We start from the raw sequence: 57671 nt of genomic DNA, 5'->3' as shown, positions 1-57671 counted from the left end.
CGACCGGCGGCGTCCGTGGGTGGACGGTTCCAACCCCACGCTCCTCGCCAACCTTGGCACCTCCGACGCCCAGGACCGACCCAGGGCGTGGGCCGCTTCCGACAGCCACGTCTTCTTCGGCACCATCCCTCGGTACGGTCAACTCGGCGGCGGCCTCGGGATTATCGACCCGGCAGCGACGTCGCTGCGCTTCGTGCGCAACGTTGTCCCCGATCAGTCGGTGGTGAGCTTGGCCGCGGTCGGCGACATCGTCTACGGGGGCACCTCTCGTTGGGGCGGTCTCGGCGCAGCCCCGACAACCACCGAGGCGAAGGTCTTCGCCTACGACGCGAGTACCGGGACCAAGCTGTGGGAGGTCGCGCCGGTGCCCGGGGCCCAGGCCTATGGGTCAATCACCATCGGCCCGGGCGGCACTCTGTGGGCCTCTCGGGGCGGGACGGTCATCGAGCTCGACCCGCGAACCGGCGCCACGCTGCGCCAAGTCATCGTGGCCGACACCAGTTCTGCTCGCGACCGCCCCACGTACAACGTGTCGGGACTCGTACGTCACGAAGACTCCCTCTACCTGCAGACCGGTCAGCAGATCTACGAGGTGGACCCCGACTCGCTCCGGACGCGCACCCTCGTGGCTGACGGCGTGACTCTGCCCCAGTTCGTCGTGGTCGACGACTCGATCGTCTATGCCGCGGGCGTAGAGCTCAAGAAGGTCGCCCTCGATGTCGAGCCGACCTCGGGCGGTATGGGGTGACCACAGACCGGCTGTGACCGAAGAAGGCCACCCCTTAGGCTGACCCCCATGGTCCCGAGTGCAACGGTCGTCGTCCACGGACCGCTGGTCGAGAGGGCTCTCCCAGGGCTCGTGTCGCTGTCACCGCGTCTACACGTCAGATGGGGCACCGACAGCGCCAAGCACGCGGTACGCCCGGAGGGAACCGTCAGCCTCGACGGCGCGGCGATCGTGCAGGCACAGCTCGTCACCACCGGATCCGCTGCGGCTGACCTGTGGGGTGGACGAGAGCTCGGCGGTTTCGCCCAGTGGTGGGGGCGGATGGCTACTCAGTCCGCGTGTCTGTATATCTGGGACCGGGCGCGACAGCAGTTCGCCATCCTCCCCGACCCTCTGGGCGGCGCGACCCTCTTCCGTCACGAGCACGGCGACATCTCGGTCATCTCCACCGACTACCGGGAACTCATCGCCACCGCCGCGCACTTGGGCTTCCCGTTGGAGAAGGACCCCGAGTACCAGGTCGAGCGCATGCTCTTCGGTGCCGGAGGCCTGCGTCCCACGAGCTACCTCGGCGGACAGCGGATCCCTTCCTTCACCGGGGTGATGCTCGATGACCGCATTCTCTGGACGGTGCCGTACGAGTCGCGAGCCGCGCTCACCGAGCAGCGCTCGTACATCAACTCGGTCAACCTCCTGCGCCGGGACACTCTGGACGCTGTGAGCGCACTCGCCGAGGCGCCCGCCCAGGCCCGAGTGGCACACCTCACCGGGGGCTTCGACTCTCGTATGGTTCTGGGTGCGATCCTTGCCGCCGGGTGCCGGGACGGCTTCGAGTTCTTCTGCAGCGGACCCGAGTCCTCAATCGACCGCCAGGTCGCCGACGGCCTCGCGAGGACCTTCGACCTCACCCGCACGACCTCCTCCGGCCTGAGACCGGTCGTCGTCGGAACGGCTCCGGAGCAGGACCTCGCGCAGCTGCGCTATACGGCTGGTCTATCCACCGTCGGCCCCACCGGACTCGAGGAGAAGGTGGACGTCCTGTCCGCCGGCGGGGGCTACGGCGAGCTCATGCGCAGCTTCTACACGACGTCTCTGCTCCCGACCGATTCTGCTCGATGGGCGGATGGCCGAACGCTGCTGCAGGCCATGGTCGGCCGACAGGTCGACGTCGAGGACCTGATCTCGAGAGAGATCCTGGAGTCCTTGGGCAGGCAGCTCACCGAGACGCTCCACGAGATCCGGGCGAGCGGTGTCCCTGCCGATCTCGCCCCGAACGTCTACTACAGCGATGTCCGCAACCGTTACCACATGGGGGGGACCACTCTCCTGTGGAGTCGCGTGGGAACTCGCGTCAATCCGCTGTACTCGGTTCATTCCCTGGCGGCCGCACGAGAGTTGACCGCGATCGCGCGCGAGGCGAATGTGCTGGGTTATGACCTCCTCGAGTCCTTCGGTCACCGCTTGTCCCAATATCCTTTCGACAGCAGCCGCTCGACGCCCGAGTACCGCCGTCAGCGCCGGCCCCGGCCAACGCGGGCCTTCACCGATGGCGAGGTCCGCTACGGGACGAAGGTCACGTCTGTGCCTCCTCCCGGGAGGACGGATGGTGCAGTCCCCAGCAAGCCGGACACTCCCCAGCGACGGGAAGAGGTACTCGCCCGAGCCAAGGCACTCAGCCTGATCTTCTGGCAGTCCAACCACCTGGAGGAGACTCAAGCAGCGCTCGCCGCAAGCCTCGAGGCAGGCCGCTCCGATTCCCTGGCGCATGCCTTCAACATCGACTACGTGCGCGAGCTCGCCCGGACCACGCGGTGGAACCGGACTCGGGTGCGTCACCTATACGCGATCACGAGCATCGTGCAATGGCTCGCCGACGAGCCACCGCGACCAGCGATCGTCCCATGTACGGCGGCAGGCAGCCGGTGATGGGCACCGACAAGGTGCCACGGGGCGTGCGGGGCGTGCCCGACGGCAGCAACTACGAGCGGTTTGGGTCGGTCACGCTGTGGCAGTCGCTCTCAGACCTGCTGCAAGTCGACCAGATCACCGAGGGCATGCACGTCGTCTGGTTCGAGTCGGGTGCCCACGCCGACTTCTATGTCGGCGGCGACCTGTCGATGCTGCCGGTCACACGCTGCCTTCCGGTCTTCCTCTCGGGGGCGGTAACCGCACGCAAGGGTCGACCAGGACCGTTCCTCTCGGGGATGAGCCTGGGGCCCACCCTCGACACGCCATACATCGCGCTCGGTGATCCCACCCTCGACCTCTCCCCCGACCTGCTCCTGGGCTGGTACGCAGGCCGCGCCGGCCAAGGGCTCCAGACCGACCTAGCTGCCCTCTTGGACGGCATTGCGGCTCGGGTTGCGCGCGAGCCGCTCCTGATCGGCGGCTCCGGCGGAGGCTTCGCCGCGATGGTCCTCTCCGAGCTCATGCAGGGGCCGGCGTCCGCCCTCGTGTGGAACCCACAGACCGATATCCTCGATTACCTCCCTTCCATCGCGCAGTATCTGGCGGTGTCGCTCAGCATCTCGATCGACGAGGCCGCAGGGATGCCGCGGGCGGAAGCGGCTGCTGCGCTGCGAGCCGGGGGTATCGTCCATCAACTTCCTGCGCAGGACACGCACCACTTGCGCGCCCGCCGGCTGCTCTACCTACAGAATGACGCTGACTGGCACGTCAAGTCCCATCTGAGCCCGCTGCTCGACCGTCTCGACCTGACCCAGCTGCATCCTGGCCGGTGGGCCTCCTCAGATGGCGAACGCCGCCACGTCGTGCGCGTGGACCATCTTGCGGAAGGGCACAACCCACCCTCCCGGCCCGTCCTCCTCGAGTCGATCCGCGGCATGCTCGAGGCGTCCGCACCTGCTGACACCATCGGCGACCGACTGTACGACCGGGGTCTGCTGCCGAGCACGCCATCCCACCGCCTGCCATCCGACCTGCGCAACAAGGCCGAGCACATCCGGCGCCGCACGACCGTCGTCGCAGCGGTTCGCGCCACCGGAGAGGTGCGTCCATACCTCACGTGGAACGACGGCGGAACGCGTCATCTCCTCGGGGTCAGCCTGGACCTCTCCGACCCACGATCGAGTGAAACCCTCACCACCCGGAGCGGGCGTCACTACCTGGACCCCGCCCGCGCGCTGCCGAGTACGCTGCCGGTGCGGATCAGTGACGGACTGGGCCACGACATCTTCACCGGTGACGCACCGATCGAGCTGACACCGCGCAAGCTGTCTTTCTTCATCCTCGGTCGCAACGCGTCACGCGACGCCTTCAGCTTCCTCGACCCTACGCAGGTCACGCTCACCGACCACGTCTCGGGACGGAGCCTCGCCGACGCACTGCGCGACCCCTCCGGCCTACCAGCGTCCATGCGCACTGCCGCAACGCAGAGCGATGTCGTCCTGTGGGACCTTGGCGATGAGAACCTCGACGACGACGGGCAATTCGCCGCCTTCCACGCCGCGCTCCCGCGCTGGCGCGACCTGCTGACGGAGACCGGGCTGCTGAACCGCCTCGTGCTCGTAGCGTCGTCGTGCGTTACCCAGGCGGTCGAGGGACGATCACCGGCCTCGAGCGCGAGCGTGAAGGCCGCAGAGGCCGGCGCCGCCATCCAGAGATACGTTGCGGCGGTACAAGGCTTGCTCGACGTCCCGGTCCTCTCTGGTTGTCCCGCGAGCACCGACGCGAACACGAAGCACTCCTGGGGAGCGGCATCCTGCCACCGTGACGATCTGTCGTGCTCCGAGCTGGCCCGCCAGATCGTCGATCAGGTCAACACCCAGCGCTCACCGTTCGACCCCGTGCGCGACCCCGACACTCTCGTGCGGGTGCCAACGGCTCAGGAGCGATCCCCGCGCCAGGAGATGGTCACACAACCAGCGAAGGTCCAGATATCGGAGTCGTTGCCTTACCGGATCACCGTCGAGGTGCGAGGGGGCGGTATCGCCTCGATGGCCTTCCACCTCTACGAGGGCGCGCGTCGGCTCGATACCACACCCCAAGGCCTCACGCGAAAGCACACGTTCACCGTTCGTCAACGGGGGACCTTCCGGTGTCGTGCAATCATCCAACCCACCCATGGACCCCGGTATGGCGTGAGCAGCGACCCGCTCGTCATCACGGGAGAGGTGGACTAGTTTGCGCGTGTCCCGAAGCGTTTGGCCCGTGAGCCAAGGAGGAAGGAAATCGATGCGCGTCTCGACAGCCCGCACGGCCATCTGGCACCTGCGCAAGGGTGGCGTGCGGCAGCTGCGGACGTGGCGACGCCGTCGACGGATGAGCGTGGTCGTGGCCGAGGCGACCGGTGAGGAACTGCCGGAGTGGCCACTCCAGGACCGGCCGGTGCGCCGTCCGGACCTGCGCGTGGCGGTCGTCCTCGACGACTTCAGCCGGCTGGCCCTCGCGCCCGAGTGGACCCAGGTCGAGGTGACCCCGGCGGCGTGGGAGTCGCAGGTCGCCGAGGGGATCGACCTGCTCTTCGTCGAGTCGGCGTGGCACGGCAACGGTGGCACGTGGCGATACCAGCTCACCGGCCCCTCGGCCCCCTCCCCCGCGCTGGTGGCTCTCGTGGAGCACTGCCGGGCGGCCCGGGTGCCCACCGTCTTCTGGTGCAAGGAGGACCCGGTCCACTTCGACGACTTCGTCGACACCGCCGCCCTCTTCGGCCATGTGCTGACCACCGACGTCGAGATGGTGCCGCGGTACCGGGAGCGGCTCGGTCACGACCGCGTGGGCGTCATGGCCTTCGCCGCGCAGGAGCGGATCCACAACCCGATCCGACCGCAGCAGGGTCACGCCGAGCGCGACATCGCCTTCGCGGGCATGTACTTCGCCCACAAGTACCCCGAGCGCCGCGAGCAGATGGACCTGCTGCTCGGCGCGGCGGACCGGGTCTCGCCGCGGATGGAGCACGGACTCGAGATCTTCTCCCGCTTCGCGGGGGGTGATGCGAACTACCAGTTCCCCGAGCCGCTCGACGCGCGCGTCGTCGGGTCGCTGAGTTACCTGCAGACGCTCACGGCGTACCGCTGCTTCAAGGTCTTCCTCAACGTCAACTCGGTCGTCGGCAGCCCGAGCATGTGCGCCCGGCGCGTCTTCGAGATCTCTGCCTGCGGCACGCCGGTCGTCTCCACGCCGAGCCCTGCGCTCGACGCCTTCTTCCCCGACGACGAGGTCGTGCGGGTGGACGACCCGCAGCAGGCCGAGTGGATGCTGCGGGCGCTCGTGCGCAGCCCTCTGCTGCGCGACCGCATGGTGCACGCCGCTCAGCGCCGCATCTGGCGAGAGCACACGTATGCCGCCCGCATCGACGCCGTCCTCGAGGCGGTGGGGCTCGAGCAGCACGTCCGTCGGCCCCGCACCGTCTCGGCCCTCGTGTCGACCAACCGACCGCACCAGCTCGAGCACGTCATCTGGCAGGTGGCGCGGCAGCGGGACGTCACGGTGCAGCTCGCGCTGCTCATGCACGGCTTCGACGAGGAGGCCAGAGTGCGAGAGCTCGCCGCCGAGCACGGCATCGAGGACCTCGTCGTGCTCCACGCCGACCAGGACGTCCTGCTCGGCACCTGCCTCAACCGGCTCGTCGATGCGGCGAGCGGCGACGTGATGGCGAAGATGGACGACGACGACCTCTATGGCGACCACTATCTCTTCGACAGCCTGCAGGCTCTCGAGTACTCGGGTGCGGATGTCGTCGGCAAGCAGGCGCACCAGATGTACCTCGAGAGCCAGTCGGCGCACCTCGTGCGATTCCCCGAGCGCGAGCACCGGTTCACCGACTTCGTCGCCGGGCCGACGATGGTCATGCCTCGCTCGGTCGCCGTGGAGCATCGCTTCCCCGACGCCCAAGTTGGTGAGGACACCGGGCTGCTGCGGCGCGTCGTCGAGGCCGGTGGTCGGATCTACTCCGCCGACCGCTTCGGGTTCGTCCAGGTGCGGCGGGGCGCTGGACAGCACACCTGGGATGCGAGTGATGCGGAGATGCTGGCGAACGCGGACGTCATCGGCGTCGCGTCCGCCACCACAGACCGTTGACCTGATCTTGCCGAGTCAGATCCAGCCGGAACGATCTGGAGCACCCGGGGCGACCTCGAAGTGGGCGAACTCGGTGATTCGCTGCATGGTGTCTGCCCTGTTCAAGGGAAAGTGGCCCCCGCGAATCAAGCTCCAGTAGGAATACATCTCGACCCGTGCGCGGTGATACGCCCATGAGTGATCGTGTGCCAGCTGGACAACCTTCTCGACGAAGTACCCGTAGTGATCGACCACGTGTGTTCGGTCCCGGACGTTCTGCAGGTACAGATGATCGGGGATGCATCGCTGCCGCGCGAAGCGCTCTGTCACGTCCACTCGATACAGGAGGTCGCTCGGGGTGGCATCAATACCCGCGACTCCAAAGGCTACCTGCGCAGCACGGTCCGCCTCGGCACGCAGGTGATACTTCCGCATGTCAATCTGCGGGATGTCCACCACCGCCAAGGACCCCGGGAGGCAGGAGGCCATGTGGAACGAGGCGAATCCGCCCGCTGACCCTCCGTAGAAGACCACCTGACGCCGGTCGAGCCCGAGTTCTCGACGAACGGTGTCAACAATGCCTGCCATCTCGGCCGCTGTGTCTCGCCCACGGGTCCCAAACCACCAACCCGCATTGAGTTCTTCATCGAGGTACAGGTTCGGGTCATTGAGAACCAGGGCGGAAGAGTGCGCAATGTCCTCAGCCCACGACCATCTCTGGAAAACCGGCAGCGAGCCAACTCGGCTTCGGACCAAGGCGCTCTGGCCGATGACGATCAGCAAGCGACTGTCCGACCGCAAGGAACTGAAGAATTCGTAACGAATTCCTTCGTCCTCAATCGACACCACTCCTCGCCAATCGATAGATGGAGTGAAGTCACCCAAGGACCCATAGGACCTTACAGCACGGGGAAACTCACCGCGCAGAGGATTCAGCGGACTACCCTCCGGCTGCAGGCGCACGAATCTGGCCAGGTGGGCTCCGCATTTTGCGTCAAACTCGTCGTCTCCGTCGACTGCAGCGCCGATCACCACGATGTGTTCATGGGGAGACCTTCGGTAGTGACGCGATATAAGGACGATGAACACGTTGTCGGGAAGATTTTCCGAAAGGCGGTCCAGATCAACAACGTCCTGTTCAGACCGCTCTGTAGCAAAGAGCACCACGTTATCCTCGTCCGAGTCTCGCCAATACTCGTCGAACGCCAGAAAATTGACCCACAAGTTGGGTCCCCGCTGAAACCCACGCGAGACGTCAAATCGATGCAATTGCATCGACTCGATGTATTTGTCCAAAGCTGTCCCGGGGCGGTCCAAACTGGCCAGCCAGCGAACATGGCGATCAGAGAACATCATCCCTGCAGCTCAGGGCACGCGTCGACAAGCGCATTGGAGATGCCAGTCAGAACGTCTCGGTCGAAATGACGCGGGTCCGAAATCGTGCGCCCTCCCAGGACGTCATCGATCTCGACCACCTGCACGTGCGCGTTCTCTCGAGCGATCTCACGCCAGACACCATTGCGCTCAGCGTACCCTCGGCGAGTGAGCCCTTCCTCAGGCTTCTCGACATCGAACTTCTCGGTCGGCAGCAGAACGGTGAGCGAGCTGCCGTTCTCTCGGCACGCATCGACAAGCGCATCCGCGGCCTCCTGATAGGCCGTCACGGTTGGCTCCACAGCACCCGGCCAGTAGTTCGCGTTGTAGTCGACGAATGCCCCGTAGACCATCAACGGTCGCCATTCGCCGGGGAAATAGCCGTCGCTCTTGAACCTCTGCAGCGAAAAGACCCTGGGCCAGTTGTCGAAGTCCACCGCCGTAGGCGACTTGAGGTAGTGGGCGATTGAGCCAGACTGACAGTTGGCCATGACTCGCAGACCCGCGTCGGCGGGCACCTCCGCGACCATGGCGGCCACACGCTCGCGCGCTTCCACCGAGTTGGGGTCCACCACGGAGATCCAGTCCGGGACGACCGGCGAAACGGGGAGATCAGAGTCGTCGAGAAGCGTCGTCTTCTGCATGATTGACGCCAGCGCACTCTCGATGCCCATGTTCATCGTTCGGCACGAGAACGTGAAGTGGTCCAAGCGTCGCCGAAAAGCGACCGACGCGAATCCAACGAGTCCGTAGTTTCCGTAGTCGTCCCACACGAACGCAGAGAAGGTGAAGTTCTTGGTGGATTCCACGATGGTCTCAGCCATGGACCCCACCTCAACGCGCGTCTTGAGAAAGTTGAGCTGGTTCGTGCGGTTGATCAGCTCCTCGATGCGCTGGGCATGGGCAAGGTTGTCCGTGCGCTCGAGGACGGCCATCTTGATGTTGCACGTCCGAAGGAAGTCTTCGTTTGAACCTGCGACGTCCGCGCGATCTGATCGCTTCTTCTCCATGATGCGATACTGCGCGAGCCGTGACTTCCCACCCGAAGTCTCGTCGATGGAGCGAGCGAGGAACGTGTCAAGCGCGTCGCCCCGGCTGTCGATGGTGACTATTCCTTCACACGCGTGCTGAACCTCGCGCAGGTTGACCTCGTTATCGTCCGCGAAGACGACGTCCGGGAAACGGAGGTTCATGTCCTCCACGATGCGCCGGACCATCGGACCCTTGGGCGAGAACTCGATCTCGTTGAACACGAACTGATCGCGCATCCCCAGCCGATCAAGTTGCTCCATGGCCGCCGCGTGATCGTTCTTCGAGCAGATCGCATGCACAACGCCTTGCTCGTTGAGCTGACGGATCGCTTGCGCTCGAGATTCAAAGAGCGCGATGTCGTCTCCCTCGGCGAGCGTGCCCCGCCACAGAGTGTCGTCCAGATCCCACACAATCAGCTTGACCACTAGTTTCCTCCCACGATTTCCCTCAATCGCCAGCTCACCCGCGTGGCAGTCAGGGATGTTAGCGCGTATCAAGGCCACCTGTGCGCATCCGCGCGGCCCGCCAACCGTCTGAGCCAAGGAGGCAGCACGATCGCCCTCCTCGAAGCTGCACGCGGTGGCCCGATGCTGGCGCCACCGACTGTGCTCTGACGGGCCAGTGGGCCGACGCAACTCAGACCCACCCGAGGCATTAGCGTGTGCAGCGCGCCCCGGTCCACTCGCGCCGGGACAGGATGCAACGACAGGTTCGCCACACCTCAGGAGTACGGATTGCGCAACCTCAGATGGATGGCTCTCGCCGGAGTCCTCGCCGGCGTCATCGCCGTCGGCGTAACCGCGGCCACGGCGGGCGCCGAGTGGGCAGTGGTGGTCGCCACCTTGGTCATCTTGGTAGCGCTGACAGGAACGGCCTGGGTCATCGTGCAGACGCTGATCAAAATCAACACCACGACTCGTAGCCTGCACGCGCGACTCGCCAAGGTCGAATCCCTCGACCAGGTGCGAGGGCAAGTCCACGACATCGGCACCAGCGTGGAGGCGCTGCGGCGTACGTACCTTCGCAACGCCGACTCCACGCGTGCGGCACTGGGAACCTTCCAGACCCGTGTGGACGCGGCAGCCACCCAGCAGGAGCAGGACTTCGCGGAGATGCGCAAGAGCGTCACGCTGTCGATGGGTGTCCTCGGCCGACAGCAGAACGGCCTAGCGCAGCGGATGCAGGCACTCGAGGCCGCGGTCGCGTCTTCGTCGCAAGGGCACGAGGCACGTTCGGCCGCAGTGACCCAGGACCTGAAGGCCCTGGCCGCCGGCAACACGGACCTCAGCCTTCGTGCAAACGCTCTTCTGGGTCTGCTGAACGTCAGAACTGCTGAGCTGGACGCAGGAGAGGACAAGTGACGAACGCAGGGCTCGAGAACGTCGACCTCGAGTGGGAAGGCCAGCGCCTCTCGCTGACGGGGCACCCGGGCGAGTACATCTTCGAGCAAGTACGTGCTTCCGGCACCTTCTACGAAGGAGACCTCCTGCAGGCCCTGGCGGGCGTTGCGCTCACGGGATCGGGCTGGATCGTTGATGGCGGTGCCAACATCGGCAACCACAGCCTCTTCTTCGCAACTGCCCTTGACCGTCAGGTTCTGGCCATCGAACCAGACCCGGAGAACCACTCAATCCTGCAAGAGAACGTGGCTCGAAACCACCTCCAGGAACGAGTGTCGATCAGGGACGTCGCCCTCTGGGACAGCGTGACGACCCTGCGCCTCGCGAATGAACACCCTGACAACAGCGGACAAGTTCATGTCGTCGAGTCGGGCGGCACAGAGGTCGAGGCGTCGACGCTGGACTCACTCTGCGAGGGGATCGACGTCGCGTTGCTCAAGCTCGACATCGAAGGGAGCGAAGTGCGCGCGCTCAACGGCGCGAGGTCGCTGCTCACTCGCTCGCACCCCATCCTGTGTATTGAGGCTCATGGCCCGACCTCCGTCCGTAAGCTCGAAGCGGTCTTGGCCCCTCTTGGGTATGAGGTGCTCCTCATCGGGGGGCGCTCGGACAATTTCGTCTACGTCCACCCCGACAGCCCGACGGTCTCCTCCGCCGACCAGTTGAGGCACCGACTGGCCGTGGAACGCGACCGCCGTCGCGAAAGGCAACACAGCAGCACCGATCAGCGCTTGACCCGTTCGCTTGCCGAAATCACGACCCATGTGGCCGAGGGGCAGTTGGCCGCAACGCGGCCAGAACTGGGGGATCTACGCGAGCAACTCGCTGCGGCCCATTCCGCAGCGACCACCGTCCGTGAGATGCACGATCAGCGCACCCGAGCGCTGGACGACCTGTTGGAGGAGAATCGGAGGTCGCACGGAGAGCTCAACGCCGCCCTGACCGAGCACCGACTCAGACTGCAGGAAAAGGTCAGGGAGGTGGAGGAGCTCCGAGCGACGGTTTCGTCCCTGCAGGAAGACCTCGCCCAGTCGCGAGACGACCGAGGGGCACTCGAGGAGCAATTCCGCGCCGCGACGGATCAACACGCGCGTTCAGCTGCTGACCTGTCCACTGTGGAAGACCACCTCCGGCAGTCGCTCGACCGTGAGGCCAAGCATCGCCGAGACCTTGATCTGCTGGGCATGAGCTACCAATTGGTGTCCAGTCGCCTCGAGTCCATCAGCCCTGGCTCGTGGGACCACGCGGTGGGCGTTGACACCGCCTTCGGACTCCTGTCGGGCGATCAGCCGCCGACGATCCTCCACCGAGAGGCTCCGTCGTCTGACATCCGGCCCCTGCTCAACCATCACGTGCGCAAGGACCACGTGCGGATCGGTATCGCCACCATGCCGGGCCGAGAAGATGGACTGGCCATGGTCTTGCGAAGTCTTGCTCCGCAAGCGGACGACATCCACGTCTACCTCAACCAGATGGATTCCGTCCCCTCGTCATTGCCCGCATACGACAACGTGCACTTCCACACTGGCCCCGACCATGGTGACAGAGGCAAATTCCTGTTCATCGATGGCTATGAGGGGTACTACCTCACCTGCGACGACGACATCGCGTACCCCGACTTCTACGTCGATCACCTTCTCGACGGAATCGAAAGGTTTGACCGGAAGGCCATCGTGGGATGGCACGGTTCCATCTTCCTCGACGGGTTCACCGACTACTACGACGCCAAGTCCCGTCGTGTCTTGGCGTACTACTCCACACGGGAGGCCGACACCGGCGTCCACCTGCTCGGCACGGGCGCGGCCGGATTCCACACGCACACGATCCCCGTCGCCTCCGACGATTTCAAGATCCCGAACATGGCCGATGTGTGGCTTGCGCTCAAGGCCCAGGAATTTCGCACGCCGATGGTCGTCCTCGCCCACGAGCGGGGTTGGGCTGACCCGATCGACCGTCATGCACCGTCCATCTCCAATGCTTCGATCAAGAAGGATGGGGGAAAGCGTCTGGATGTCCGTGAGACCGTGACTAAGACGGTCGCTGATCACCATCCGTGGATCATCAACGAGACCGCGCCCACCTGGTCGCGTGATCGGTTCGACATCGCCATCGTTGGTCGCACTGATCGTGACCGGTGGCGAAAGGGCGGGATCCTCAAGTCAACCCATCTCATGGCTGACGCCCTGCGCCGTTTCGGCGTGAACTGCGTCCTAGCAGATATCGAGACGGGCGACCCGTTCACCCTTGAGGGAGCCGATCCAGAGATCGTCATCATCTACGCGGGTGACCCCGACCGTCCCGATTACGCCCGAGCACGTGAGATAGCCGAGAAGCACATGTCTGAAGGGCGCGTCGTCGTCATCAACATGTCCCTTCAGGCCGTACCGGCACGCACGGCCAGCATCGTCCACTCCATGCAGGAATTGGACCGAGCTCATCCGGGGAAGGTTCGACTCATGACCTTCAGCCTCGGCGCCAAACACATGCCTGGAATGGAACCCATCCGCGATCTCATCCTCGAGATCCCAAAGACGCTCGCCCCGGTGTCTCCTCCCTACGCCGAGTTCGGGAGTACGGCAGGCGTTTTCGTGGGGGACATCGCCAAGCTCAGTGACCCTGCGCTCGTGGGCGGCCCCGGCCGAGACTGGGTCGCGGCCATCAGGGAGGCACTCCCAGGAGTCCCGATCTACGGAGTCCAGCAGTACCGGCCCCGATTCGAGCCGGATTTCGAGCTCGATGAGGTGTGGCCGTTCCTCAAGGACGACTTTTCCGAAAGGCTGTCGAAGGTTCGGCTGATGGTCGCCCCCACCAAGTTCGCAACCTTTGAAATGGTTCCCATGGAGGTCGCGGGCTTGGGAGTTCCGGTGATCTATCGGGACATGCCTCAGTCACTCTCGGAGACCCTCGGGTTGGCTGGCGTAGAGGTGGACTCCCCCGCGGGACTGTCAAGACTCCTGCCGTCCCTGTACCACGACCCGATCCTCTGGCGTACCTTCAGCCATGCGGGAAGGGCGCGTGCGGAGAGCCAGGAAGTCCACCACGCCTCTGGTCAGATCTACCTCCAGTTGGCCTCCCTCCGCCACGAAACCGGAAGGTTGCCATGAACGCGCCGAAGTACAAGGAACCCCTGATCACGCCCGGCTCCGGACAGGGTTGGGCGGTGTTCGCAGAGCCTGAAGCACGGCTGTTCAATGCCCAGCTTTTCGGCACAGTGTTCTTCGGCTTCGCCAGTTACATCAACTCGGGACATCTACGGTCATACACCGAAGTGGGCCGATATTGCTCCCTCGGCCGTGATGTCACCATCGGCCTCGGACACCACGACTCGGACGTCCTGAGCACCAGTTCGTGGTTCTCCTTTCCTACGGACCGCTACCAGCAACGACTGGCGGCGCGGGACCCCGTCCGGCGCGTCATCGTGGGACACGACGTCTGGATCGGTGACGGCGTGAAGATCATGTCCGGAGTGCGCATCGGTACCGGCGCGATCATCGGCGCGGGTTCGATCGTCACCAAGGACGTCCCCGCCTACGGGGTGGTTGCTGGGAGCCCGGCTCGCTTGCTCAAGCAACGCTTTCCTTCCGAGACCATAGATCGTCTGCTCGAGAGCCGCTGGTGGGAGCTGGACCCCACACAACTCCGTCAGGTCGTGACCAAGGACGTGGCCGCCTCTCTGGACCTGATCGCCGACAGCAACATCCCTATGTTCCCAACGGCGTACCGCCGCTTGACCCCAGCCGGAGCCCGGAGTGACGACTAACCACCCTGAAGAGTCCCCCGATGTCAGCTTCCTGAGCATCCAGTTGAGACGCTTCATCGCCTCAAATCCTGAGGCAGCCGTGGAGGAGTTCGAGGCGCTGCGCAAGGAAGCGCGCAAGGCGAAGACCTCCAAGGCCAATCTGCGCAAGGCTCAAGAGCGTCTGGCCGAGCTGGAAACCGAGCGAGCATCCGCTACGGCCCGTGCGGAGCGCTACTTCTCCGAACTCGGAACGGCTCGGAGTGCCCTCGATGCCTATCGAGCAGAGAACGCCCGCCTGCGTGATGATCTCAAGCGCGTTCGGGCTTCGCGCGCGATGAAGGTCGGCAAGTCCCTGACAGCTCCGGCTCGCGTATTCAGAGGCGGAGGAGCCACGAGCGCGAACGAACGTGGCGACGCTGACACTTCCCCGGACGAGGCGGTGGAGACAGCCGCGACTGCGCCAACTGTCGCCACCGTCCCCCTGTCAGACCTGACCTACGAGGATCTGCTCCGGGACCTTCGCGATGACCCGTCCAGTCGACGGTTGACACACGCACTGACGCGCGCTTGGTATGGCTTGGGATCCATCAGCGAAGCCAATCGCCTCGTCGTCGATCATGCCTCCCTCATCGATCAGAGCGACACCAAGCAACACGACCTCGTGATGCGCGCGAGGGCCGCACAACGCATCGATCGACAGGGTCTCTCTATCCCGCCACGCTCGAGCGGTACTGCCTACGTGCCGGAGCCCGGCCGCCTGCTCTACTGCGTCCACTCGACGCCCGCGTACAACACCAACGGCTACTCGACCCGCACCCGCGGTGTCGCAGCCGGCCTCGGCGACGCCGGCGTCGACGTCTCGGTCGTCGCCCGGGTCGGCTACCCCTGGGACAGCCAGGTCGACAAGAAGGCGCCCAAGGCCCGCCGCCAGGTGAGCACGCTCGACGGTGTCGACTACACCCACCTGCCCGGGCCGCGCCTCGGCTCCACGCCGATCGACCACTACATCCTCGCCTGTGCCGACGCCTTCGTGCGGGAGGCCCGGCTGCGCCGCCCTTCGCTCATCCAGTCCGCCTCCAACCACGTCACCGGTCTCGCCGCGCTCATCGCCGCGCGGCGCGTGGGTGTTCCCTTCGTCTACGAGGTGCGGGGGCTGTGGGAGGTCACCGAGGCCTCCGGCAAGCAGGACTGGGAGCAGACCGAGCGCTACCAGCAGCAGGCCGACTTCGAGACGCTCGTCGCGACCGAGGCCGACGCCGTCCTCGCCATCACCGAGGAGACCCGGCAAGAGCTGATCCGCCGCGGCGTCTCCGCCGACAAGATCACCCTGGCGCCCAATGCCGTCGACCCCGGCGTCTTCGTCCCGCTGCCCAAGGACGAGGCATACGCCCGGCAGCACCGCGTGCGCACCGACGTGCCCGTCATCGGCTTCGCCGGCTCGATGGTCGGCTACGAGGGTCTCGACCTGCTCGTCGACGCCGTCGCCCTCCTGCGTGACGAAGGGGTCGACACTCAGCTCGTCCTCGCCGGCTCGGGCGCCGCGGAGCCCGCGCTCAAGAAGCAGGCCGACGAGCTCGGCCTCGGTGACACCGTGCGCTTCGTCGGGCGGGTCCCGGCGAGCGAGATGCAGCGGATGATCAGCCTCTTCGACGTCATGCCGTGCCCCCGCCGCTCGCTGCCCGTCACCGAGATGGTCTCGCCGCTCAAGCCGCTCGAGGCCTTCTCCTGCGCCAAGGCCGTCGTCCTCTCCGACGTCTCACCGCACCGCACCCTCGCGGGGGCCGAGGGCGAGCGCGCCGTCGTCGTCCCGGCCGACGACGCGCGCTCGCTGGCCGACGCCCTGCGGCCGCTCCTCGCCGACGAGGACGCCCGCGCCGACCTCGGCCGCCGCAGCCGGCTGTGGACCCTCGACGAGCGCACCTGGCTGCAGGTCGCCGAGGCCTTCCGCGACGCCCACGCCCGCGCGACCGCGGTAGTCGCTGCCCACGACGCCAGCACCGACCGTGACCTGCGGTCCCTGCGGGTCGGGATCATCGCCGACGAGTTCACCACCGAGACGCTGCGCCCCACCTTCGACCTCGTGCCACTGGACCGACAGGGGTGGCGCGACCAGCTCGACGGCCTCGACCTCGTCTTCGTCGAGTCGGCGTGGAAGGGCAACGACGGCCAGTGGCTGCGTGGAGTCGGCCGGTATGACGACGACGAGCACGCCGACGTCGTCGCACTGCTCGCGCGGGCCCGCGAGCTCGGCATCCCCTCGGTCTTCTGGAACAAGGAGGACCCGGTCCACATCGAGCGATTCATCGCGACCGCCTCGCTGTGCGACCACGTCTTCACGACCGATGCCAACTGCGTCCCGCGCTACCTCGCCGCCGGGGTGGGCACGGTCCGCACCGCCTCGGGGCTGCCCTTCTACGCCCAGCCGCTCATCCACAACCCGCTGCCCGGCGCGCGCGCCTACGACCCCTCCGTCGCCTACGCCGGCACCTACTACGGCGAGCGCTACGCGAAGCGCTCCGCCGAGCTCAGCCGCCTGCTCACCGTGGCCCAGCCCTTCGGCCTGGCGATCTACGACCGCCAGGCCGCGATCCCGGACTCGCCGTACCACTTCCCCGCGATCTTCCGCGGCAACGTGCGCGGCTCGCTCCCCTACGACGAGGTCATCGACTCCTACAAGTCGCACCTGGCCAACCTCAACGTCAACTCCGTCGCCGACTCCCCGACGATGTTCTCCCGACGCGTCGTCGAGGTCGCCGCCTGCGGTGGTGTCGTCCTCTCGGGCCCGGGCCGCGGCATCGGCGAGACGCTCGGCCCGACGATCCCTGCGACCAACGACTCCGACCTCTGGCGTGCCTCGCTCGGCCTGTGGTCCCGCGACCCGCAGGCCCGCCTGCGCGAGGCCTGGCGTCAGATGCGCACCGTCCTGCGCTCGCACACCGTGACGAGCGCGATGCTCCTGCTGACCCGCACCGCAGGCATCCCGACCCGCGGCGACGTGCTGCCCACGTACGCGGCGATCGTCGACGACTTCCGCACCGAGGTCCTCGACTCGCTGGCCCACCAGTCGGTCCTGCCGACCCGGGTCCTCGTCGTCGGCGACGCCGAGGCCGCCCGCGAGCGCCTCGCCCACCTCGGGGTCGACGTCCACGCCTGGGACGGCCGCGGCCTATACAACGCGATGACCGCCGACTACGTCGTGCGCCTCGAGGAGCCGGTCGCGACCCGCACCGGCATGGAGGACCTGCTGCACACCCGCAGCTTCGGCAACTGGGAGCGGATCAGCGGCGCCGTCGACCCCGACCACGCGGCCGGCGACGCCTTCGCCCACGAGACCCGGGCACCGATGTCCGGCCCCGCGATGGTCCACCGCAGCGTCATCCGCACGCACCACCGGAGCCCGCGCCCCTACGAGACCGGTCTCGATCAGGACGACGCGAAGGGGGTCCACCTCACCCTCCCCGCGGCCTCGCCCGGCATCGAGCACGGCACCACGGACCCGGCCGACGCCGGTCGCCCGACGCGCCACCTCAAGGTCGTCGTCGCCGGCCACGACCTGAAGTTCGCCCGGGCGATGATCCGCGACCTGCGGGCCTCCGGTCACGAGGTCGAGATCGACGAGTGGACCGACCACGCCAACCACGACGAGGAGCGCTCCAGCCGTCTGCTGCAGGGCGCCGACGTCGTCGTCTGCGAGTGGGGCCTGGGCAACGCGGTCTGGTACAGCAAGCACCTCATGCCGGGCCAGCGCCTCGTCGTGCGGGTCCACTCGCAGGAGCTGCGCCGCCCCTACCTCGCCTCGATCAAGCACTCGGCGGTCGACGCCTACGTCTTCGTCGGCGACCTCATCCGCGACGCGGCCGTGGCCGGCCACGGCGTGCCGGCGGACAAGGCGCACGTCGTGCCCAATGCAGTGGACCTCGATGGTCTCGACCTGCCGAAGTCCCCCGGGGCGGAGACGACCCTCGGCCTCGTCGGCATCGTCGCCCGGCCGAAGCGGCTCGACCGGGCCCTCGACGTGCTCGAGGGCCTGCACGCCCGCGGCCTCGACCACACCCTGCGGGTCAAGGGCAAGACCCCCGCCGACTACCCCTGGATGGCCCAGCGCCCCGACGAGATGGCGTACTACGAGGAGCAGTTCGCCCGCATCGACCGGATCAACGCCGAGCGTCCCGGGGCGGTCGTGCTCGACGGCCACGGCGACGACATGGCGCAGTGGTACCAGGGCATCGGCGTGGCCCTGTCGACGAGCGACTTCGAGTCCTTCCACCTCACGGTCGCCGACGGTGCGGCGTCGGGCGCGCTGCCGGCGCTGCTCGCCTGGCCGGGCTCGGACCTGATCTACCCGCGCGAGTGGATCAGCCCCGACGTCGAGTCGATGGTCGAGCGGATCGCCACCGCGCCCCGCGACGGCGAGGCCTTCGCCGAGCAGGCCCGTGCGGCCTTCTCCCACGAGCGGACGACCACCCAGCTGACCGAGATCATCACCGGAGGCACCGCGTGAGCACCGACGGGCAGGACCGCGTCCGCACCTTCATCTACGGCAGCTGCGTCTCCCGGGACACCCTGGAGACCATGGGCGACACCCACGAGCTCATCGCCTACATCGCCCGTCAGTCCGCGGTGAGCGCGGGCCACCCGGCCGAGGGCGTCTGGCCGAAGCTCGAGCCCATCGAGTCCCCCTTCCAGCGGCGCAACGTGAAGGGCGACATCGAGGGTGATGCCCTCGCCCAGCTCGCCCGTCGGGCCGACGAGGTCGACGTGCTCGTCATCGACCTCATCGACGAGCGGGGCGGTGTCGTCGAGGTCGGCGGCGGCTACGTCAGCCGCCTCGCCGAGCTGTGGCGGGCCGGCGACGCCGAGGCCACCCGTGACGGGCACCAGATCGACTTCGGCACCGACGAGCACTTCGCCCTCTGGTCGCCCTCCTTTGCTCGATTGGCCACCACCGTGGCTGCGCTCGGCCTCGAGGAGCGGGTGATCGTCTTGGGGACAGACTGGGCGAGCAGTCTGGACGACGGCGATCCTCTGGGCACTTCCGACTGGGACCTACCCCCGGAGCGCGCCAACGAGCAGTACCGCCGCTACTACGAGCGGGTCCGAAGCCTCGGGTGGCCAGTACTCACCCTTCCGGCGGAGCTGACGACCTCGACCCGTGAGCACAAGTGGGGGCCGAGCCCTTTCCACTACACTGAGGCGGCCTACGCGCACCTTGCCGCGGGCATTCGGCCGGTGGCTGCCAGCGGCCGTTAACCGATTCGAACATCAGCAGTGGCATGGACTTGGGTACCTCATCCTGCAGGGCCAGGACCCGCATTTATCAGTTCCGCGCACTGTTGTGGCGCACGCCAATCAGGCGATGGTGACTGGCACCGATGTGACCGCCTCTCGCCGTCCGTCGGGGTGGAGAACGAACGCCCGAACGCGGTAGCTCCCTGGCCCGAGACGCCAGAACGTGTGCGGACGCTGTGGGCCGTACCCCTGCATAGATACACGAGTGCCGCCGCGAAACAGGTGATACGCGACCTTGGCACCGGCTGGCAGAGCGGTTACCACGACCAGTGACCCTTCGAATCCTGGCCCCACCGACACGGATGCGCCGCTCATTGAACGGGTCAAGCCACCAAGGTCGGGCGCTCCGGGCATGCGCGCAACGACCTCCTTCGCCAGCGCTGACTCCGTCGCCTCATCGAAGTGAAACGGCGCCGGCCCCCAACGGTGCGATTCGCCCGCCCTCGTAGCGACATCCACGCCCACGACGTCGACCCCGACCACCTCGTGGATCAGCTCGAGGTAGTGCGCAGACACAGCGTTCCCCTCTTCGGCACTGACGCCGAAACTGGGCTGGGTGGGGGATCCTGACGTGGTCCTCATCGCCCACGGCGGCGCCAGCAGCACGGTCCTGCGCAGCAGGCCCGTCTCCTCGAGTAGCTCGCGCCAGTTCTCCAGCGCCGCGCGGAAGAGCGCGCGATGTTCATGGGAACCGAAGGGGACGTGACGAGTTCCGCTGCGGACAGCGCCGTCACCGCGAAGCGCCCGCCGCTCCACGGTGTCGGTCGTGATCGTGCCATCGTCATGGACGCGGACCCCGAGTCGCTCGTCGACGATGTCCCACACCAGCAGGTCCGCCGAGGAGGCCAGGTCGCGAACGCGGTCCGGGAGCGTGCTGCCGTGATCAGCCTCCAGCATCCGACGCTGGAAGGCACTGCTTAGCCCAGCCACCTCGGCCGGGACCGGCCCCGCAGCGGAGAAGGCGCTGATCAGGCTCTGCCTCGCCTCGTACCCCACGATCAGCGGCTCGGGATGCGCGAAAGGAATGACGTCCCGGGATACACAACTGCCCACGATCAACACCCTGGGGTGCTCGTGCCCTCGACCCAGGCGGAGCGAGGTCTCGCCGAGCGCGTGACCGAACGCGTCCCGTGCGCGCACCGAGATCACGTCCGTATCCTGGGAGAGGAATGCGAGTCCTCTATCGGTGATCGGGCGGGGCCACGCTCCCGACGGAGCGCTCAGGTCGACCTCGACCTCTGTCGTCTCGGGGAGGCCCTCAGATCGGTCCATCCACAGCCGGACCATGCCGCACTCATCCTGAGTACCACGCACATCCATGACGGAGAAGGGGTCGTCGACGGTGCCTCTGAGATCCACCGGGAGAATCTGTCGATCGGGGGTGGGCGCCAATTGGCTGCGTCGAAGTTCGCGCGCCACCTCGATCGGATCGACGCCGGGGTGGCACATCCTTCTCAACGCCTCCTCCAAGGTGTCCCGTGAAGGAGGATCATGACCAGAACCCATGTCAGAGATCAGCCACGCCTCTCCGGGTCGTGACCACAACCCGTCCTGACCCTCGGTCAGGGTACTCTGGTCGAGGTAGGGGCCCATGTGGTGAGCCACGTGTGTATCAGTGGCGTTCTGGAGAACGAGCAGCCTCGTGGCCACCGGGCTACCCGTCGAACCGACAACGCTGAGATCGATCCCGGCCTCTGTGGCCCGCGCCCGGCGGTGGACTTCGGGCATCGCTCGATACTCCCCCAGAGTCAATGCGAGTGCCCGTGTGAGGTACTGCTCCACGGACTGCGGCAGATAGCCCAAGACGTCGGTCTGAGGGTTCCACACCAAGCCAGCCGTGGGCACTCGAGCTCGTCGCAGCTGGTCGAGAACGGCGTATCCGCCCCCGGATCCGCCAACCAGCAAGGGCTCATACGCGAAGATTCGGTGCGCGTGCTCGAGGATTGCGGCGATCACCTCTTGGGCGCCGTCACCCGCCCGCCCCCCATACCATCCCAGCGTGAGCTCGTCCTCCGCCGCTACGAGAGAGTCGCTCAACGCGAGGTACCGCCCGCCGACCACCCGGCTGAGGTTGGCGCCGGAGAAGACCGGAGGCACAATCTCTTGGCGCCCCCGCAATGCCCCGGAAAAGAAGACGGGAAGACATCCTCCCTCGAGGTCTCCCTCTCCGCCCACGAGCACGTCGAGGTGGTCACCTGAGGGCAGGCGGATGATGTCGACGCCGACCTCCAGTAGCGATCCGGCAAGGAAGTCCTGGACGCTCTCCCATGCTCTCACCGACGCGAAGCGTGAGTAATCGGCCCCGGCCGGGGTCCAACCATCAGCGAGCACAGGAAGGGTCAACTCCTCGCCCTCTTCATATCAGGGCGACTGCGCCGAGTGGGCGTGAGCTGTACATCTACAGGGGTGTACTTGCTGACAACGTCCTCGAGGACCGTCGCCGCCTTGTCCTCCTCACCCTGGGCGATGCACCAAGCCCACCAGCGATATGCCCGAGCGGTCGTCCGGGCAGGCCCGTCGCAGATGATCTCGCCCTCATGCAGCCAGATCGCGCGGGTGCACATCTCCTCGATCATCTGGGCTGCGTGGGAGACCAAGAAGATCGTCCCGGCGTCCTCACGGATCTGATTCATCCGCTCCTCGCTGCGCGTCTTCGTGGCAGCATCACCCGTAGCCAGTGCCTCATCGATCAGGAGTATGTCTGGGCGAGCCGCAGCGGCGATGGCGAAACGCAGTCGGCTTCCCATACCGGAGGAGTATGTCTTCATGGGGCGGTGGATGGCCGCTCCCAGAGCAGCCAGCTGGATGACGTCGTCATGCGCCGCTCGGGCCTGCGCCGGAGTCAGCCCCATGGCCAGCAGGCCGAGCTGCACATTCGTCGTCCCCGGCAGGTCCGGCTGCAGGGCAGCATTGACCCCGAGGAAGGTCGGTGTGCTCGTGGCGAGAACCGTCCCGGACGTGGGAGGCTCCAAGCCCGCGATGATGCGCAACAGGGTCGACTTGCCCGAGCCATTGGCCCCCAATACACCGACGATCTCCCCCTGCCGGGCCACGAAGCTGACGTCCTTGAGCGCGTGCACACGGACGGTGCGACGCCACGGAGACCAGCGCCGCCCACCGTCCTCCTCATCGGCGATGACCCGGTAGGTCATTCTCAGTCTGCGGACGGCGACGCTGGTGTCGTCGATGATTGCATCAGGGGTCGCGGGATCACTCACGGCCGTAGTGCTCCTCGCCATGCCAGAAGTAGAGAAAGCCGAAGATGGGAGTCACCAGCGCCCACGTCGCCAGGACTGCCCAGAGCTTTGGGTCCCCTGGCGATGAGTAGAGCAGGTTCGCTCGCGCGAGCTGAAGTACGCAGTACAGGGGATTCAGCTCCGAGATCGCCATGGCGGCGGGGTGCCCCTCGCTGAGCCTCTCGATGGAGAACATCACACCGGAGCCGTACATCCAGATCCGGCTGAAAAAGCCGGCGACAACCTTGCTGTCGGGCACGGCAGCACCAAACCGCGAGGCATAGAGCACGAGTCCGACGTTGAACATCGTCTGTAGCAGAAGGACGGCAGGAAAGAGCAGCCACCAGACCGTGATCGGGGCGTGCGGCGGGATGGCGAGGATCAACACGAGCATCGTCAGCACCGTGGGGATCGTCGAGAAGCTCTCCCGCAGCCAGGTCGCGAGCGGCACAACGGCACGCGGGAACGAGAACGTGCGGATGAGGTTCTTGCCACCAGGGATCGAGGAGATCCCTGAGGTCAGCGAACGAGAGGTGTAGCCGAAAAGGAAGATCCCGATGAGCAAGTAGCCGACGAAGTTCTCGATCCCGTCGCGTGCCCCGAAGAGCAGGCCGAAGATGATGAAATAGGTGGCTCCATCGAGGAGTGGTCGACCGATCAGCCACACGTTCCCCAAGAGCATGTCCCGATTCGTGGTGATCGTCTTCGCCCGTGAGTCCGCGATGATGAAGGCACGGCGTCGCCACAGATCATGGAGGTACCGTCCAAGCCAAGGGCGCCGACCCACCGGGTGCAAACGCCTGGCATCAACGTATCTGGTAACCGGCGTAGCAGTGCCGCGAGCGTCGTCAACCGCGCTGCTCATCGACGTTCCTTCCGGATCACGCTGTCGTACAGGCTCACGTATCGCTGGGTTAGCGCGCCCCATGTGCGCGTCTCGGCGAAGATCCTCCCATGCCTCCCCAACTCGGCCCGCAATGCCTCGTCCTCAGCCAAGCGGACCAACTCGACCGCCAAGGCTTCCGCGTCCCCGGCCCGAACAAGTAGGCCGCTACCCGGAGCGCGAACGATCTCGGCGAGGGCCGGTAGATCACTCGCGATCACAGGTCGGCCGACTGCCATGGCCTCGATCGGCTTCAGCGGGGTGACCGACCGGGTCACCTCGAAGTCATGCCGGGGAACGACGAACACATCCAGAGCCTGGTGCCACAGGCGCGCCTCCCGCCTCGAGACGCGGCCGGGCAGCACCACGACGCCTTCGAGGCCGAGGCGCTGCACCTGCTCGACGAGGGCGGGACGAGCGACGCCATCACCGACGATCGCGGCTCGGACGTCCGCTCCCGCGGCCCGGGCCCGAGCCACCGCGTCGACGAGCACGTCCAGCCCTTCGTAGCCCACGATGGACGAAACGGTGCCCACCCATGTCCCCTCGCGGGGTAGGTGCAGTCGACTGCGCGCTTGATCCGCCGGGGGCGCGTCGACGAGCAGGGTCGGGTCGACCGCGTTGGGCACGATCGTGATGCGGTCGCCGGGGACCCCCCGCTCCACGAGGTCGTTCCGCAATGACTCGGACAGCGTGACCACCGCATCAGCGGCACATGCCATCTCGATCTCGCGTGCCGACCACATGCGATAACGCTCGCTTGACAGCGCTGCCTCGGCCCCACTTCCTGGTCGGGACGTGGCCCACGTCTTCTCCAGCTGGCCACGCACCTCGTACACCCATGGGATCCCCAATGAGCGGGCCGCGGCCTGGGCGGCGAGCGCATTGGGGTAGTGAGTCGTGGCGTGCAATACCTCGGTGCCGCTGAGGCCACCCAGCCGAACCAGTTCCTGGGCCCACAGCTCGATCCGCCCCTCGATCGTCTTGGGCAGTCGGCCACGCAGGATTCGGTGGTAAGGGATGCCGTCGACGTAGGACGTCTGCGGTGCCCCCGCGACACCGATGGTCACGGGGTATCCGGGCCGTGTCATCCCGCGGGCGGCGATCCCCGCGGCTCGCTGCGCCTGCAAGATCGAGTGGCTGCGCAGGGCGTATCCGGAGGATGTGTGCGGCAGCGAGTTCGTCAGGACATGCAGCACACTGCGCCTGCGGCTCCGGTTGCGTTCACCTGGGGGGTCGGGCGGCGAGACCGAGGTCCCCGGTTGGAGGAGCGCCAGCTCCGACCGCAGGCGAGTGGCGTACTGCCGCTCACCGCGTCCCGGGCGCTGCTCCAGCTCGGCGATTGCGCCCGTGATCTCACCCGCGGCCCACAGCGACCGGGCCTGCAATAGACCTGGCCGCCGAGAGGTCCCCCCGGTCACGAGTTCGAGCTCATCGGCGAGCCTCGAGGGCCGCGACCCGCCGAGCGCCTCCCGTGCTCGGTCACGCCTATCGGCCAAGACGTGGCCCAGTGCCGCGATCGTTGGCCAGCGGTCGACCTTCGCAAGGCCGCCCGCGATCCGGGTTCGCGTCGTCCCCGGGAGCCTACGCATGACGAGCAGCGCAAAGGTGACGGGGTCTTCGCTCACGCGCTCGAACGCTGTCGAGGCCATGAGCTGCAGGTTCCTTCCGACGTTTCGGGCTCGGTCCAGCGCGCTCTGGTCACGTTCGCCGACCACGAGGTTCAGGTCCCCCAGCAGGGCCAGGTACTGTTCACCGGCAACCTCTTGGATCGCATGGGTGGCGACCCACTCCGCCGCACGCTCGGACGGCTCCACCGGAGCCTCCCCAGTAGCCAGTCGCACCCAGAGATCGGCCAAGGCCTCGGCGTCACCGGCGGGGGTGACATCTCCGGCGCCGGCGTCGCGGACGACGTCTGCCGCCTCGCCGCTGACGCTGGCACTGATGTGGATGCCGGCGGCCATGAGCTCGTAGATCTTCGACGGGATGGTCAGACGCAGACCCGGCCAGTCGCGAAGCATCACCAGAGCTGTATCCGCCCACGCGTAGTGGCTGGGAACCTCCGACCGCGGCACCGGGTTGCGCATGTCGACCTGGACCCCAGCCCGCCCGGCTGCGTCAGCCACCCGGGCGCGACCTGCCCCTCCACCGACCACACGCAACTGGACGTCCACCCCCCTCGCCCGGGCGATGCGGACCGCCTCCACTGCCATCTCCAGACCCTGGGCACGGCCAACGGTGCCGATGTAGATGACCCGCAGCTCTCCCTTCGCCCTGACCGGAGCCACGTCCGCGGTGCAGTCGTCGAACGGGTGAGCCGCATTGCGCACGACCCGGACGTGCCTGAACCGTCGCTCCCGCAACTTCTCCGCGAAGGAGTGAGTCGTCGTGATGACGACGGAAGCACGTCGTTGGAGGACGCTGATACCCACCGCAGCGACGGCCGCAAGCACGCGCTTGAGCCGCCTCTGCTGAGCGGGAACATGGCCATCCCAGCGGTCTATCACCGCCAAGAGGTCGGGCCAGGCGTCCCGCATCTCCAGAGCAAGGGGGCGGTGGAGGACCTGCGAGACCACGGCGCCTGCCACGATCGACGGAAGGGCCGGCACCGTGACGATGATGATGTCAGGCCGTGAGGCACCGCGGAACCGTCCTGCAACCCAGACGGAGTGCGCTGCACCGACGAGTTGGTCGCACAGCAGGGACCACACACGTCCGTCGGTCTCGCGGTAAGCCACCCGGTGCACCACCTCCCCGCGCTCTCCGGCATGCACCGTGCCCGCCTCGAGATGCGCGGCCTCGGCCCACACCCGACCGGTTGGGTAATGAGGGGACGGAGCGATGACGGCGACGGAGTGGCCAGCACCGACGATGCGCTCGACAAGGCTGGCCCAGCGTTGCTGAGGAGCCCCCATCTCCGGCTCGTAGTGATGGGTCAGGAGCAGAACGCGCATTGCCCCGCCTCAATCGCCATGCCCGCATTGTGCCTGATAATGGTCAACGTCCCGACATGGCCACTGACGCACGGATGTCAATCAACGCGCTCAGGCGTGGGTCACTTGCGTCACGCGCCGACCGACGAGGCGAGCACCTTGGCGATGCGAGCACCGGCGTGGCCATCCCACAGTGGCGGAGTGTCCCACTCCGCCAAGGGCCCGGTAGCGAGGACGTGACGGGCTCGCTCGACGAGTGTGTGACGGTCGACGAGTTGATTGGTCCCGTGCGTGATCGTCACCGGACGCTCCGTGTTGGGCCGCAGCGTCAAGCAGGGCACGCCGAGGATCGTCGTCTCCTCCTGGACGCCGCCCGAGTCGGTCACGACCGCAGCGGCGCCGCGCACCAAGCCCATGAACTCGATGTAACCGAGCGGCTCGATCACGCGAATCCTGTCGTGGTCGAGGAAGCCCGCCTGCTCCAAGCGCGCACGCCCGCGGGGGTGCAGCGGGATCACGATCTGGGCTTGGTCTGCCACGGCATGCATAGCCGCGACAAGCTCCTTGACATCCTCCGGGTCGTCGACGTTTCCCGGGCGATGCAGGGTGGCCACGATGTAGTCACCCTCGATACCGACGTCTTTGCCCACGGCGTCGGCGTCGAAGCGGTGCCTGTTCTTCAGCAACGTGTCGATCATCGGGTTGCCCACGAAGTGAATCTTGTCCGGGTCGGTGCCCTCGTTGCCCAGGTGGCCGATCGCATCCGTGCTCGTGGTCAGCAGCAGATCGGAGAGTCGGTCGGTGACCAGACGGTTGATCTCCTCGGGCATCGTCATGTCGAAGGAACGCAGGCCCGCTTCGACGTGGGCGAAGGTGATGCCCATCTTCGATGCCACGAGCGCCGCGGCGACAGTGGAGTTCACATCCCCGTAGACCACCACGAGATCGGGACGACGCTCCGTGAACAGGGCCTCCAGGGCCTCCATCACCTTCGCGGTCTGGGCTCCGTGGGCGCCGGAGCCCACGCCGAGGTTCACGTCCGGCTTCGGGATACCCAGCTGCCGGAAGAAGATCTCGGACATCTTGTCGTCGTAGTGCTGACCCGTGTGCACCAGGAGTTGCTCCACGTCATACGCCGCGAGCCCCTCCAGCACCGGTGCCGCCTTGGGGAAGTTGGGACGCGCACCGGTCACGTGCAGGACAAGAGGTGTCACAGGTGTCGAACTCCTTGCAATCGAAATGGTGCGGGACGCAGAGGCCTAGAGGCGCTGCACCTTGTCACCATCGGCCGCCACGCCTCGAGTGTCGAAGAACCGTTGCGCCTTGAGAGCAAGGGCGTCGACATCGAATGACCGGTGATTCTGCACGAGGATGGTCAGGTCGGCCTCGGTCACTGCCGTCTCGACGCTGTCAACACGGCGCGCCTCCGGCACTGCGGACCACTCCAACACCTTGGGGTCGAAAAACCTCACGTCGGCCCCCTTCGCGATGAGTTGCTGCGCCAGCGGCACGGCCGGCGACTCGCGTTGGTCGGCAATGTTCGGCTTGTACGTGACACCGAGCAGGAGCACCGTGGACCCGCGCAAAGGTTTGCAGTCCTCATTGAGGAGGTCATAGACACGCTGGACGATGTACGCAGGCATCGTCGCATTGATCTCTTGGGCCAGCTCGACGAAACGGAAGGGGTAGCCCAGCTTCGACCGGACGCTGTGGGAGAGATAATTGGGATCGATCGGGATGCAGTGTCCACCGACGCCCGGGCCCGGATAGAACGCTTGGAAGCCGAACGGCTTCGTCTTCGCGGCCGCGATCACGTCCCACAGGTCGATGCCCAGATCGTGGCAGAAGCGCGCCATCTCGTTCACCAGGGCGATGTTGATGTGCCGGTAGGTGTTCTCCAGCAACTTTGCGGTCTCGGCCTCGCGGGTCCCCTTGGCGCGCACCACCGTGTCGACGAAGGAGCCATAGAAGGCCGCCGCCGCGTCGGCGCACGCCGGGGTGTGTCCACCGACGACCTTGGGAGTGTTCTTGGCGCCGAACTTTTCGTTGCCCGGATCGATGCGCTCCGGTGAGAAGGCGAGGTGGAAGTCCTTCCCCGCGACCAGGCCACCCTGCTCGAGCACCGGACGAACCACCTCGTCCGTGGTACCCGGGTACGTCGTGGACTCGAGAATGACCGTCTGGCCGGAGCGAAGGTGCTCTGACACGGTGTGCACGGCGGCGTTGATCGGCCCGAGATCGGGGCCGCCGTCCTCGGAGAGGGGCGTCGGTACGCAGATGACGATCGTCGAGGCCTCGGCGAGACGTCCGGCATCGCAGGTGGCCTGATAGCCCGCATCCACCATGCTCCGGATGTCCTCGTCGGAGAGGTCGTCGATGTGGGACGTCCCGGAATTGAGGGCATCGACGATGCCTTGGCTGATGTCGAAACCGAGGACCTGTGTGCCCACCTTGCTCGCTTCGTACGCCAAGGGCAGGCCAACATATCCCTGCCCCATGATCGCGACGTCAGCCATGCTTCTCCGTTCCAATTGAGCTGCAGCAGCGGGTGCCACTACGCGTTGATCATTCCTGCGCCGACGGTGACGCCCGTTGCCTCATCAATGAGGATGAACGACCCAGTCGTGCGGTTCTGCTCGTAGGGGTCGACCAGCAACGGCTGCGCTGACCGCAACTTCACCCGTCCGATCTCATTGAGCATCAGCTCACCGGCGTCCGGGTCGCGGTGCAGCGAGTTCACGTCGAGGCGGTACTGCACCTCCTTGATGATGGTGCGGGCCGTCTTCGTAGTGTGCTTGATCGCGAGCTTCTGCTTGGGCCGCATCGGGGTCGGCGACATCCAGCAGATCATCGCGTCGATGTCTTGGATCGGCTCAGGCTGGTTGTTCACCCGGGCGATCATGTCGCCACGGCTGACGTCGAGGTCGTCCCGCAGGCGCACGGTCACCGACATGGGCGGGTACGCCTCGTCGAGCTTCTCCTCGTGCAGGTCGATCCCCTCGATCGTGCTCGTCATTCCGCTGGGCAGGACCACGACCTCGTCGCCTGGCTTGAGCACGCCACCGGCCACCTGGCCGGCATATCCGCGGTAGTCGTGGAACTCGTCCGACTTCGGGCGGATCACGTACTGCACCGGGAAGCGGACATCCCGCAGGTCGCGGTCGGAGGCGATGTGCACGTTCTCCAAGTGGTGCAACAGGCTGGTGCCCTGGTACCAGGGCATGTTCTCACTGCGGTTGACGACGTTGTCGCCCTGCAGCGCCGAGATCGGGATCACGGCCAGGTCCGGGATGTTCAGCTTGCCGGCGAAGGCGGTGAACTCCTTGTAGATCCGGTTGTAGACCTCTTCGGAGTAGTCGACCAGGTCCATCTTGTTCACCGCGAGCACCAGGTGCGGCACCCGCAGCAGCGACAGCAGCACCGCGTGCCGACGCGACTGCTCGGTCAGCCCGTGCCGCGCGTCCACGAGGACCAGACCGAGGTCGGAGGTCGACGCCCCGGTGACCATGTTGCGGGTGTACTGCACGTGCCCCGGGGTGTCGGCGATGATGAACTTGCGCTTCGGCGTCGCGAAGTAGCGGTAGGCCACATCGATCGTGATGCCCTGCTCGCGCTCGGACCGCAGCCCGTCGGTCAGGAGCGCGAGGTCGGTGTAGTCGAAGCCCTTGTCCTTGCTCGTCTTCTCGACGGACTCCATCTGGTCCTCGAAGATCGCCTTGCTGTCGAGCAGCAGTCGCCCGATCAGGGTCGACTTGCCGTCGTCGACGGAGCCGGCCGTCGCGAAGCGGAGCATGTCCATACGGTCGTCCATCATCAGAAATACCCCAGCTTCTTGCGGTCTTCCATCGCGGCCTCGGAGAACTTGTCATCGCCACGGGTGGCGCCACGCTCGGTCACGCGCGAGGCGGCCACCTCCTCGATGACCTTCTCCACGGTGTCTGCTTCGGACTCCAGGCAGCCGGTCAGAGTCAGGTCGCCGACGGTGCGGAAGCGCACGGTGCGCTCGGTGACGGTCTCGCCCTCGCGGCAGGGGTTGTACTCGCTCTCGGTGAAGAGCATCCCGCCCCGCTCGAAGACGCGTCGCTTGTGTGCGTAGTAGATCGAGGGGATGTCGATGTCCTCGCGGGCGATGTAGTGCCAGATGTCCAGCTCGGTCCAGTTGCTCAGCGGGAAGACACGCATGTGCTCGCCCTCGTGCAGCTGACCGTTGTAGAGCGTCCACAGCTCCGGGCGCTGGTTCTTCGGGTCCCACTGGCCGAAGTCGTCGCGGTGGGAGAAGACCCGCTCCTTGGCCCGCGCCTTCTCCTCATCGCGACGGCCGCCGCCGAAGGCGGCGGTGTAGCCCTCGGACTCGATGGCGTGCAGCAGGGTGCCGATCTGCAGGCGGTTGCGTGGGGTCTTGCCATCGTCGACGACGACGCCGTCGGCGATGGCCTGCTCCACCGACGCCTCGTGCAGGCGCACCCCGAGCCGCTCCACCCAGCGGTCGCGCGTAGCCAGCACCTCGGGGAAGTCGTACCCCGTGGCCACCTGCAGCACCGGGAAGGGCACCCGCGCCGGGTAGAACGCCTTCTCCGCCAGGCGGAGCATCACGATGGAGTCCTTGCCGCCGGAGAACATCAGCACCGGCTTCTCGAACTCGGCCGCGACCTCACGGAAGATGTGGATGGACTCGGCCTCGAGCTGGTCCAGATGACTCAGCCGGTAGTCGGCATGCGTGGACATCGTCTCTCTCACGGCAGGGGACACGGATCGCGGCCAACCATACCCGTCGAGCACCGTGTCGACGCGCTGGCCCGGCATTCATCTCCCAGCGAGTCACTTGGACATGGTGGGGTGTCGACCTGTCACAATCCGTGACGTGACCGGATCCGCCCGCGCCCAGCAGTACTGTCCCCCCTTCGACCAGCTCGATGCCCTCGAGCGGCTCAGGGTGGGGGCCTCCGCCTCGACGGGACCGGCGCTCGCGATCGACGACGACGTCCGTCGAGCGGCGCAGCGCGACGGGCTGGAGATCGTGGACCCCGAGGGTGTCCCGATCGCCCGGTTCTCGCCGGAGCAGATCGGCGACGAGGGACCGACGGGGACGCCGGAGTGGCTGGGCAACGGTTCCCCCCGGCCCTACGAGCGCCTCTACCTCTCCCCCGCCCAGGTGCGCGCGACCGCGACCGAGGAGACGCTGACGGTCGTCGTCGACCGACGCCTGAACCGGAACGACATCACCGAGATCCGCAACATCAGCACTGGCCGGCCCGTCCTGCTGCTCGTCCTGTGCGGCCCGACGATGTCGCCCTACACCCGCGGGGTCAATCTCCTGCGCCGCAGCCTCGAGGTCGCCAAGGGCCTGACGGACGCGCGTGTCGTCGCCGTCCCGCTCGACCCGAGGATCGCCGCGACCGACCCCGAGCTGCAGGACGAGGTGGTCTCCGCCTACGCCCCCGGTGCCGTCGCCTGGCTCGGCACCCACACCACCCGGCTGCCCGGTACGCGCACGATGGACCGGACCGGTGAGTCCGGTGGACTCGTCCTCTTCTTCACCGGGCTGTCCGGCTCGGGCAAGTCGACGGTGGCCCGTGCGGTGCGCGAGGCGATCCTGGAGGAGGACGGCCGCCCCGTCTCGATCCTCGACGGCGATGTCGTGCGTCGGCACCTCTCGGCGGGGCTGACCTTCTCCCCCGAGGACCGCGAGACCAACATCCGGCGCATCGGCTGGGTCGCGGCCGAGATCGCCTACCACGGGGGCGCGGCGATTTGCTCCCCCATCGCGCCCTACGACTCCACCCGCAAGGCCGTGCGGGCGATGGCGACCGATCGCGGCGGCGACTTCGTCCTGATCCATGTCAGCACCCCGGTCGAGGAGTGCGCCCGGCGTGACCGCAAGGGCCTGTACGCCAAGGCGCAGGCAGGAGAGATCAAGGACTTCACCGGTGTGAGTGCCCCCTACGAGGCGCCCACGGACGCCGATCTCGACCTCGACACCTCCTCGATCAGCATCGACGAGGCCCGCGACCGCGTGCTCGACCTGCTGCGTGAGCGCGGCCACCTCGCCGACCCGACCCAGCCGGAGTGGACGATCTGATGGGGGACATCGCCTCCCTGCTGTTCGTCGCCTTCACCGTCGGCATCGTCATCGGCCTGACGGGTATGGGCGGTGGCGCCCTGATGACCCCGGCGCTGATCTTCCTCGGCATCCCGCCGACCACCGCCGTGGCCAACGACCTCGTCGCCGCCGCCGTCAACAAGACCGTCGGCGCGGCAGCGCACCTCAAGCACGGCTCCCCCGACGTGAAGCTCGCCGGGCTGCTCGTCCTGGGGTCGGTCCCCACGGCCGCGGCGGGAGGGTGGCTGATCAACCAGGTCGGCTCCCCCGAGGAGCAGCAGTCCTTCGTGAAGATGGCCATCGGTGTCGCGCTGCTGCTGGCAGCGGCCACCTATGTCCTGCGGACCCTGCTCAACATGCGCCACAACATCCAGGTCGCCAGCGAGGGAGGCACCCCCTACACCGACGACAACCCCACGCTGCGGGTCGTCCCCACGATCATCGTCGGCGCCCTGGGCGGCCTCCTCGTCGGCCTGACCAGTGTCGGGTCCGGCTCGCTGATCATGGTCGCCCTGCTCATGCTCTACCCCCGGCTGGCTCCCAACCGGCTGGTGGGCACCGACCTCGTGCAGGCCATCCCCCTCGTGATCGCCGCAGCCATCGGTCACGTCATCTACGAGGGCGTCGACTGGTCCATCCTGCTGCCGCTGATCATCGGCGGCGCCCCCGGCACCTACCTCGGTGCGCGGCTGGCCTCGTGGGTGCAGCAGAACGTCGTGCGCCGCGGCATCGCGATCGTGCTGTCGCTGACCGGGCTGGGCATGCTGGGCCTGCCCCCGGTGTGGGTCGGGATCGTCGGAGCGTCACTGCTGGTGCTCGGACCCATCGTGTGGGGCGCGGTGCGCAGGGCGCACGGACTTCCCCCCTTCCCCAGCACCCGTGAGGAAGGCCTGCAGGCCGCCGCGGAACGACTCAAGCAACGACAAGGACACACCAATGACTGACGACCACACCCTCGCCGCCGAGCTGGCGACGGCAGCCGGCGGGCTGCTGCTGCGCACCCGTGAGGAGCACGCGGGCACCGACCCGAAGGAGCTGAAGGACATCGGCGATCGGGTCTCGCACGACTTCCTCATGGCCGAGCTGGCCACGGCCCGCCCCGACGACGCCGTGCTGTCCGAGGAGGGTGCCGACGACCACGCACGGCTGTCCGCGCAGCGGGTGTGGATCGTCGACCCGCTGGACGGCACCCGCGAGTTCAGCGAGGCCGAGCGGGACGACTGGGCGGTGCACGTCGCCCTGTGGCAGGACGGCGAGCTCGTCGCCGGGGCGGTGGGCCGCCCGGCCCGGGGCGTGACCTACTCGAGCGCCGAGAGCGAGCCGGCGAAGGGGGCGGCGGGCGACCCCCTTCGCCTCGCCGTGAGCCGGAGCCGGCCGCCGGAGTTCGTCACCCGACTGGCCGACCACCTCGGCGCCGACCTCGTCGAGATGGGCTCGGCCGGGGTGAAGGCCATGTCCGTCCTCGACGGCATCGCCGACGCCTATGTGCACGCCGGCGGCCAGTACGAGTGGGACTCCGCGGCACCGGTCGCCGTGGCCCGCGCCCACGGCCTCCACACCAGCCGCATCGACGGCTCGGAGCTGGTCTACAACAACGAAAACCCCTACCTGCCCGACCTCGTCGTCTGCCGCCCGGAGGTCGCCGAGACCGTCCTGAAGGGGATCCGCGCGGTCGAGGACTGAGCGACCCCCTTCGTCCCGGCGCCGACACACACAGAGCGGCCCCGCCATCTCGGCGGGGCCGCTCTGCCTCGGGGCCCGGACTCAGCTGTCGATCCGCTGCTGCTCGCTGCTGGAGGCAGACACCTCCATGGGCTCGGCCCCCTTGCTCTCGACGGAGATCTGGCGGGGCATTGCACGCGAGTTCAGCGGCAGGGTCACCGTCAGCACCCCGTTGTCGTAGTTCGCCTTGACCTGGTCGGGGTCGATGTCGTCCCCGAAGGTGATCTGGCGGCGGTAGCTGCCCGAGAACCGCTCACTGGTCAGCCACTGCACGCGCTCCTCCGGCGGCGCCGTGCGGTGCGCGGTCAGTGTCAGCACGCCACGTCCCATGTTGACGTCGATGCTGCCCGGGTCCATGCCCGGCAGGTCCGCGTGGACCACGTACTGGTCCTCCATGCGGTAGACGTCGACCGGCATGAACTGCGGCGATCGCGGCGTCGAGCGCCCACCCAGCAACCCCTGGGCCAAGGCATCCAGCTCGTTGAATCCATCAGTGCGCATCATCAAAGGTCACCTCCAACAATGTGGGCCACCCACCGCCCCGCGGGGGTGGCGCCTCCCTGTACCGACAGCAGAAATTTAGCACTCTCGCCTTGAGAGTGCCAAGTACTTCGTGATGGCTTTTTGAGGTGTTGTTGGGGGGTGCTCGGCGAGCACCAACCGGTCATCCGGGAGAGGTGAAGACGAGAAGCCAGTCCCCGTCACCGTCCCCGTTCTGCCCCGGCGTCCGGTACTGCGGCTGCACTCCGGCGGGCTGCGTCTGCCCCGTCGACGGGTCCACCCACGAGGCCGACACGTCGTCCGCGAGCGCACCGGTCTCGATGGTGATCGTGCGCTGGGTCGGCACGTAGACCACCGCGACCGAGCCGTCGGGCGCGATCGTCGCGGTCGCGAGATCGCTGTCGAGGACGTCGCCGCGCTCCCACGCCTCTCCCCTGCCACCGGTGAGGAATGCCCCCTTCGCATCCGGCACCAACCGCCACCACTCCACACCGGCGAAGACATCCCGCACGTGCCCCACGTCCGCCAGCCCCGGCGAGCCCAGGCGCTCCTGCCAACCCGGGGCGAACCCCCAGTCGGACGAGCCGTAGAAGTCCCCCACCGCACCGCTGGTCAGCGCCCAGGCCACCTGCCGGCGCAGGGTCTCGCTCGTGGTCGGCTGGTTGCCCTGGTTGTTCTCCCGCTCGTAGTTCGCCTCCCCCAGCAGCGTCGGCACCGGCGGTTGGTGGCTGTACGCCCGTGCCACGGCCGCGTGGGTCGGGTCGTAGGTGTAGACGAAGTTCCAGTCCACGCCCCGGCGCCACCACGGGTGGTCGGTCGTGACGACCGGGCCGGCCGCGCCGAGCTGCATGGTGAAGGGACGCTGATCGCCGACGTCACGCATCCCCTCACGCACCGCCGCCACACACCGGTCGATCTCACCCGGCGCGTCGCTCGCCGGGTAGTAGTCGCCGCCGGCCATCCACACGATGTTCGGCAGGTCGGCGAAGTGCTCGGCGACCTGCCGCCCGTACGTCCGGCACTGCTGCATCCCGTCAGGGGTGAAGGCCTTGCCCCAGACCCACGAGTCGATGGGGTAGAGCATCACCGTGATCCCGTGCCGCTCGGCACGAGCGACGTAGTCGTGGGCCCGGCCCCAGTAGTCCGGACTCCACTCGGTGACATCCCCTTCGACGAAGGGGGCCAACCCGTCCACCGTCGAGCCGTCGTCGTGCGGCGCGCCGTTGGCGACGGCCCCGAGCAGGGAGACGATCACCGCGTTGACGTCCCTGTCCCCACGGTCAGCGAAGTAGGTCTCCGCCTCGTCCGGGGTCAGGTCCGTCATCAACGACCACGGCGAGTCCCCGCGCACGAGGACGGGATCGCCGTGCTGGTCGACGAGATGGCGACGGTCGTCGCTGACCGACCAGACGAAGCGCTCACCACTGTCACTGGTTGGTGCGCGCTGCCCGGTGACCTGTTCGCTCGGTGTGCGCTGCCCGGTCGTCGGCTCGCTCGGCGGGCGCTGCCCGGCAGCCGGCGGCGGGCCACTGCCCCCGTCACCGGGCCGAAGAACGACCACGGCCGTGGCCACGAGGGCCAGCACAGCCGCCGCCACGATCAGGTACCGCAGCACGAGTCAAGATTACTGCTCCCGGTGCTCCCTGCGGGGCGGTGCACGCCCCGGCCCCAAGACGACCCCCCTTCGCCCTGAACCGAAGGGGGGCCGACATGGGGCCGGGGTGTGGCCCGGGGGTCAGTTGGCGTGGGCCGCCACGGCGGCGGCGACGGCCTCGGCAACGCCCTCCTGGAAGACGGGAGGCACGATGCAGTCGGCGGTCGGCTCCTCGACGAGGTCGGCGATGGCGCGCGCGGCGGCGAGCTTCATCTCCTCGCTGATCTGCACACCACCGGCGTCGAGCGCCCCGCGGAAGATGCCGGGGAAGGCGAGCACGTTGTTGATCTGGTTCGGGAAGTCGCTGCGACCCGTGGCCACGATCGAGGCGTACTTGTGCGCGATGTCCGGGTGGACCTCGGGCGTGGGGTTGGCCAGCGCGAAGATCATCGGCCCCTCGGCCATCGACGCGACCTGCTCCTCGGGGACGGTGCCCCCGGAGACGCCGATGTAGACGTCGGCGCCCTTGAGCGCGTCGGCCATCGTGCCGGTCTTGCCGGAGACATTCGTCGTCGCGGCGAGCATCTCCTTGTGGGTGACCAGGTCGTGGCGGTGCTTGCCGATGATGCCGCGGGAGTCGCACACGACGATGTCGGTGACGCCGGCCAGCTGCAGCAGCTGGGTCACCGCGACACCGGCCGCGCCGGCACCGCCGACGACGACGCTGAGCGAGCCGATGGTGCGCTCGACGACGCGGCAGGCGTTGATCAGGCCGGCGAGCACGACGATCGCGGTGCCGTGCTGGTCGTCGTGGAAGACGGGGATCTCCAGCCGCTCGCGCAGCCGCCGCTCCAGGTCGAAGCACCGCGGCGCCGAGATGTCCTCGAGGTTGATGCCGCCGAAACTGGGCGCCATGCGGGCGATGGTGTCGACGAGGTCGTCGACCGACCCGGACTCCAGGCACACCGGGATGGCGTCGACGCCGGCGAAGTGCTTGAAGAGGACGGCCTTGCCCTCCATGACCGGCATCGCCGCGAGCGGGCCGATGTCACCCAGGCCGAGCACCGCGGTGCCGTCGGTGATGACCGCGACGGTGTTGTTGCGGGCGGTGAAGCGGCGCGAGAGGGAGGGGTCCTCCTCGATCGCCAGGCAGACGTCGGCCACACCGGGCGTGTAGAGGAGGGAGAGGTCCTCCTGCCCCTCGAGCGGCTTCGTCGCCCGTACCTCGACCTTGCCGCCCTCGTGGGCGACGAACTGCGGGGCAGTGAGGTCGTGGGTGGTGGTGGGCTCGGACGCAGACACGGCAGACAAACCTCGGAGAATCGAAAGGATCAAGAACGCCCTGGGGCGACCGGGTGTGGTCACGGTGGGCGGCTGGTGAGCCGCTGGCAATCATCCCACACGTGCGGGGACCGTTCGGCGCATGACCACGCCGGTGTCCCGTAGGCATGTGGCGTGCACGAGGACGACAGGACTACTCTTCTCTCAACGTCGAGCGCTCGTCCCCGCACGCTCCCTGTTTCCTATCCAGGTCTCACACCCCGGGAGCGCGCCATGCGCCGGTCAACCGCCTTCGCGAGCCTCGTCGCCACGTCCCTCGTCGGGGCACTGCTGGCCTCCGCGCCGGCCCAGTCGGCAACACCCGCCGCACCCGAGGCATCCACCGCCACCGACGCGCGGATCCGGGTCTCCGGTGACCTGCTCAGCACCGCGGTCGAGCGCCGCGGCGAGCGCCAGTGGCACGCCGTGCGGGTCGACGACCGGGTGCTCCCGGTCTCCGGCGAGACCCTGGACACGATCCTGCCCGGCAGCCGGGTCAGCCTCGACGTCGCCGTGCCACAGCAGGTCGTCGACGCCGCCGAGGACGGCCGCACCCTGCGCATCCCCGGTCCCGTGGGCACCCCCAGCACCCACGAGCTCGACCCCGGTGACGTCGACGCGGCCTCGGACGACACCCCTTCGCCCCTCGGGTCCGCGCTGGGCCGGGCCACGGCCGCCGCGGCCCTGGCCCCCGACTCCCCGGAGCTGGAGGTGACCGAGGTCGTCGCGGCCGCGGCGCCGGCCGCCGCGACCTACACCCCCGCGACGCGCACGATCACCTACGTCGCCGTCACGCCGAAGGGCCTGACCCGCGAGCCCGTGACGAGCGCGACCGCGACCGGGCAGGTGGCCTCGACCGACTCGTACTGGCAGGACAACTCCCGCTCGACGCTGCAGATCGGCGCCCCGACGATGCGAGCCCAGTACACCTCCGTGCACAGCTGCTCGACCGCGAGCCCCTTCGACTACTGGAGTGAGGCCGCCGACCGCCTCGGGTGGTCCTGGGTGGACAACGCCAGCCTCGTGCTCAACTTCCCCCGGTCGGCGACGGGCGCCGGGTGCGGGTACGGGTACGGCACCCTCGGGTCCGGGCCCAACGACGGGGGCATGCTCTCCGTCTCCGACACCGCCTGGCCGGTGCTCGCCCACGAGCTCGGGCACAACATGTCCTTCGGCCACGCCAACTGGCTGGTGTGCGCCGGACGCACCGACTCCCGGCTCGTCGACGACTGGTGGCCCTCGGACTGCACCGAGTACGAGTACGAGGACGGCTTCGACGTCATGAGCTACTCCGGACCGAGCTCGGCAGCGATGCTGTCCACGCCGCAGGCACTGAAGGTCGGGACCCTCGAGAGCGTCGCCGCCGTGACCGTCGGCGCGGGAACCACCTCCGTCACCCTCAAGCCGCTGTCAGGTCGCGCCGGCATCCGCGCAGCGAAGGTGACCAACTCGATCACCGGGACGACCTACTACGTGGAGTACCGCACCGCCTCCGGGCGCGATGCCTACACCCCCACCGCGGCGGTGCCGGGGGTGCGCATCCTGCGCTACAACGGCCTCTCCGGAGCGAGCGTGCTGCTCGACCCGACACCCAACTCGGCGCCGGACGCCAACGGGGTCCTGACCGCCGGCAAGACCTTCTCCAGCCACGACGGCCGCGTCAAGGTCACGACGGTCTCGACGAGCAGCAGCCAGGCGGTCGTGACGATCTCGTACAACGCGACGCTGCGCCTCTTCACCAACACGGCGGTGCCGAAGATCACCGGCACGCGGGGGGTCGGCAAGCTGCTCACCACCTCGAACGGCTCCTGGTCCCCGACCCCGACGTCCTACGGCTACCGGTGGTTCCGCAATGGTGTCGCGATCACGGGAGCCACCGCGCGCACCTACACACCGAAGACCGCCGATGCCGGCCGCTACCTCAAGGTGAGGGTCACGGCCAAGCGTGCCGGGTACAAGAACAAGTCCTCCACCTCCTACCGCGTCGGCATCCCGATCCACTTAACGACCCGTCCGTACATCAGCGGGACGCCCGCTGTGGGGCGGACCCTGACCGCCAGGGTCGGGGCATGGACCCCGAAGCCCTCGAGCTACCGCTACCGGTGGTACCGCAACGGCAACCCGATCACGGGGGCGACCGCCAAGACGTACACGGTCAAGCGGATCGACCGGGGGAAGAGGATCAAGGCCCGGGTCGGTGCCCTCCGCACCGGCTACGTCAGCGGCTCGGCGGTCACGTACAGCAAGCTAATCCGGTAACCGACACCTACGATGCGGGCATGATCCGCCCCGGACTGGCACGCGTCGTCGGCGCCTCGATGGAGCCGACCCTGCGCGAGGGCGACCTGCTGCTCGTGCTCTGGGGCGCCCCGGCCCGGGTCGGCTCGCTGGCGATCGTCCGTCTCCCCCGCGACGCGCACGGAGCGCCCCGGCCGGTGTCGGTCAAGCGCGTCACCGGCCCCGACCCGGCGGACACCGACCGGTGGTGGGTCGAGGGGGACAACCCGGGCGTCGGCGTGGACTCGTGGCTGGTGGGCTCCCTCCCCCGCTCGGCGGTCCTCGCCCGGGTGGTACTGCGAATACCTTGCAGGAGAGCCTCCTTCACGTGACGTCGTCGGACCTGACGAGTAGGTTGAGGACAGCGCCGTTCGCATGACGGGCGGCAGCAACCGACCACGAGAGGAAGGCACCACATGCGTCTTCGCGACATCTTCCAGATCACCGAGGTCAGCGCCCACTGCGACCTCCCCTGCGGCGTCTACGACCCCGCGCAGGCTCGCATCGAGGCCGAGTCGGTCAAGATGATCATCCAGAAGGCCAACGAGAGCGACGACCCGGACTTCCGCGCCCGCGCGATCGTCATCAAGGAGGAGCGCTCCGAGCTGGTCAAGCACCACCTGTGGGTGTTGTGGACGGACTACTTCAAGCCGCCGCACTTCGAGAAGTACCCGCAGCTGCACGTGCTGGTCAACGAGGCCACCAAGCTGGCCGGTGCCCAGGGCACCAAGGGCACCTTCGACGAGGGCAAGGCCGACGAGCTCCTGTCCAAGATCGCCGAGATCGACAAGATCTTCTGGGAGACCAAGCAGGGCTGAGCCCGCTCGTCCCGATCGTCGGGGGTCCACTGCACACGGTGCGGTGGGCCCCCTTCGTCATGACCCACCGCTGGCTGAGGTGCGAGGAGCCCTGCGACGAGCCTCGAAGCCACCCTCACCCCCCTCCCGCTGGTTGAGGCGAGAGTCCGCGCAGCGGGCGAACCTCGAAACCAGCCCGACCTACACCACCAACGCACCCTCGCTGACGAAGACCTGCTCGAGCGCCGCGACGACGTCCGGGTCGTACTCGTACCCCAGACCCAGGTGCAGCCGCTCCAGGGCCACCTGCCGGGCCCGCGGGGAGCGCGCACCCTCGGTGACGTCGTCCCAGGCGTTGGCCACGCGCACGATGCGCGACTCGAGGGGGATGCGGTCGCCGAACTCACGCGACTGGCGGAAGGGTGTGCGCACCTGGTCCAGCAGCGGCAGCAGCTCCTCGAACATCGGTGCGCTGCCGACGATCCGGACCGTGGTCTCGGCGATCCGGTCCTGTGCCTGGGAGGAGGCGTTGAGCGTCCTGCCGCCCGGCAGCGGCTCCGGCAGACCGAGGTGCCCGAGGTCGTGCAGCAGGGCCGTGCGCTCGATGCGCTGGCACACCTCCGGATCGACACCCATGACGTTCGCGATCCGCACCGCGATGTCGGCGACCCGGCGCCCATGGCCGGGGCGGGAGAAGCCACTGACCTCCGGCAGGCGGGACATCGCGGCGATCGACTCCTCGAGGTCGCGGCGGCTGTCCTGCACCCACTGGACCGCGAGGTACATCATCAGCACCGGCAGGAGGAGCAGCGGGATGGCCACCCAGTCGAGGACCGGGTGCGCCACGGCGATGAGGGGACCGGCGGACGCCGTGGCCGCGGCGATCCCGGCAAGCGGACGGATCTCGTCGGTCACCATCCGCAGGAGCGTGCCGCCCTCGTCGAGCCAGATGATGGCCTTCTCCAGGACGCTCTCGAAGACGCCGCCCACGGCCGCCACCGCGAGGAGGGCGAAGACCGCCCACGAGCGACGCGTGCCGTCCGCGAAGGCCCACTCGACCACGGTGGTGTCGCCGATGCTGACGTCCCGCGCCAGCACGGCGGTCAGCGTCATACCGAGGAATCGGGCGGCGAGGGACCCCTCCACGACCTGCTTTCCCCGCAGTCGGCGGATCAGTCCACCGACAAGCATGCTCAACCAGACGATGGTCAGGACCGAGGCAGCGCTGGGTGCCCGCCCGTCGAACGAGAGGGGAGCGAGGATCAGCCCGAGAGCCGGCGCCGTCGTCAGCGGCGTCAGGACCCGCTGGGCCAGGCTGATCGGCATCTGCATGCCGATGATGATCGCGATGATCGCGACCACGACGAAGGGGGTGAGAGCCGGCCCGTCCAGGTCTCCCCGGATCGCGGCGAACGAGCCGACGAGGACGGTGAAGGCGAAGAGGATGAGCCCGGGTGTGATGCGCCTCCTGGTCATCGGCCCACCGCCGGGAGTTGGCCTCGCCCGTGGGCTCGGCGCAGGGCGTTGACGCACACCTCGTCGAGATGGGTCCCTACGCGGTCCTCGCAGAGCCGGACCGCTTCCTCGGCGCTGCACCCGTCCGTGACGGCGTCGCTCCAGGCGTCGGCGACTGCGAGGACCCGACTGCCGAGAGGGATCTGGGCCCCGACCAGACCATCCGGACGTCCCTGACCGTCGACACGCTCGTGGTGGCCGGCGATGTACGTCAGTGATCCGTCGAGGAAGCTGACCTCACCGAGGACGGATGCCGAGGCCACCGCATGGTCGCGGCGGATGATCGCCGGCGGCTTGTCCTCGAGCGCGAGCAGGCCCACGTCCCGCAGACGAGCGGCCATGACCACCTTGTCGACGAAGGACGGCCGCAGCCCAACGGCCGCCGCGATCGCACTGGCAGCGCCGGCTGCCAGACGGCTGGATTCGCCTGCTCCCGGACGCCGTGTGTCGAGCGCCGTGACGAAGGGGGCGAGCACGTCGCGGCGAACCGCCCACTCCCCCGCCAGCTGCCGCAGGCTCCACTGGATGACGACGATCGACGGCAGGAAGAACAGCGCCGAGATCCACCCCAGTCGTGCGGGGGACCACAGGACCACCAAGATGTAGGCCGCGACGAAGGACGTGGCGTAGGAACTGACGACCCGCAGCGTCACGTTCCGGATGATGAAGTCCAGCGACCCACCCGAGTCCCGCTGGAGCACTCCCGCCAAGAGCGCAGTGTTCATGAGTGCCGCGCCGGCCGTAGCAACAACCATGGTGAGGGCCAACGCGACCAGGTCTATGTCGACAAGTGCCGGCCTGAGGCCAACTCCACCCACCGCGGAATATGCCAACGAGCCGGCCAGGACGAGGAGCACACGTTGGGCCACGTTGAAGATCTTCTTGACGGCTTCATTGCGCTCCGTGAGCGAGGGAACCACAGAGACCAGCGCTGCTCCCACGGCACCGGTGAGCGGGATGGCCGCCAGCTGGACAATGGCCGAGACGGAGAACTGGATCGGGCCAATCGCCTGCGGGCGCCCAAACGATGCGAAAAAGGCCGCCACCGCCAGTGCGATCACCCAGCTGATCGGCCGAGGTGTCCCGGCAACAGCCACAGCACAGACGAACGTCGCTACTGCCGCCGTGGCGACAGTAGCGACGTAGAGAGTTGTCGAGCGGGGGCCTTCATGAGGCGAAGGCGCCGCCGTCAACCCCCTAGGACGTGAACTCTTCTGCTCGCTCAGGCCCACTCGACGTTGTCGGTGGAGGCGGCCCACTCAACGTTGCGATTGGACGCAGCCCACTCGACATTGCGCGTGGACGCGGCCCACTCAACGTTGAGAGTGGAGGCAGCCCACTCGACATTGAGGGACTTCGCCCACTCGACGTTCCCCTGAGTGCTGGCGCCACCAATGAGGCCGCCGAGGGAGAGGGCAAGGGCGGAAGCGGCGAGCATCATCTTTGTCTTCATAGTGCACATGATGCCAGTAAAATGGTATGGCGGGAAGGAATGTGGTGATCATTTCTTGCCGTGTCAGAATTATTCCCCTGACCACCGGGCCGCTGATCGGCCGAGTACACCGACCCCGAAGGAGTCACCATGAGCAAGCGCGCTCGCAAGCGTCGTGACCGCAAGAAGAAGAACGCGAACCACGGCAAGAAGCCGAACGCCTGAGTCCGCGACTCAGCCGACGAAGGGGGCCGCGCCCGGATGACACCGGGCCGGCCCCCTTCGTCATGCCCCAGCCCCGGTGGCTGAGGTGCAAGGAGCGGTTCCTGAGGAAGCTTGCGAAGCAAGCGTCTCGAAGGGCTGCGACGAGCCTCGAAGCCAACTTCAGCGTGATTTCGAGGCTCCGGCCGCGGGCGGCCTCTGCACCTCAAATCACCCAGGCACCCGGTGGCTGAGGTGCGAGGAGTTCTGCGACGAGCCTCGAAGCCACTGCCCTGTGGATAATCCCCCTTCGCCACGAGCCCGACCTGCTGTGCTGGAGCCATGGCGCACATCTACATCCTGCGCTGCGGCGACGGCAGCTACTACGTCGGCAGCACGCGCAACCTGCAGCACCGGATGCAGCAGCACGCCGTCGGACGAGGCGCCGTGTACACGAGCACCCGCATGCCGGTCGAACTCGTGTGGGCACATGAGACCGAGCGCGTCACCGAGGCGTATGCGTTGGAGAAGCGCATCCAGGGCTGGTCACGCGCCAAGCGCGAAGCGCTGATCCGGGGAGACTTTGCGGCGCTGCCGGGCCTGGCGAGGCGGCGTGGTGGTCGGGCGCCGGAGTGAGCGTGATTTCGAGGCTCCGGCCGCGGGCGGCCTCCGCACCTCAATCACCGTGTGGGCACCTCGGGCGCAGGCGGCCTGCGCACCTCAATCACCGGGTCGGCACCTCGGCCGCGGGCGGCCTCCGCACCTCAATCACCGTGTGGTGGGGGCTCCTTGGAATGAGGGGGCGGGCGATGACGTTGGACCTCGCGAGAGAACTGCTAGGGACAGGAGCCGGACTTGCTCGTGCTGCACGCCGGAGAGCGCACCGCCACCCCACTAGGGTGGAGTGCGATGACCGACCCCACGACCGACGATCTTGAGGCACAGGCCCAGGCCGATGCCGCAGTTGACGTCGAGACCGAGACCACCGAGCAGCGCCGTGCGCGCTTCGAGCGCGAGGCGATGCCGCTGCTCGACCAGCTCTACTCCGCGGCGCTGCGCACCACGCGCAACCCGACCGACGCCGACGACCTGGTCCAAGAGACCTACGCGAAGGCCTTCGCCGCCTTCCACCAGTACCGCCCGGGGACCAACCTCAAGGCGTGGATGTACCGGATCCTGACCAACACGTACATCAACACCTACCGCAAGAAGCAGCGCGAGCCGAAGCAGTCGGACAGCCCCGAGGTCGAGGACTACCAGCTGCACAAGGCCGAGCAGCACACCTCCAAGGGCCTGCGATCCGCCGAGGTCGAGGCTCTGGATCGGATGCCCGACAGCCAGGTGAAGCAGGCCCTGCAGGACCTGCCCGACGACTTCCGGATGGCCGTCTACCTCGCCGACGTCGAGGGATTCGCCTACAAGGAGATCGCCGAGATCATGGGGACCCCGATCGGCACCGTCATGTCGCGTCTGCACCGCGGCCGTCGCCAGCTGCGCGAGATGCTCACCGACTACGCCGCCGACCGCGGGGTCGCTGCCGCGAAGGAGAACCAGTCATGAGCCATGACGAGCACGTGGACTGCTCGCAGGCGCTCTACCGGATGAGTGAGTACCTCGACGGCGAGATGACCACCGAGGACGCCCGCGAGATCGCACGGCACCTCACCGAGTGCGCCCCCTGCCTCGAGGAGCACGAGCGCGAGCAGATCATCAAGCAGCTGATCCGCCGCTCCTGCGCCCGGGAGACCGCCCCCCAGGAGCTGCGCACCACGATCATGCAGCGCATCACCACCATCTGCGACGACGGGTCGTGGTCCGAGGTCACCCAGGTGCGGCGCGTCAGCGAGGGCTGAGGCTGGTTTCGAGGCTTCGGCCGCGGGCGGCCTCGCACCTCAACCACCGTTGGACGCCTACGCACCTCAACCAGCGTTGGACCATAACCACCGTGGGATGCCGGCCCCGTTAGGGTGACGGCATGCGCGTCCTCGTTACCGGCGGAGCCGGGTACATCGGCTCCCACACCGTCGTCCAGCTCGTCGCCGCGGGGCACGAGGTCGTCGTCGTCGACAGCTTCGTCAACTCCAGCCCGGCGGCCATCCCGCGTCTCGAGGCCCTGACGGGCTCGCCGATCGAGACCCACTCCTTCGACGTCCGCGACGAGGACAAGATCTCGGCGCTCTTCGCCGACCGCCCCTTCGACGCAGTGATCCACTTCGCCGGCCTGAAGGCCGTCGGCGAGTCGAGCGTGATCCCGGTCGAGTACTACGACAACAACCTCGGCACGACCTTCGCCCTGCTGCGCGCCATGAAGCGTCACGGCGTGGGGACCATCGTCTTCTCGTCCTCGGCGACCGTGTACGGCGAGACGACCGAGGTCCCCATGCACGAGGACCTGCCGACCTCCTCCACCAACCCCTACGGGTGGACCAAGGTCATGCAGGAGCAGATCCTCACCGACGCGGCCCGCGCCGACGAGAACCTGCACGTCGCGCTCCTGCGCTACTTCAACCCGGTCGGCGCCCATGCCTCCGGCACGATCGGTGAGGACCCGCAGGGCATCCCGAACAACCTGATGCCCTTCATCGCGCAGGTCGCGGTCGGTCGGCGCGATAAGCTGCAGGTCTTCGGCGACGACTACGACACGCCCGACGGGACGGCACTACGCGACTACATCCACGTCGAGGACCTCGCGGCCGGCCATGTCGCGGCCCTGGAGCACCTCAAGACCCACCCCGACGTGCGTGTGCGGGCGTGGAACCTCGGGACGGGGCGGGGATCGTCCGTGCTCGACATGGTCCGCGCCTTCGAGGCGGCCAGCGGACGCCCCCTTCCCTACGAGATCGCGCCTCGACGCGCGGGCGACCTCGCGGTCTGCTATGCCGACCCGTCCCGCGCAGAGGCCGAGCTCGGCTGGCGCGCGGAGCACACCATCGAGCAGATGTGCGCCGACACCTGGCGCTGGCAGTCGAACAACCCGCAGGGGTACGAACCCGCCGGGTGACGTAGACCCCTGGGCCGAGCGACGCACCGCGGGGAGTGGCCGCAACGCAGCTGAGCGCAGGGCCGCGTTCTGCGGCCCTGCGCTCATCTCGGGTGTGGTGGTGGTTTCGAGGCTCCTCGCTGGCGCTCGTCACACCTCAACCACCGGGGGTGCGCTCGTCACACCTCAACCACCGGTTGGGGCTCAGCGGGCGTAGACGTGCCGGGTCTTGCGGGCGCGGGCCTTCAGGCCCTTCATGCCCTGCGTCCGCAGGATCTGGATCGTCTGCCGCAGCGAGGTGTCGTTGGGCAGCGACAGGCGGATGATCTCGCTCCACGCCGAGCCGACCTGCTTGTGCAGCGGACCGGTGACGTACTCCAGGCCGTACTTGTCGAAGAGCGCCTCGATCTTCGGGGCGATCTCCGGGTAGCGGCGGCTGGGCATGTCGGGGAAGAGGTGGTGCTCGATCTGGTAGCTCAGGTGACCGGTCGCGATGTGCATCGCGGTCGAGCCGGTGATGTTCGCCGAGCCGAGCATCTGGCGCAGGTACCACTCGCCGCGGGTCTCCCCGACGATCGAGTTCTTGGCGAAGGTCTTCACCCCGGCCGGGAAGTGGCCGCACATGATGACCGAGTGCGTCCAGTAGTTACGCACGAGGTTGGCGACGACGTTCGCGCCGAGGGTGGACAGGGCGTTCGGCCCGGCCAGCAGCGGGAAGAGCAGGTAGTCCTTGCCGGCCTGCTTCTTGATCTTGTTGACGACCTTCTTCGCCTCGGCCATCCACTCCGGGTTGTCGTGGCGGGTCGCCCAGTGCTTGCCCAGCTCGAGGTCGTACGCCGCGATGCCGTACTCGAAGAAGGTGGCGTTGATGAACTGGGTGACCGGCTGGATGAGGTAGCCCGGGTACCACTTCTGGGCGTCGTCCACGCGCATGATGCCGTACCCGAGGTCGTTGTCGTGGCCGACGACGTTCGTGTACGTGTGGTGGACCTTGTTGTGGCTGTTCTTCCAGTGGTCCGCCGGGGTGACGTTGTCCCACTCCCACGTCGAGGAGTGGATCTTCGGGTCACGCATCCAGTCCCACTGGCCGTGGATGATGTTGTGCCCGACCTCCATGTTGTCCAGGATCTTCGACGCGCTCAGCGCGGCGGTGCCCGCCACCCACGCGATCGGGTTGCCGGAGAAGAACAGGGCCGCGCGGCCACCGATCTCGAGGTAGCGCTGGGCGGCGATGACCCGGCGGATGTACCGGGCGTCCTTCTCCCCCAGCGAGTCCATCGTCTCGGTGCGGATCTCGTCGAGCTCGCGGCCGAGCTGCTCGATCTGCTCCGGGGTCAGGTGCGCGATCGGGGACGGCGACATGGTGACGTCGGTGTGGATCACCTCCGACGAGCCGCCGGTGATGCGGGCGTCGGTGGTGCGGGCAGTGGTGGGGCGCTCGAGGGTCGCAGTCATCACTTCTCCTGGGTCTCGATGGTGCAGGTACCGGCGACGGCGGAGATGCAGGTCTGCACCTTCACCGGCGGGTCGTCCGGGGTGGTCGTGGTCAGGTCGCCGTTGCGCAGGTCGCGCACGGCGCCGTCGGTCATGGGCAGGACGCAGCCGAAGCAGATGCCCATCCGGCAGCCGCTCGGCATGAGGACGCCGGCGTCCTCCGCCCCGTCGAGGATGGTGGTGCCGCCGTCGAGGTCGAGGGCCTTCTGCTCCTCGCCCGTGCGCAGGGTGGCGGTGCCCCCTTCGCCGACCTCGATGATCGCCGGGCGGAAGCGCTCCACGTGGAGCAGCTCGCTGCGGCCGTGCGCCGCGTAGTGCTCCTCGAAGGCGTCGAGCATCGGGGTGGGTCCGCAGATCCACGTCTCGCGCTCGCGCCAGTCGGGCACCTGCTCCTCGAGCTGGTCGGGGGTGAACATCCCCTCGTGGTCGGTGTGGCGCACCATGACGCGCACGCCGGGGGCCGGGTTGGCCAGCTCGCGGGCGAAGATCACGTCGTCGGCCGTCGGCGCGGAGTGCGCGTGGACGACGTCCCGCCCGTCGAAGTCGTGGTTGCGCAGCATCCCCATGACGGGGGTGATGCCCGAGCCGCCGGTGAGGAAGAGGACCTTGGCCGGCACCGACTGCGGCAGCATGAAGTCACCGGTCGCCTGGTCCAGCTGGACCAGCGTGCCCGGGCGCGTGTGGTGGACGAGGTGGCGGGAGACGACGCCGTCGGGCATCGCCTTGACGGTGATCGAGATCAGCCCGTCGCGTGCGCTCGTGTCCGAGGTCAGCGAGTAGGCGCGCCAGCAGCGCACACCGTCGACGTCGACGCCCAGGCGGATGTACTGGCCGGGCTGGTGACCCTGCCAGTCCCTGCCGGGGCGGATGGTGATGGTGGCCGCGTCCGCGGTCTCCGGGGTGATCGCGACGATGCGCCCGCGCAGGTCGGCACCGGAGCGAAGGGGGGCGAAGAGATCGAGGTAGTCCTCGGGGATGACCGGCGTGGCCAGCCCACGCGCAAAGCGCGTGGCGGTCTCGCGGGCTCGGGTGAGAGTCGTGGTCATGTCTCCATCCTCCCGCCTCAACTGCCCACGGTATTGATCCTGCGCGAGTAGGATCTGACCGAGGTATTTGTTCACGGGAGACAAGTGGGGTGCTGGTGATGGATGACGAGCCTTCGCAAGAGCCTAAGCAGTTGCGAAAGGAAGGGGCGGGGAACTCGCAAGAGCCTAAGCAATTGCGAAAGGAAGGGACGGGGAACTCGCAAGAGCCCAAGCAGTTGCGCAAGGACGGCGGGCGGACCGCCCAACGCGCCGCGGCGCTCGCCCTCGACGAGGCGACGGTCGACGCCCTTCGCCAGCACCTGCCACGGGTGGCCAAGCTCGTCGTCGCCGAGATCATGCGCGAGGTGCCCGCCTACGACGTGCCCTTCCAGGGACGGATGGGGCGGGTGATCGAGAAGGCCGTGCAGGTGTCGCTGGAGAGCTTCGTCTCGCTCGCCGGGCAGACCATCCCGCGCTCGGACGCGCAGGTCGGCGTCGGTGTCGCCGCCGCCCGCGACCTCGGGCAGGCCGAGGCGCGCACCGGCCGCCCCGTCGAGGCGCTGCTGTCGGCCTACCGCGTGGGTGCCGGCGCCGCGTGGCGCGAGCTGTCCGTCGAGGCCATCGCCGCCGGGGTGGACGCCGCGACGCTCGGGCGCTTCGCCGAGCTGGTCTTCACCTACATCGACGAGCTGTCCGCCGCCTCGGTCGCCGGGCACAACAGCCAGACCACGAGCGCCGAGCGCGCCCGCATCGTCCACCTCGACCGGTTGACCCGCGGGCTGCTCACCGGCGCCGGGGAGGCCGAGCTCGACGCCGCGACGTCCGCCGCCGCGTGGACCCCGCCGCGCACCCTCACCGCCGTGCTGGTGCCGAGCCCACGCCTGGGCACCACCGCCGCCGTCCTCGACCCGCGCACGCTCACCCTCTCCGAGGACCTCCCCGAGCGCGAGGCGCACCCCGTCACCGGGCAGGCCGTGCTGCTCGTCCCCGACGCAGGGGGCGGGGCCCGCGCCCACCTGCACGAGGTCCTCGAGGGCCGCCCGGCCGTCATCGGCCCCGCCCGCCCGTGGCAGCGCGCCGGGGAGTCCTACGAGAGGGCGGTGCGGGCCCTGCCGCTGGCCCACGAGGACGCCCCGCTCGACACCGACGCGGTGCTGCCCGAGCTCGTCCTGCACGCCGACCCGAGGGCGTTGGCCGACCTGCGCGAGGCGGCGCTGGCCCCCTTCGCCGACGTGGCCGAAGGCACCGCCGAGCGGCTCGCCGAGACGCTGCGCGCGTGGCTGCTGCTGCAGGGGCGGCGCGAGATCGTCGCCGAGGTGCTGCATGTGCACCCGCAGACCGTGCGCTACCGGATGAACCAGGTGCGCGACCTCTACGGCGAGCGCCTGACCGACCCCGACGAGGTGCTGGCGATCATCCTCGCGCTCGGTTCACGACCCTAAGCAGATGCGCCAATCCCGCGCAGGAGCCTAAGCAGATGCGCCAATCCCGCGCAGGAGCCTAAGCAGATGCGTCGACCCTGCGCAGGAGCCTAAGCAGATGCGGCCAGCTTGGCTGCGACCGCGTCGGCCACGGTCACCCCGTCGGTGAAGGAGTGCGACCCGGGCGCCTCGTCGACGCGCACGCGGTCGCCGTCGATCTCGACGCCCTCCCCCGCGAGCGCCCGACGCACGTGATCGGGACCGCCGAAGGGGTCGCGCATCCCCTGCACCACGTGCAGCGGCAGCCCGGCGCGGATCGGCAGCAGCAGCTCGCCGATGCGGGACTTCTCCGGGGGCTTGCCGGCCGGCAGCAGCGGGAAGGACAGGCACAGCACGGCATCCGCCCCGAGCTCCTCGGCCAACCGGCAGGCCACGCGCGCCCCGGCGCTGCGCCCACCCATGACCAGCCGCCCGGGCAGCTCGTCACGCACGGCGGCGACGATCTCGCGCCACGCGGCGTCCAGCTTCGGCGGCATCGGCGCGACCTTCTTGCCGGCCACCCGCCACGGCATCTCGACGAGCGCGACCGTCCAACCCAGCGGCGGGAGCACCGCCGCGATCGCGGCGAGGTCCTTCGCGTCCACCCCGCCACCGGCCCCGTGGGTGAGGAGCAGGGAGCCGGCGGGCTCCCCCTCCGCCTCGTGCACGTGGGCCCGGGCCGGGCCCTGCTGCGTCTCCAGCTCAACCACCGTAGATCTCCCCCGTCTCCGGATCGACGACCCCGACCAGCTCGCTCGCCGGGAGCGGCTCGAGCAGGCCGGGGCCATTGTTGCGCGTGGCATTGACCGCCGTCGAGATCGGGTGGGCCGCGAAGCGTCCCGGCTGCGAGAAGCCGATCAGGTCCTCGATCCCGGAGGGGTCGGTGAGGTCCGGGTCGAGCCAGCGCTCGTGGTCCGCGCGCTCCAGGACCAGCGGCTGGCGGTCGTGGATGCGGTCCATCCCCGGGTCGGCCGTGGTGGTGATGATCGTGAAGCTGACCAGCCACACGGCCGGGTCGTCGTCGGCCAGCGAGCGGTCCCGCCAGAACTCGTACAGCCCGGCGAAGGTCAGCAGGTCACCGTCCCCACGGTGGATGAAGAAGGGCTGCTTGCGCGGCTTGCCCTTGGCATCCGTCGCGACCGGCGAGGCCTGCCACTCGTACCACCCGGCGGCCGGCACGAGACAGCGCCGCACGGCCGCCGCCCGGGCGAAGGAGGACTTCTCCAGCACGCTCTCCGCGCGGGCATTGGTCATCCGCAGCCCCACCTTGGTCTCCTTGGCCCAGGACGGCACCAGGCCCCAGGTCAGCAACCGCAGCTGGCGAAGGGGGTCCCCCGGCTCGTCCTTGGGTGCGCGGGTGAGGATGACGGGCGCCTGCTTGGTCGGCGCCATGTTGTGGTCCGGGGTGGCGGGCGGCGGGTCCTGCGGGGACTTGAGGATCGAGCGGGTGGGCTCGCCCGTCCGGTCGACGTCGATCTCGAACTCCTCGATGAGCTCACCCGGGTCGGCCGTGGCCGCATATCGTCCACACACCTGCTCCAGCATAGGCGTCCGGTCGGCGGGTACGGGCAGGATGTAAAGAACTACGGTAGGCATGTACCGACCCGACCGGGACCCGCCCGGCCGGTGCAGCGACACACCCCCACGACGACAAGGAGACCGCACCATGATCGTTCGTCGAATCGCCCGTCCGCTCCTCTCGAGCATCTTCATCCTCGGCGGCGTCAACGCCCTGCGCTACGCCTCCGCACACAAGGACGCCGCCGAGCCGGTGATCAAGAAGCTCGCTGCCCCGCTCGGCCTGCCCGAGGACTCCGAGCTCCTCGTGCGCGTCAACGGCGCGGCGATGGTCGGCGGCGGTGTGCTCGTCGCGACCGGCAAGGCCCCCCGCCTCGGCTCGCTCGTGCTGCTCAGCTCGATCATCCCCACGACGCTGACCCACCAGTGGTGGACCGAGACCGACCCGGAGAAGAAGCAGGGTGAGCAGATCCAGTTCTTCAAGAACCTCTCCCTCCTCGGTGGGCTGCTGCTCGCGGCCGCCGACACCGAGGGCAAGCCCGGTCTGAGCTACCGCGCCAAGCAGGCCAAGAACAGTGCCCGTCGTGAAGCCAAGCTCGCGGCCCTCCAGGCGAAGAACGCGGCGCACTGACCCGAATGACCAGTCCAGATTGGCATCCCCCGGCAGCGTCCGGACCGCTCGACGCGACCGTGACGCTGCCGGGGAGCAAGTCGCTGACGAACCGGTACCTCGTGCTGGCCGCGCTGGCGAGCGGGACCTCCCGGCTGCGCCGCCCCCTTCGCTCCCGTGACACCGAGCTGATGGCGCAGGGACTGCGCCAGCTCGGTGCCGGCGTCGACGACGCCACCTCCTCGGCGAACGCCCTGGCCTCCCCGACTGGCTCGTCACCCCCGCCACCCTGCGCGGCGGTGGGACGATCGACTGCGGTCTCGCCGGCACCGTGATGCGTTTCCTGCCTCCCGTGGCGGCGCTCGCGCGCGGCCCGGTCTCCTTCGACGGCGACGAGCATGCCCGCACCCGGCCCATGGCCGCCGTCCTCGATGCGCTCCGCGACCTCTCGGTCGCCGTCGACGACGGCGGGACCGGCACCCTCCCCTTCGTCGTGGAGGGAGAAGGCGCCGTCGACGGCGGCACCGTCACCCTCGACGCCTCGGCCTCCTCGCAGTTCGTCTCCGCACTGCTGCTCGCCGGCGCGCGCTACACGGAGGGCATCACCGTCGTGCACGAGGGCGGGTCGCTGCCCTCGCTCCCCCACATCGAGATGACCGTCGAGACGCTGCGCGACGCCGGCGCCGAGGTCGACGACTCCGAGCCCAACACCTGGCGCGTCGAGCCGGGCGAGCTGCTGCCGCTGGACGTCACGGTCGAGCCCGACCTGTCGAACGCCGCGCCCTTCCTCGCCGCCGCGGTCGTCGCGGGCGGGACGGTCGTGGTGCCGGACTGGCCGCAGCACACCACGCAGGCCGGCGACCGCATCCGTGACGTGCTCGACCAGATGGGCGCCGAGGTCCGGCTGGACGCGCGGATGCTGACGGTGATCGGTGACGGGCACCCGCAGGGGGTCGACATCGACCTCGGCGACGCGGCGGAGCTCACGCCGGTCGTCGCCGCCCTCGCCGCCTGCGCCGAGGGACCCTCGATCATCCGCGGTGTCGGGCACATCCGCGGGCACGAGACCGACCGGATCGCCGCGCTCGCGCGGGAGCTGGGCGCCCTGGGCGTCGAGGTCACCGAGCGCGAGGACGGGCTGCGGATCGACCCGCGGCCGCTGCGCCCGGCGACCTTCCACACCTACGCCGACCACCGCATGGTCATGGCCGGGGCGGTCATGTCGATCGCCGCGCCCGGGACCGTCATCGAGGACCCCGGGACCGTCGCGAAGACGCTGCCCGGGTTCGTGGGGCTCTGGGAGTCCATGATCGGGACGTCGGCGGGCTGATGGGCCGCTCGGCGCGCCAGTGGGACGAGTCCGACGTCCGCGTACGCCCCAACCGCAGGGGCTCGCGACCGCGCACCAAGGAGCGGCCCAAGCACGAGGACGCGATCATCGGTCGCGTCACCGCCGTCGACCGGGGGCGGTGGACGACGCTGGTCCCCGGTCCCCCCGAGCGCGTCGTCACCGCCATGCGCGCCCGCGAGCTCGGCCGCACCCCGATCGTCGTCGGCGACCGGGTCGGCATGGTCGGTGACACCTCGGGACAGCGCGACACCCTCGCCCGCATCGTGCGCGTCGAGGAGCGCGAGACGGTGCTGCGGCGCACCGCCGACGACACCGACCCGGTCGAGCGGGTCATCGTCGCCAACGCCGACCAGCTCGTCGTCGTGGCGGCCCTGGCCGACCCCGAGCCGCGGCCGCGGCTGATCGACCGGTGCCTCGTCGCCGCGTACGACGCCGGCATGGACCCGCTGCTCGTGCTGACGAAGTCCGACCTCGCCTCCGCCGAGGACTTCCTGGCGCAGTACGCGCCGCTGGACGTGCCGCACGTCGTCACCTCGGTGCTCGGCGCGGAGCTGCCCGCGCTGGACGAGCTGCGCGAGCGCCTCGCCGGTCGGGTCTCCGTGCTCGTGGGTCACTCCGGCGTCGGCAAGTCCACCCTCGTCAACGCGCTCGTGCCCGAGGCCCACCGCGCCACCGGCCACGTCAACGACGTCACCGGTCGGGGACGGCACACCTCGACCAGCGCCCTCGCGCTGCGGCTGCCCGGCCTCCCCCGACCCGAGCCCACCCCTTCGCAGGAGCCTAGGCTTTTGCGAGAGGGGGACCCGGATGCGGCGGGGTGGATCATCGACACCCCGGGGATCCGCTCCTTCGGGCTCGCGCACGTCGAGGCCGACACGATCATCCGGCACTTCCCCGAGCTCTGGGAGGGCGCCGAGGACGGGTGCCCCCGCGGCTGCAGCCACGACGAGCCGGACTGCGCCCTCGACGCCTGGGTGGCCGAGGGCCACGCGGGTCCGGGCGGGGAGCAGCGGCTGGACTCCCTTCGCCGGTTGCTGCGGGCACGCTCCGGCGAGGACAGCTGATCCCCCTCGGGTACGTTGACGCAATGGCCGCAAGCTCCCCCTACGCCGATGACCTGCGTCTGGCCCACGTCCTCGCGGACCAGGTCGAGCCGATCACCTTGGCACGTTTCCGGGCCGACGACCTCGTCGTCGAGTCCAAGCCCGACCTCAGCCCCGTCAGCGACGCCGACCGCGCGTGCGAGGAGGCCATCCGCTCCCAGCTCGCGCGCGCCCGCGGGCGGGACGCCGTCGTTGGGGAGGAGTACGGCACGACCGGCTCCGCCCAGCGACGCTGGATCATCGACCCGATCGACGGCACGAAGAACTACGTCCGCGGCGTGCCCGTCTGGGCCACGCTCATCGGGCTCGTCGATGGGGACGAGTGCGTCATGGGCCTGGTCGCCGCACCCGCGCTCGGCCGTCGCTGGTGGGCGGCGAAGGGGGCCGGCGCCTGGACCGGGCGGTCACTCGCGCAGGCCCGGCCGGTCTCCGTGTCGAAGGTCTCGCAGCTGAGCGACGCCTCGCTCTCCTACAGCTCCCTCGAGGGGTGGCGACAGGTGGGCCGCGCCCGCTCCTTCCTCAACCTCACCTCCGACCTGTGGCGCACCCGGGCCTTCGGGGACTTCTGGTCCTACATGCTCGTCGCCGAGGGCGCGGTCGACATGGCCGCCGAGCCCGAGCTCGAGCTGCACGACATGGCCGCACTCGTCGCGATCGTCGAGGAGGCCGGTGGGCGGTTCACGTCCCTGGACGGCGAGCCCGGTCCCTGGGGTGGCAATGCCGTCGCCACCAACGGGTTGCTGCACGACGAGGTGCTGCGGCGGTTGGCCCCCGACGCCTGACCGTCTGACGCAGAGCGCGAGCCCGGGGCCCGTCTCAACATGCGGGAATGTGATCCAGGTCATAACGTGCGGTGCACCCCTATCCGAGAGGAACGCACCATGAGAAGACCAACCCGCGTCGCCACCGTCGCCGTCGCGAGTCTTGGCTTGCTGATCAGCGCCACGACCGCCGCAGCGCACCCCACCCACAAGGAGGGCGAGGGCAAGGCAGCCGGCTTCGACCTGGTCCAGGAGGAGATCAGCCCCGGTGGAGTGCCGCAGGAGCCGATGAGCGATCTGCGCTGCGAGGACGGCATGGCCGGGGACCTCTTCCCCTGCCACAAGGTCGATGTCGCGTCCTTCACGCCGCTGAAGGACCTGGGCGACAGCATCTGGGCCAATGACGTCTGGGGCTGGACCGACCCGCAGACCGGCAGGGAGTACGCCCTGGCCAAGCTCTACGAGGGCACCGCCTTCGTCGACATCACCGACGCGTCCGACCCCGTCCACCTGGGCGTGCTGCCGGCAGCCGCCGGAGGCTCCGGCAACATCTGGGGCGACATCAAGACCTACGACAACCACGCCTACATCGGCTCCGAGGCCGCGGAGCACGGCGTGCAGGTCTTCGACCTCACGAGGCTGCGCGGGGTCACGTCCGAGCAGGACTGGACCGCTGACACCCGGATCACGGGCGTCGGACAGTCGCACAACCTCTACGTCAACGAGGCCAGTGCGTCGCTCTACGTCGTCGGCTCCACGCGTGGCGTCACCGCCCCCGGCTGCGCCGACGTGTACGGCGGTCCGATCATGTACGACCTCTCCAACCCGGGCCAGCCCGAGCTCGCCGGCTGCTACGGCGAGGACGGCTACACCCACGACATCCAGTGCGTGGAGTACGAGGGCCCGGACACCGAGCACGCCGGTCGCGAGATCTGCGTCGCCTCCAACGAGGACACGGTGACGATCCTCGACGTCACGGACAAGTCCGCGGTCGACATGCTCGCGCGCGTCTCGTACACGACGGCCGCCTACACCCATCAGGGCTGGTTCACCGAGGACCAGGCGTACTTCTTGCTGGGTGACGAGCTCGACGAGCTGACCGGCACGGTCGACAGCACGACGACATACGTGTGGGACCTGCACGACCTGGACAACCCGGTCCTGCGTGGCGCCGACGGCAGCGGGAACCCGTCGATCGACCACAACATCTTCATCAAGGACGGTCTCGCCTACCAGAGCAACTACACCTCCGGTCTGCGCGTCATGGACACCTGGAAGG

General features: G+C 68.3%; 46 protein-coding genes (2 of these 46 running past the window's edge). 26 read left to right on the top strand and 20 right to left on the bottom strand.

Annotated features, from left to right (window positions below; translation table 11 throughout):
- The 4 genes in view from PVE36_RS04090 to PVE36_RS04075 are tightly spaced (at most 52 nt apart) and all read left to right on the top strand, a layout consistent with a single transcriptional unit that may run on beyond the window.
- On the top strand, positions 1–748 hold the final stretch of the coding sequence (locus PVE36_RS04090) for a PQQ-binding-like beta-propeller repeat protein (RefSeq protein WP_277454746.1). Its footprint begins 1061 nt before the window's first position; the window shows 748 of its 1809 coding nt (coding positions 1062–1809); the start codon falls outside the window, past its left edge; it ends in the stop codon at positions 746–748.
- Between the two features lie 48 nt (positions 749–796).
- Positions 797–2653, top strand: a complete 1857-nt coding sequence (locus PVE36_RS04085; RefSeq protein ID WP_277454744.1) for a hypothetical protein — start codon at positions 797–799, stop codon at positions 2651–2653.
- Positions 2653–4869: a DUF6270 domain-containing protein gene (locus tag PVE36_RS04080; protein WP_277454743.1), complete on the top strand. Its 2217-nt coding sequence runs from the start codon at positions 2653–2655 to the stop codon at positions 4867–4869. Before PVE36_RS04085 ends, PVE36_RS04080 begins: the two co-directional genes overlap by 1 nt.
- 52 nt (positions 4870–4921) lie before the next feature.
- Positions 4922–6766, top strand: coding sequence for a glycosyltransferase (locus PVE36_RS04075; RefSeq protein ID WP_277454742.1), 1845 nt, complete (start codon positions 4922–4924; stop codon positions 6764–6766).
- 15 nt (positions 6767–6781) lie between these two features.
- Here PVE36_RS04075 and PVE36_RS04070 read toward each other — a convergent pair whose 3' ends face one another.
- Together PVE36_RS04070 and PVE36_RS04065 are read right to left on the bottom strand one after the other, a co-directional pair.
- Positions 6782–8101: a hypothetical protein gene (locus PVE36_RS04070; protein WP_277454741.1), complete on the bottom strand. Its 1320-nt coding sequence runs from the start codon at positions 8099–8101 to the stop codon at positions 6782–6784.
- Positions 8098–9576 carry an HAD-IIIC family phosphatase gene (locus tag PVE36_RS04065; protein WP_277454738.1) on the bottom strand — a complete coding sequence of 493 codons (1479 nt, stop codon included), beginning with the start codon at positions 9574–9576 and terminating at the stop codon, positions 8098–8100. Before PVE36_RS04065 ends, PVE36_RS04070 begins: the two co-directional genes overlap by 4 nt.
- A 327-nt stretch (positions 9577–9903) precedes the next feature.
- Between PVE36_RS04065 and PVE36_RS04060 the strand changes: the two genes are divergently transcribed.
- The 5 genes from PVE36_RS04060 (at position 9904) to PVE36_RS04040 (ending at position 19540) form a co-directional block, all read left to right on the top strand.
- Positions 9904–10512 carry a hypothetical protein gene (locus tag PVE36_RS04060; RefSeq protein ID WP_277454737.1) on the top strand — a complete coding sequence of 203 codons (609 nt, stop codon included), beginning with the start codon at positions 9904–9906 and terminating at the stop codon, positions 10510–10512.
- Positions 10509–13655, top strand: coding sequence for an FkbM family methyltransferase (locus PVE36_RS04055; RefSeq protein WP_277454736.1), 3147 nt, complete (start codon positions 10509–10511; stop codon positions 13653–13655). The genes PVE36_RS04060 and PVE36_RS04055 overlap by 4 nt, the downstream gene beginning before the upstream one ends.
- Positions 13652–14311 carry a CatB-related O-acetyltransferase gene (locus PVE36_RS04050; RefSeq protein WP_277454734.1) on the top strand — a complete coding sequence of 220 codons (660 nt, stop codon included), beginning with the start codon at positions 13652–13654 and terminating at the stop codon, positions 14309–14311. The genes PVE36_RS04055 and PVE36_RS04050 overlap by 4 nt, the downstream gene beginning before the upstream one ends.
- 718 nt (positions 14312–15029) lie before the next feature.
- Positions 15030–18791: a glycosyltransferase gene (locus tag PVE36_RS04045; RefSeq protein WP_277454733.1), complete on the top strand. Its 3762-nt coding sequence runs from the start codon at positions 15030–15032 to the stop codon at positions 18789–18791.
- A complete protein-coding gene (locus PVE36_RS04040) occupies positions 18788–19540 on the top strand; it encodes a DUF6270 domain-containing protein (RefSeq protein WP_277454732.1) in 753 nt (250 codons plus the stop codon). The genes PVE36_RS04045 and PVE36_RS04040 overlap by 4 nt, the downstream gene beginning before the upstream one ends.
- Before the next feature lie 99 nt (positions 19541–19639).
- Here the strand turns inward: PVE36_RS04040 and PVE36_RS04035 are convergent, their stop codons facing one another.
- From PVE36_RS04035 to cysD, 8 genes are all read right to left on the bottom strand, one after another.
- On the bottom strand, positions 19640–21856 hold the full coding sequence (locus tag PVE36_RS04035; RefSeq protein ID WP_277454731.1) for a DUF6270 domain-containing protein: 2217 nt from the start codon (positions 21854–21856) through the stop codon (positions 19640–19642).
- 62 nt (positions 21857–21918) lie between these two features.
- Positions 21919–22797 carry an ABC transporter ATP-binding protein gene (locus tag PVE36_RS04030; RefSeq protein ID WP_277454730.1) on the bottom strand — a complete coding sequence of 293 codons (879 nt, stop codon included), beginning with the start codon at positions 22795–22797 and terminating at the stop codon, positions 21919–21921.
- Positions 22790–23680: an ABC transporter permease gene (locus tag PVE36_RS04025; protein WP_277454728.1), complete on the bottom strand. Its 891-nt coding sequence runs from the start codon at positions 23678–23680 to the stop codon at positions 22790–22792. The genes PVE36_RS04030 and PVE36_RS04025 overlap by 8 nt, the downstream gene beginning before the upstream one ends.
- Positions 23677–26652, bottom strand: coding sequence for a glycosyltransferase (locus tag PVE36_RS04020; RefSeq protein ID WP_277454726.1), 2976 nt, complete (start codon positions 26650–26652; stop codon positions 23677–23679). Before PVE36_RS04020 ends, PVE36_RS04025 begins: the two co-directional genes overlap by 4 nt.
- A gap of 110 nt (positions 26653–26762) precedes the next feature.
- Positions 26763–27845: a UDP-N-acetylglucosamine 2-epimerase (non-hydrolyzing) gene (wecB, locus tag PVE36_RS04015; protein WP_277454724.1), complete on the bottom strand. Its 1083-nt coding sequence runs from the start codon at positions 27843–27845 to the stop codon at positions 26763–26765.
- Between the two features lie 45 nt (positions 27846–27890).
- Complete coding sequence (locus PVE36_RS04010) at positions 27891–29147, bottom strand: nucleotide sugar dehydrogenase (protein WP_277454723.1); 1257 nt, start codon at positions 29145–29147, stop codon at positions 27891–27893.
- A 38-nt stretch (positions 29148–29185) separates the two neighbouring features.
- Entirely contained in the window at positions 29186–30430 is a 1245-nt protein-coding gene (locus tag PVE36_RS04005; protein ID WP_277455754.1) for a GTP-binding protein, read from the bottom strand.
- Between the two features lie 14 nt (positions 30431–30444).
- Positions 30445–31356 carry a sulfate adenylyltransferase subunit CysD gene (gene cysD / locus PVE36_RS04000; protein WP_277454722.1) on the bottom strand — a complete coding sequence of 304 codons (912 nt, stop codon included), beginning with the start codon at positions 31354–31356 and terminating at the stop codon, positions 30445–30447.
- A 136-nt stretch (positions 31357–31492) separates the two neighbouring features.
- Between cysD and cysC the strand changes: the two genes are divergently transcribed.
- The 3 genes from cysC to PVE36_RS03985 are packed head-to-tail and all read left to right on the top strand — an operon-like array spanning position 31493 to position 34414.
- The gene (cysC, locus tag PVE36_RS03995) at positions 31493–32710 is read left to right on the top strand and encodes an adenylyl-sulfate kinase (RefSeq protein WP_277454721.1); all 1218 of its coding nucleotides are present in this window, start codon (positions 31493–31495) and stop codon (positions 32708–32710) included.
- On the top strand, positions 32698–33675 hold the full coding sequence (locus PVE36_RS03990; protein WP_277454720.1) for a sulfite exporter TauE/SafE family protein: 978 nt from the start codon (positions 32698–32700) through the stop codon (positions 33673–33675). Before cysC ends, PVE36_RS03990 begins: the two co-directional genes overlap by 13 nt.
- Positions 33668–34414 (top strand): 3'(2'),5'-bisphosphate nucleotidase CysQ, encoded by a 747-nt coding sequence (locus PVE36_RS03985; protein ID WP_277454719.1) that lies wholly within the window; start codon positions 33668–33670, stop codon positions 34412–34414. Before PVE36_RS03990 ends, PVE36_RS03985 begins: the two co-directional genes overlap by 8 nt.
- 81 nt (positions 34415–34495) lie before the next feature.
- Here PVE36_RS03985 and PVE36_RS03980 read toward each other — a convergent pair whose 3' ends face one another.
- From PVE36_RS03980 to PVE36_RS03970, 3 genes are all read right to left on the bottom strand, one after another.
- Positions 34496–34957: an Hsp20/alpha crystallin family protein gene (locus PVE36_RS03980; protein WP_277454718.1), complete on the bottom strand. Its 462-nt coding sequence runs from the start codon at positions 34955–34957 to the stop codon at positions 34496–34498.
- A gap of 160 nt (positions 34958–35117) precedes the next feature.
- Complete coding sequence (locus PVE36_RS03975) at positions 35118–36569, bottom strand: DUF4038 domain-containing protein (RefSeq protein WP_277454717.1); 1452 nt, start codon at positions 36567–36569, stop codon at positions 35118–35120.
- A 120-nt stretch (positions 36570–36689) separates the two neighbouring features.
- Positions 36690–37850: an NADP-dependent malic enzyme gene (locus tag PVE36_RS03970; RefSeq protein ID WP_277454716.1), complete on the bottom strand. Its 1161-nt coding sequence runs from the start codon at positions 37848–37850 to the stop codon at positions 36690–36692.
- A 252-nt stretch (positions 37851–38102) separates the two neighbouring features.
- On the opposite strand from PVE36_RS03970, the gene PVE36_RS03965 reads away from it, so the two are divergent.
- From PVE36_RS03965 to sodN, 3 genes are all read left to right on the top strand, one after another.
- Entirely contained in the window at positions 38103–40127 is a 2025-nt protein-coding gene (locus PVE36_RS03965) for a hypothetical protein (RefSeq protein ID WP_277454715.1), read from the top strand.
- Between the two features lie 20 nt (positions 40128–40147).
- Positions 40148–40477, top strand: coding sequence for a S26 family signal peptidase (locus tag PVE36_RS03960; protein ID WP_277454714.1), 330 nt, complete (start codon positions 40148–40150; stop codon positions 40475–40477).
- Between the two features lie 84 nt (positions 40478–40561).
- Positions 40562–40963 (top strand): superoxide dismutase, Ni, encoded by a 402-nt coding sequence (gene sodN / locus PVE36_RS03955; RefSeq protein ID WP_277454713.1) that lies wholly within the window; start codon positions 40562–40564, stop codon positions 40961–40963.
- Positions 40964–41143: 180 nt separating this feature from the next.
- Here the strand turns inward: sodN and PVE36_RS03950 are convergent, their stop codons facing one another.
- From PVE36_RS03950 to PVE36_RS03940, 3 genes are all read right to left on the bottom strand, one after another.
- Positions 41144–42418 carry an HD domain-containing phosphohydrolase gene (locus PVE36_RS03950; RefSeq protein ID WP_277454712.1) on the bottom strand — a complete coding sequence of 425 codons (1275 nt, stop codon included), beginning with the start codon at positions 42416–42418 and terminating at the stop codon, positions 41144–41146.
- Complete coding sequence (locus PVE36_RS03945) at positions 42415–43518, bottom strand: HD domain-containing phosphohydrolase (RefSeq protein WP_277454711.1); 1104 nt, start codon at positions 43516–43518, stop codon at positions 42415–42417. Before PVE36_RS03945 ends, PVE36_RS03950 begins: the two co-directional genes overlap by 4 nt.
- Before the next feature lie 161 nt (positions 43519–43679).
- Positions 43680–43910 carry a hypothetical protein gene (locus tag PVE36_RS03940; protein ID WP_277454710.1) on the bottom strand — a complete coding sequence of 77 codons (231 nt, stop codon included), beginning with the start codon at positions 43908–43910 and terminating at the stop codon, positions 43680–43682.
- 522 nt (positions 43911–44432) lie between these two features.
- Here PVE36_RS03940 and PVE36_RS03935 point away from each other — a divergent pair.
- The 4 genes from PVE36_RS03935 (at position 44433) to galE (ending at position 47091) form a co-directional block, all read left to right on the top strand.
- Positions 44433–44726, top strand: coding sequence for a GIY-YIG nuclease family protein (locus PVE36_RS03935; protein WP_277454709.1), 294 nt, complete (start codon positions 44433–44435; stop codon positions 44724–44726).
- A gap of 273 nt (positions 44727–44999) precedes the next feature.
- The gene (locus PVE36_RS03930) at positions 45000–45650 is read left to right on the top strand and encodes a sigma-70 family RNA polymerase sigma factor (protein WP_277454708.1); all 651 of its coding nucleotides are present in this window, start codon (positions 45000–45002) and stop codon (positions 45648–45650) included.
- Positions 45647–45943 carry a mycothiol system anti-sigma-R factor gene (gene rsrA, locus PVE36_RS03925; protein ID WP_277454707.1) on the top strand — a complete coding sequence of 99 codons (297 nt, stop codon included), beginning with the start codon at positions 45647–45649 and terminating at the stop codon, positions 45941–45943. Before PVE36_RS03930 ends, rsrA begins: the two co-directional genes overlap by 4 nt.
- 122 nt (positions 45944–46065) lie before the next feature.
- A complete protein-coding gene (galE, locus tag PVE36_RS03920) occupies positions 46066–47091 on the top strand; it encodes a UDP-glucose 4-epimerase GalE (protein WP_277454706.1) in 1026 nt (341 codons plus the stop codon).
- Between the two features lie 183 nt (positions 47092–47274).
- Here the strand turns inward: galE and PVE36_RS03915 are convergent, their stop codons facing one another.
- Both PVE36_RS03915 and PVE36_RS03910 read right to left on the bottom strand, forming a co-directional pair.
- Complete coding sequence (locus tag PVE36_RS03915) at positions 47275–48525, bottom strand: acyl-CoA desaturase (protein ID WP_277454705.1); 1251 nt, start codon at positions 48523–48525, stop codon at positions 47275–47277.
- Entirely contained in the window at positions 48525–49610 is a 1086-nt protein-coding gene (locus PVE36_RS03910; RefSeq protein WP_277454704.1) for a ferredoxin reductase, read from the bottom strand. Before PVE36_RS03910 ends, PVE36_RS03915 begins: the two co-directional genes overlap by 1 nt.
- 173 nt (positions 49611–49783) lie before the next feature.
- On the opposite strand from PVE36_RS03910, the gene PVE36_RS03905 reads away from it, so the two are divergent.
- Positions 49784–51031, top strand: a complete 1248-nt coding sequence (locus PVE36_RS03905) for a PucR family transcriptional regulator (RefSeq protein ID WP_277454703.1) — start codon at positions 49784–49786, stop codon at positions 51029–51031.
- 89 nt (positions 51032–51120) lie between these two features.
- On the opposite strand, the gene PVE36_RS03900 is transcribed toward PVE36_RS03905, so the two are convergent.
- Positions 51121–51759, bottom strand: coding sequence for an alpha/beta family hydrolase (locus tag PVE36_RS03900; RefSeq protein ID WP_277454702.1), 639 nt, complete (start codon positions 51757–51759; stop codon positions 51121–51123).
- Entirely contained in the window at positions 51752–52582 is an 831-nt protein-coding gene (locus PVE36_RS03895; protein ID WP_277454701.1) for an SOS response-associated peptidase, read from the bottom strand. The genes PVE36_RS03900 and PVE36_RS03895 overlap by 8 nt, the downstream gene beginning before the upstream one ends.
- A gap of 133 nt (positions 52583–52715) precedes the next feature.
- Here PVE36_RS03895 and PVE36_RS03890 point away from each other — a divergent pair, with 133 nt between their 5' ends.
- The 6 genes from PVE36_RS03890 to PVE36_RS03870 all read left to right on the top strand — a co-directional run.
- Positions 52716–53198: a DoxX family protein gene (locus PVE36_RS03890; protein ID WP_277454700.1), complete on the top strand. Its 483-nt coding sequence runs from the start codon at positions 52716–52718 to the stop codon at positions 53196–53198.
- A gap of 5 nt (positions 53199–53203) precedes the next feature.
- Complete coding sequence (locus PVE36_RS16180) at positions 53204–53512, top strand: hypothetical protein (RefSeq protein WP_346780613.1); 309 nt, start codon at positions 53204–53206, stop codon at positions 53510–53512.
- Positions 53509–54507 carry a 3-phosphoshikimate 1-carboxyvinyltransferase gene (gene aroA / locus PVE36_RS03885; RefSeq protein WP_346780612.1) on the top strand — a complete coding sequence of 333 codons (999 nt, stop codon included), beginning with the start codon at positions 53509–53511 and terminating at the stop codon, positions 54505–54507. The genes PVE36_RS16180 and aroA overlap by 4 nt, the downstream gene beginning before the upstream one ends.
- Entirely contained in the window at positions 54507–55592 is a 1086-nt protein-coding gene (rsgA, locus tag PVE36_RS03880) for a ribosome small subunit-dependent GTPase A (protein ID WP_277454699.1), read from the top strand. The genes aroA and rsgA overlap by 1 nt, the downstream gene beginning before the upstream one ends.
- A 23-nt stretch (positions 55593–55615) precedes the next feature.
- Positions 55616–56413 (top strand): histidinol-phosphatase, encoded by a 798-nt coding sequence (gene hisN, locus PVE36_RS03875; protein ID WP_277454698.1) that lies wholly within the window; start codon positions 55616–55618, stop codon positions 56411–56413.
- Between the two features lie 99 nt (positions 56414–56512).
- Positions 56513–57671 carry the 5' portion of a choice-of-anchor B family protein gene (locus tag PVE36_RS03870; RefSeq protein WP_277454696.1) on the top strand. The gene runs 191 nt beyond the window's last position, so 1159 of the gene's 1350 nt are visible here — the first part of the coding sequence; the start codon lies at positions 56513–56515; its stop codon lies beyond the right edge, outside the window.

This window comes from Janibacter sp. DB-40 (genome assembly GCF_029510815.1).
Lineage (GTDB): Bacteria > Actinomycetota > Actinomycetes > Actinomycetales > Dermatophilaceae > Janibacter.
This window is presented reverse-complemented; position numbering and strand designations above follow the sequence as displayed.

Excerpts from the sequence above, each read along its gene's own strand:
- PVE36_RS04085 (WP_277454744.1), top strand. The coding sequence starts at position 797 with ATGGTCCCGAGTGCAACGGTCGTCGTCCACGGACCGCTGGTCGAGAGG.
- PVE36_RS04080 (WP_277454743.1), top strand. The coding sequence starts at position 2,653 with ATGGGCACCGACAAGGTGCCACGGGGCGTGCGGGGCGTGCCCGACGGC.
- PVE36_RS04075 (WP_277454742.1), top strand. The coding sequence starts at position 4,922 with ATGCGCGTCTCGACAGCCCGCACGGCCATCTGGCACCTGCGCAAGGGT.
- PVE36_RS04070 (WP_277454741.1), bottom strand. The coding sequence starts at position 8,101 with ATGATGTTCTCTGATCGCCATGTTCGCTGGCTGGCCAGTTTGGACCGC.
- PVE36_RS04060 (WP_277454737.1), top strand. The coding sequence starts at position 9,904 with ATGGCTCTCGCCGGAGTCCTCGCCGGCGTCATCGCCGTCGGCGTAACC.
- PVE36_RS04050 (WP_277454734.1), top strand. The coding sequence starts at position 13,652 with ATGAACGCGCCGAAGTACAAGGAACCCCTGATCACGCCCGGCTCCGGA.
- PVE36_RS04025 (WP_277454728.1), bottom strand. The coding sequence starts at position 23,680 with ATGAGCAGCGCGGTTGACGACGCTCGCGGCACTGCTACGCCGGTTACC.
- PVE36_RS04020 (WP_277454726.1), bottom strand. The coding sequence starts at position 26,652 with ATGCGCGTTCTGCTCCTGACCCATCACTACGAGCCGGAGATGGGGGCT.
- PVE36_RS04010 (WP_277454723.1), bottom strand. The coding sequence starts at position 29,147 with ATGGCTGACGTCGCGATCATGGGGCAGGGATATGTTGGCCTGCCCTTG.
- PVE36_RS04005 (WP_277455754.1), bottom strand. The coding sequence starts at position 30,430 with ATGGACATGCTCCGCTTCGCGACGGCCGGCTCCGTCGACGACGGCAAG.
- cysD (WP_277454722.1), bottom strand. The coding sequence starts at position 31,356 with ATGTCCACGCATGCCGACTACCGGCTGAGTCATCTGGACCAGCTCGAG.
- PVE36_RS03985 (WP_277454719.1), top strand. The coding sequence starts at position 33,668 with ATGACTGACGACCACACCCTCGCCGCCGAGCTGGCGACGGCAGCCGGC.
- PVE36_RS03980 (WP_277454718.1), bottom strand. The coding sequence starts at position 34,957 with ATGATGCGCACTGATGGATTCAACGAGCTGGATGCCTTGGCCCAGGGG.
- PVE36_RS03965 (WP_277454715.1), top strand. The coding sequence starts at position 38,103 with ATGCGCCGGTCAACCGCCTTCGCGAGCCTCGTCGCCACGTCCCTCGTC.
- PVE36_RS03960 (WP_277454714.1), top strand. The coding sequence starts at position 40,148 with ATGATCCGCCCCGGACTGGCACGCGTCGTCGGCGCCTCGATGGAGCCG.
- sodN (WP_277454713.1), top strand. The coding sequence starts at position 40,562 with ATGCGTCTTCGCGACATCTTCCAGATCACCGAGGTCAGCGCCCACTGC.
- PVE36_RS03950 (WP_277454712.1), bottom strand. The coding sequence starts at position 42,418 with ATGACCAGGAGGCGCATCACACCCGGGCTCATCCTCTTCGCCTTCACC.
- PVE36_RS03940 (WP_277454710.1), bottom strand. The coding sequence starts at position 43,910 with ATGAAGACAAAGATGATGCTCGCCGCTTCCGCCCTTGCCCTCTCCCTC.
- PVE36_RS03935 (WP_277454709.1), top strand. The coding sequence starts at position 44,433 with ATGGCGCACATCTACATCCTGCGCTGCGGCGACGGCAGCTACTACGTC.
- PVE36_RS03930 (WP_277454708.1), top strand. The coding sequence starts at position 45,000 with ATGACCGACCCCACGACCGACGATCTTGAGGCACAGGCCCAGGCCGAT.
- rsrA (WP_277454707.1), top strand. The coding sequence starts at position 45,647 with ATGAGCCATGACGAGCACGTGGACTGCTCGCAGGCGCTCTACCGGATG.
- galE (WP_277454706.1), top strand. The coding sequence starts at position 46,066 with ATGCGCGTCCTCGTTACCGGCGGAGCCGGGTACATCGGCTCCCACACC.
- PVE36_RS03915 (WP_277454705.1), bottom strand. The coding sequence starts at position 48,525 with ATGACTGCGACCCTCGAGCGCCCCACCACTGCCCGCACCACCGACGCC.
- PVE36_RS03910 (WP_277454704.1), bottom strand. The coding sequence starts at position 49,610 with ATGACCACGACTCTCACCCGAGCCCGCGAGACCGCCACGCGCTTTGCG.
- PVE36_RS03890 (WP_277454700.1), top strand. The coding sequence starts at position 52,716 with ATGATCGTTCGTCGAATCGCCCGTCCGCTCCTCTCGAGCATCTTCATC.
- PVE36_RS16180 (WP_346780613.1), top strand. The coding sequence starts at position 53,204 with ATGACCAGTCCAGATTGGCATCCCCCGGCAGCGTCCGGACCGCTCGAC.
- rsgA (WP_277454699.1), top strand. The coding sequence starts at position 54,507 with ATGGGCCGCTCGGCGCGCCAGTGGGACGAGTCCGACGTCCGCGTACGC.
- hisN (WP_277454698.1), top strand. The coding sequence starts at position 55,616 with ATGGCCGCAAGCTCCCCCTACGCCGATGACCTGCGTCTGGCCCACGTC.